Here is a 55810-nt window from a genome sequence, read left to right as displayed (position 1 = left end):
CGTGACCGGCGAGCACACGGACCTCGCTCCGCTGCGTGGCGTCCGGGCGGCCGACGTGTTGCTACTCAACGACGACGACCTCAGCTACACCAAGCTGCGCCTCGACGAGCGTTCGATGGCGACCGTGGTGCAACACATCGGCGGCTTCGACTCGTCGCTGGCCCGCGCGCTCTGCTGGACCGCCGCGTGGGACATGATCCGCGACGCCGAGCTGTCCGCCCGCGACTACGTGGCGCTGGCGCTGAGCGGGCTGCCCGCGGAGACCGACATCAACCTGGTCACCGCCACCCTGCGGCAGACGACCACCGCGCTCACCCTGTACGCCGACCCGGCCTGGGCGCCGACCGGCTGGGCCGACCTGGCCCGTACCGCCCGTGACGCACTCGCCGCCGCCGAGCCCGGCAGCGGGTTCCAGCTGGCCTGGGCCCGTGCGTTCACCTCGGCGGTCCGCGCCGAGGAAGACCTGGCGACGCTGCGCGGTTGGCTGGACGGCACCGGCGTGCCGGCCGGGCTGACCGTGGACACCGAGTTGCGCTGGTCGGTCCTCACCGCGCTGGTGGCCAACGGCGCCGCCGGCACCACCGAGATCGAGGCGGAGCTGAGCGGGGACCGCACGGCCAGCGGCGAGCGGGAGGCCGCGTACGCGCACGCGTTGATCCCGACGGCCGAGAACAAGGCCGCCGTGTGGGCCCTGCTCACCGGCTCGGACTCGCTGCCCAACTGGCGGCACCGGGCGCTGTTGCAGGGCTTCGCCCATCCGGTGCAGGTGGAGCTGGTCGCCCCGTACCGGGAGCGGTACTTCGCGGCGGTGGGGCAGGTGTGGGCCACCCGGGACAGCGAGCCGGCGCAGGAGTTCGCGCAGCTGGCGTACCCGACCTACCTGGTGGAGGACGACACGGTGGCGGCCACCGACGCGTGGCTGACCGGTGACGGGCACCCCGCCCCGCTGCGTCGGCTGGTGGCCGAGGGCCGCGACGGCGTGGTGCGGGCGCTGAAGGCCCGCGCGAAGGACGCCCAGAGCGCCTGAGCAGCGTTGTCCGGCCGGGGCCGGCGTGGGTGTGAGCCCGCGCCGGCCCCGGACGTTATCGTGACGGAAGGAGGTGGACGTGATGGCACAGCCGACCTACGAGTGGCGGCCCCCGGAGCGGGGCTGGCGCGAGCAGGACCTATCCGACCTGCCTGAGGATGGGAACCGCTACGAGATCATCGACGGGAGCCTGCACGTGACACCACCCCCGGGCTACGGACATCAGGAACTGGCGGATGAGTTACGGGCTGCCCTCCGATCGGCGGCACCGGCCGGATGGCGGGTTATCCGGGAAGCAGGGCTTCGAGCGGCCGAGGGCAACCTCATCCCTGACGTCACGGTGCTGAAGCCGACAGCCCCAAGGGACGGCACCTGGATCGAAGCCGCGGATGTGGCACTCGTCGTCGAGGTGGAGTCACCGAGCAGCCGTCGGCATGACCGGTTCACCAAACCGTCGCTTTACGCTGAGGCCGGCATTCCCGCCTACTGGCGGGTCGAGCGCGGCGATTTCGGCCCCGTCATATACCGCTACGAGCTGGTGAAGGACATTCACTACAACCTGCTCGGCACGGTCGGCCCGGACGACCCAGTGCAGATCGACGAGCCGTGGCCGATGCTCCTCGACCCCTCTGCCTGGCCCCGCTGACACGAGAGAGCCCGGCACGCCGAAGGCGGGCCGGGCTTCGTCGTACGTGGAAGGGGTCAGCCCTTGCCGGCGTGGCTGGCGAGCTGGTCGAGGCCGTTGATGATGCCACCGGCCAGGTCACCGCCGCTGAACGCACCGACCATGGAGAGCGCGGCCAGCTTGGCGTACGTGTCGGGGATGCGCTTGCGGGCGTACCGCCCGGTGATGATCTCCAGCTGACGCTGGTTGGGTGACACGGCGATCAGCACCGACTTGTCGGGCTCGGCGAGCTGACGGTGCAGCCGCTGGGCGTGCTCGCGGATCGGCTCGTCGAGACCGCCGACGAAGACCGAGAAGACCAGGCCGGTGCCCTGGTCGGCCAGGCGCAACGCCTCGTCGATGCGCAGCAGCTGACGGGTCGAGAACGGCCCGTCGAGCACCTCGGGCGGATTTTCCGACCCGGTCTGCTTCTCACCAACGGTCACTTGCGCCTCCGGTTCCACCGGCCGGCGCCTCGACGCTGGCCTGCTCAAGCTTGTGGCTGGTCAGCGCGGGCGCCTGCGCCCCCGCCGTCAGCGCGGTGCCGGCCGAGTCGGCCAGCTGCTCCGGGCGGCCCAGGAACCAGACCGGAGTGAAGTCGAAGGGCCGGCCCGGACGGTAGCGCTTGGCGCCCCCGCCACCGCCGGTGGCACCCCCACCGCTACCGGCGTACGACAGGCCGGCGATGACCAGCACCGCGGCCAACGGGATGCCGACGAAGACCAGCAACGTCTCGGTAACAGACAATCCCAACGCCCCCAGGCGGAAGAAGGACGACCTTGAACAACCGGGTCGGATGGACGATCACACTGCCGACCGCCCGACTCCGTCGCCATTCACGTTAGCGGAGTCGGTGGCCCGCCAGATTGCGGGGTGCCGATCCCATCCGTCACTGGAGTTCTCCAGTTGCGCAGCGGTAGCGATAAGCCGCGCGTCGTCGCCGTACCGGCCGGTGAGCAGCACCCCGACGGGCAGGCCGTCGGTCGTGGTGCCCAGCGGCAGGGAGACGGAGGGATCACCGGTGACGTTGAAGATGGCGCAGTAGGGCGAGAACCGGCGTTGCCGGTCGAAGTCGGCGGCCGGGTCCGCGTCGGCGGTGAACCAGCCGACGGGCGCCTGCGGGGCGGCCAGGGTGGGACAGAGGAGCAGGTCGCAGCCGGCGGTGCGGCGGGCACCGAGGCGGACCTGCGCCTGCAACTCCCCGAGGGTGGCGGCCAGGGTGCCGGCGGAGACCTCGGCGCCCCGGGCCCGGAGCAGCCGGGTCAACGGCAGCAACTCCGCCTCCCGCTGCGGCGGCACCGGGGTGAGCGCCAGCACGTACCAGAGGATCTCGAACAGCGGCCACGCCGCCGGCCCGAGCGGCGGCGGCACCTCGACCACCTCGTGGCCGGCCGCCGTGAGCAGCGCGGCGGCCCGGTCCACGGCGGCCACGCAGTCGGGGTGCACCGGTTCGTCGGCGAGCATCGGCGTGATGAACCGGCCGACCCGCAGCGGGCCCGGCTCGGCCCGACGCGCGACGGCCAGGTAGCCGCCGGGCGGCGCGGGCGGCGGCAGGTAGGGCTCGCCGGAGACCGGGACGGCCATGACGTCGAGCAGGGCGGCGACGTCGGTGACCGTCCGCCCCAGCGGGCCGCTGGTGGGCAGGCCGAACGCGCCGGAGCCGATCGGCCCGCCGGAGACGAGGCCCCGACTGGGCTTGTAGCCGACCAGGCCGCAGAGCGACGCCGGGATGCGCAGCGACCCGCCGCCGTCGGACCCCTGGGCGACCGGGACCAGCCCGGCCGCGACCGCCGCCGCCGCGCCACCGCTGGACCCGCCCGCGGTGTACGCCAGCTGCCACGGGTTGCGGGCCGGCGGCGCGACCCGGCCCTCCGAGTAGAGCGAGCAGCCCAGCTCGGAGGTGGTCGTCTTGCCCAGGCTGACCAGGCCGGCGGCCTTGATGAACCGGACCACGTCGGCGTCGACCGGCGGGACGAAGTCGATGAACGCGGCCGAACCGAAGGTGGTGCGCACCCCGGCGGTGAGGGTCAGGTCCTTGATCGCGGTCGGCACCCCGTGCAGCGGGCCGCGCTCCTCGATCGGCACCGCGTCGGCGACGCGTGCGCCCTGCCGGGCGAGATCCGGCGTGACGGTGACGAACGCGCCCACGGTGTCGCCGAGGGCGGCCACCCGGCGCAGAGCGTGCTCGACCGCCTCGACGCTGGACAGCTCGCCGCGCGCGATCGCGGCGGCCTGCTCCAACGCGGTCAGGTCGTGCGGCTCGGCCATGCCGTCATCCTGCCGGCCGTCAGTCCTTCGCGCAGCCGACACGCGCTGGCGACCGGAGACGGACCAATCGGACGCTCAACGCACGCCTGACTTGTCGAGCCGCAGATCTTGGACAGAGCCCGCCGCGGCGGACGGAAACTGTCCAAGATCTCCTCATACCGAGGACGAAGCGCTGGGCTCAGCCGTGCAGGAAACGTAGGGCGTTGGTGGACAGGAGCTTGTCGCGTTGGTCGTCGCTGAGGAAGTCGGCCGCGTGGACCACCGCGCCGGCCGGCCGTTCGCCCAGCGGGTACGGGTAGTCGCTGCCGACCAGCACCCGGTCCTCCCCCATCGTGTCGACCAGCAGCCGCAGCGCGGGCGGCGCGAAGACCACCGAGTCGACGCTGAACCGGTCGACGTAGCTGCTGGGCGGGGCGACGGACGCGCCACGGACCAGGTCGCCACGGCGGTGCCAGGCGTTGTCGGCGCGGCCGAGCCAGAACGGGAAGCTGCCACCACCGTGCGCGAAGCAGATCCGCAACGTCTCGGGCACCCGGTCGAAGACGCCGCCCAGGATCATCGCCAGCACCGACAGGTGCGTCTCGGCGGGCATCCCGGTGAGCCACCGGGCCATCCAGCGGTCCAGGCGCGGGCCGTCCGGCATGTCCCACGGGTGGACGAAGACGGGTGCACCCACCTCGGCACAGTGCTGGAGGAAGGTGACCACCCCGGCGTCGTCCAGGTCCCGGTCGCCGACGTGGTTGCCGATCTCCACACCCACGTGCCCGGCGGCCAGGCTGCGATCCAGCTCGGCGCAGGCGGCGTCCGGGTCCTGGAGGGGCACCTGGCAGAACGGCACCAGGCGATCGCCACCGGCGGCGGTGACCTCCAGGGTCAGGTCGTTGAAGATCCGGGCGACCTTCACCGCCTGATCGGCCGGACGGTCGTAGCTGAAGAAGACCGGCGTGGGCGAGACCACCTGCACGTCCACGCCGTCGGCGTCCATGTCGGCCAGCCGGCGCGACGCGTCCCAGCACTCGGCGCCGACCGGGCGGAACTCCGTCTCGCCCACCATGATCATGGCGGCGCGCTCGGAGTCGACGCGCAGCCACGGCCAGCCGGACCCACCGCACGCCGCGCCGAGGTCCGGCCATCCCTTCGGTACGACGTGCGTGTGCACGTCGACCACGCCTGGGGGCATCAGCCCTTGCCCGGGTGCAGGGTGCCGCAGTTGGCGCAGGTGCGTGCCTGCTCGTCGGCGTAGAACGCCTGGAACACCGGCGGTAGGTCGGCGGCGATGTCGCGGACCTGCAACTCCACCTCGTGCACCTTGCTGCCGCACTCCAGGCAGTACCACTGGAACGTCTCCAGCGTGCCCTCCTCACGGACCCGCTCGACGACTACACCGATCGAGCCGGCCTCCGGCCGTTGCGGCGAGTGCGGGGTGTTGCGCGGCAGCATCCACATCTGACCCTCGCGCACGTGCACCGTACGCGGCCCCTCCGGGGTGACCAGGTTGATGTGCATGTTGCCCTTGACCTGGTAGAAGAGCTCCTCGTACGGGTCCACGTGGAAGTCGGTGCGCTGGTTGGGGCCGCCCACCACCATCACGATGAAGTCGTCCCCGCCGGGGAACATCTCCTTGTTGCCCACCGGCGGCTTCAACAGGTGCTGGTTGTCCGCGATCCAGCCCGGAAAGCTGAACGGCTCGGCGATCTCACTCACGACTGACCTCCCGAGGGAAGAAGGGCCACGGCCTGGATTTCGATCAGCAGGTGCGGGTGCGGCAGCTGGTGCACCGCCACCGTCGTACGGGTCGGCCCGGAGGCGTCGAAGAACTCCGCCCACACCTCGTTGTAACCACCGAAGTCGTTCATGTTGACCAGGTACGTCGTCACCTGGACCAGGTCGGCGAGGTCCGCGCCGACCGAACGCAGCAGGTCCCGCACGTTCTCGATGACCGCCCGCGTCTGCACCCGGATGTCGAGGTTCGTGGTGCCGAACCCGTCCACCTCGACACCGGCGAAGGTGTTGTCCGCGCGCCGCGACGACGTACCCGAGACGAAGACGAACCCGCCGGCGACCTTGACGTGCGGAAAAGCCCCCCGCGGCACGGCCTTCCCGGCCACCACCCGGGCGGTCACGACGACGCCCGCAGCGAGGCCGTGCCGAGCTTCTCGACGACGGCGCGGACGTGTGCGCCGGGACGCAGCGGGACGGCGGCGGTGGCCGCGCCGGCCAGGAAGACCCAGCCGGACTCCAACCGCACCCCGTGCCGGCCGGCCAGCCGGATGCCCTCGTCGAGCGCCCGGCGCGGATCACCGAGGATCGCCGCCGTCGAGCCGACCTGCGCCACCCGCCCGTCGACCTCCAGCAGCACACCCAGGTTGTCCAGCCCGGCCGGGACCGGCGACCACGGCCCGATCACGAAGGCGGCGGCCGAGGTGTTGTCCGCGATCACATCCGGTAGCGAGAAGCGGAAGTCCGCGTACCGAGAGTCGATCAACTCGATGGCCGGGGCGACCGCGCGGACCGCCGTGGCGAAGTCGCCGACCGGCTCACCCGGCTCGGGCAGCCGGTCCAGCAGGAACGCCACCTCCGGCTCGACCCGGGGATGGATGTACGCGGCCGGGTCCACCACGCCGCCGTCGGGCACCCGCATCGCGTTGGTGAGCCGCCCCCAGATCACCTCGTCCACGCCGACCTGAGCCATCTTCGCCCTGCTGGTCAGCCCCATCTTCAACCCGACCAGCCGCTCACCGGCGTTCAGCCGGCGTTGCAGCAGCGCGGCCTGCACGGCGTACGCGGTGTCCACGTCGAGGCCGGTCTCGGCGGCGAGTTGCGGGATCGCGGTGGCCGTCTCGGCCGCCGCGCCCAGCTTGTCGGCGATCCCCGCGACGTCCGGTCCGATCATGAGTGCTGCTCCTTGTCGGCCAGGTCGAGTGCCACGTCCACGATCATGTCCTCCTGACCGCCCACCATCCGGCGGCGGCCCAGCTCGACCAGGATCGACCGGACGTCCACGCCGTACTTGCTGGAGGCCCGCTCGGCGTGCCGCAGGAAGCTGGAGTAGACCCCGGCGTACCCCAGGGAAAGCGTCTCCCGGTCCACCTGGACCGGCCGGTCCTGGAGCGGGCGGACGATGTCGTCGGCCGCGTCCATCAGCGCGAACACGTCGCAGCCGTGCTTCCAGCCGTGCAGCTCGGCGACCGCGACGAAGACCTCCAGCGGGGCGTTGCCGGCGCCCGCGCCCATGCCGGCGAGGGAGGCGTCGACGCGGACCGTCCGGCCGTGCGCCGCGTCCGGGCCGACCGGGGCGGACCCGGTGACCCGGCCGTGCTCGACGGCGAGCACGCTGTTGGCCACTCCCAGCGACAGGTTGTGGTGCGCGTGGATGCCGATCTGCGTCTCCGGGGCGAGGACCTGCCGGTACGCGTCGATCCGCTGCGCCACGTCGGACATCAGCAGCCGACCGCCGGAGTCGGTGACGTAGACGCAGTGCGCCCCGTACGACTCCATGAGCTTGGCCTGCCCGGCGAGCCCGGCCGGGTCGGACATGTGCGACATCATCAGGAACCCGGCCACGTCCATGCCGTTCTCCCGGGCCCAGGAGATGTGCTGGGCGGAGATGTCCGCCTCCGTGCAGTGGGTGGCGATCCGGACGCTGGTCACCCCGAGCGCCTTCGCGGCCTTCAGGTCGGCGATGGTGCCGATGCCCGGCAGCAGCAGGGTGGTCAGTTTCGCCGTGGTCAGCACCTCGGCAGCCGCGGAAATCCATTCGGCGTCGCTGGCGGCGCCGTGGCCGTAGTTGACGCTGGAGCCGGCGAGCCCGTCACCGTGCGCCACCTCGATGGCGGCCACCCCGGCGGCGTCCAGCGCGGCGGCGATCGTGCGTACGTGGTCGACGGTGTACTGGTGGGCGATGGCGTGCATGCCGTCGCGCAGCGTCACGTCCTGGATGTACAGCTCGGTCATGACGCGGCCACCTCCGAAGAACGCAGGGCGACCAGCCGCTCCGCGGTGCGCAGCGCGGCGGAGGTCATGATGTCCAGGTTCCCGGCATACGCGGGCAGGTAGTGCCCGGCACCGGAGACCTCCAGAAAGACCGACACCTGTAGGGCGGTGAGCTGCCGCCCGAGCGTCGGCAGATATGCCTCGACCCGGTCGAACTGCACGTCCTGCTTGAGCCGGTAGCCGGGGACGTACTCCTGCACGGCCGCCACCATCTCGGCGACCGAGGCGGCGATGGCCTCGGTGTCGGCGTCGGCGTCCGGGCAGAGGCAGTAGACGGTGTCCCGCATCAGCAGCGGCGGGTCCGCCGGGTTCAACACGATGATCGCCTTGCCCCGCTCGGCCCCGCCCACCACCTCGATGGCCCGGGCCGTGGTCTCGGTGAACTCGTCGATGTTGGCCCGGGTGCCCGGTCCGGCGGACTTCGACGCGATCGACGCGACGATCTCCCCGTACGCCACCGGGGTGACCCGGCGCACCGCGGCGACGATCGGCACGGTCGCCTGCCCGCCGCAGGTGACCATGTTGACGTTCGGCTGGTGCAGGTGCTCGTCGAGGTTGACCGGCGGCACCACGTACGGGCCGAGCGCGGCCGGGGTCAGGTCGACCACCGTGCGGCCGTGGGCGCGCAGCACCTCGTCGTGGCGTCGGTGCGCGCCGGCCGAGGTGGCGTCGAAGACCAGCTCGACGTCAGCGAACTCGGGCATCGCCACGAGCCCGTCCACGCCGTCGGCGGTGGTGGCGACGCCGAGCCGGCGAGCGCGCGCCAGGCCGTCGGAGGCCGGGTCGATACCGGCCATCGCCACCATTCGCAGGCTGTCACTGAGCCGCAACACCTTGATCATCAGGTCGGTGCCGATGTTGCCGGAACCGAGCACCGCCACACCGGTCACTGGTTACCTCCATCACTGAAACTCGTGCGCACCGAGCCGAGCCCGGAGATCCGGGCCTCGTACGCGGCGCCCGGGGTGACCGGCACCATCGGACCGAGCGCCCCGGAGAGCACCACGTCCCCGGCGCGCAGCGGGTCGCCGGCGCGGGCCAGGGTGCCGGCCAGCCAGTGCAGGGCGTGCAGCGGGTTGCCCAGGCAGGCAGCGCCCGCGCCGACCGAAACCGGCTCGCCGGCGTGCTCCAGCACCATTCCGCACAGCCGCAGGTCGACGTCGGCGAGCCGGCGTGGCGTGGTGCCGAGCACGAAGAGCCCGCTGGAAGCGTTGTCGGCGACGGTGTCCACGATGGAGATGTCCCAGCCGGCGATCCGTGAGTCGACGATCTCGATCGCCGGCAGCACGTGGTCCACCGCGCGGATCAGGTCGACCGTGGTGAGCTGCGGGTTCGGGAGATCCTTGTCGAGCACGAAGGCGATCTCCGCCTCGACGCGGGGCTGGAGCAGCCGGTCGATGGGCACCTCGACCCCGTCACCGACCGCCATGGCGTCGGTCAACATGCCGAAGTCCGGCTGGAACACCCCGAAGGTCTCCTGCACGGCCCGGGAGGTCAACCCGATCTTCGCGCCGACCCGGCGTTCGCCGCGGCCCTGCCAGGCCCGGGCCTGGAGCTGCTGCACCCGGTACGCGGACTCCACGTCGCCCTCCGGCAGCAGCCGACCCCGAAGTGGCGCGCACGGCTTGCCGGTGCTGCGGGCATCGGCCAGCTCCCGGTTGGCGGCCTCGATGTCAGCTTCCATGCCCGCTCCCTCGCTTGGGCTCACGACAGGTCCACGCAGACGTTGGTGAGTTCGGAGTAGAAGTTCAGCGAGTGCACGCCGCCCTCGCGACCGATCCCGGACGCCTTCACCCCGCCGAACGGGGTGCGCAGGTCACGCAGGAACCACGTGTTGACCCAGACGATGCCGGCGTCGAGCCGGGCCCCGGCCCGGTGGGCTACGCCCACGTCCCGGGTCCACACCGTCGCCGCCAGGCCGTAGTCGGTGCCGTTGGCGAGGGCGTACGCCTCGTCCTCGGTGTCGAACGGGGCGACGTGCACCACCGGGCCGAAGATCTCCTCCCGGTTGGTCCGGGCGTCCGGGCCGAGCCCGGTGAGCACGGTCGGCTGCACGTACGACCCGCCGTCGCGGGCGTCGCCGAAGGTGGGGGTGCCGCCGCCGGTGAGCACCTCGGCACCCTCGGCGCGGGCCAGGTCGTACGCGCCGAGCACCTTCTTCCGGTGCTGACGGGAGATCAGCGGCATGGTGGCGGTGGCCTCGTCGGTCGGCCAGCCGTACGCCAGCTCGCCGGCCCGCTTCGCCAGCCGGGCGGTGAACTCCTCGAAGACCGGGCGCTGCACGTAGATGCGCTCGGTGCAGAGGCACACCTGCCCGCCGTTGGTGAAGCTGGACCGCACCGAGCCGGCCACCGCGGCGTCCAGGTCGGCGTCGGCGAAGACCAGGCCGGCGTTCTTGCCGCCGAGTTCGAAGCTCACCGCCTTCACCCCGTCGGCGGCGGCCCGCATGATCGCGCCGCCGGTGGCCGACTCACCGGTGAAGGTGATCGCGTCGACGCCCGGGTGGCGGGTGAGGAATTCGCCCGCCGAGTCCGGCCCGAAGCCGTGCACCAGGTTGAACACCCCGGCCGGTACGCCAGCGGCGGCCATCACCTCGGCGAGCACCGTCGCCGAGGCGGGCGTCTCCTCGCTGGGTTTGACCACGACGGCGTTGCCGCAGGCCAGCGCCGGAGCCACCTTCCAGGTGAGCAGCAGCAGCGGCAGGTTCCACGGCACGATGACCGCGACCACGCCGACCGGTTTGCGCAGCGCGTAGTTGAGCGCCCGGCCACCGGTCGGGGTGACCGTCGTGAACGACTCGGTGGGCGCGGTCGCCACGATCTCCGCGAACGCCCGGAAGTTCGCCGCGCCACGCGGAATGTCCAGCGTGCGGGCCTGGGCGACGGACTTGCCGGTGTCGGCGACCTCGGCGGTGACCAGGTCGTCGAAGCGGCGTTCCAACTCGTCGGCGACGCGGCGCAGCACCTCGGCGCGCTCGCGCTCGCCCATCCGGCCCCACGGCCCGCGCAGCGCCGCCCGGGCGGCGGCCACCGCGTCGTCCACGGTGGACCGGGATGCCTCGTCCACCTCGAAGACCTGCTCCCCGGTGACCGGGCTGGCCTTGGTGAACGTCGTCCCGCCGTCGACGAACTCGCCGGCGACGAAGTTGCGCAACCGGTGCGGGCCACCCGGAGCGTGGCCGGCCATCAGCCGCGGATCCCAGTTGCCGGTCATGCGCGCCTCCCTCGGCTCAGTGCCGCGCCGATCGCGCCGACCAGCAGCAGCGCGGCCCCGCCGACGACCGCCCCGAGCACCCGGTGCTGCCGGCGCACCCGGCGGCGAACCTCCGCGTACGGGGTGGTGGAGAACGACACCAGCTCGTACTGGGAAACGTACCGGCCGGGCAGGGCCCGTTCCAGTGCGTGCTCCACCCGCCGCCGGGTCTGGAAGACCGGGGAGGCGACCTTGTCCCGCATCTCCACGAAGTTGGTCAGTGCCATCGTCGCAATGGCCTCGGCGTTCTCCTGTCGACGCCGTTGGAACAGCGGCAGCGCCGCCAACCAGTCGTCGGCGCACTCGTCCAGGCAGCGGTCCAGCTCCACCACGTCCTCGAAGGCGCAGTTGGCGCCCTGGCCATAGAACGGCACGATCGCGTGGGCCGCGTCGCCGAGCAGGCCGACCTTCCCGTTGACCTGCCAGGGCGTGCAACGCACCGTGCCGAGCACGCCCACCGGGTTGTGCTGGTAGTCGTCGACCAGGTTCGGGGCCAGCGGCACCACGTCCGGGTAGTGCTCGGTGAAGTGCCGCTCGATCTCCGCCGGGCTGGTCAGCGAGGCGAAGCTGCCGGGGCCGTCGTTGGGCCAGAACAGCGTGCAGGTGAAGGAGCGGTCCGGGTTCGGCAACGCGATCATCATCGAGGTGCCCCGGGGCCAGATGTGCAGCGCGTCCGGGTCCAGGGCGAAGTCCCCGCCCAGCGGCGGAATCGTCAGCTCCTTGTAGCCGTAGTCGAGGAAGTCGACGCTCTCGTCCAGCAGCCCGTACGCCAACAGTTGCCCGCGCACCGCGGAGCCGGCGCCGTCGGCACCCAGCACGACCGACGCCTTCGCCGCGATCGGACCCTGCGGGGTCTCGAAGCTCAGGGCGCCGTCGGTCGGATCGAGCCCGACCAACCGGTGGTCGAAGACGACCCGCACGCCGGGCAGCGCGGCGGCCTCGTCCAGCAGGGCGTTGTTCAGCGCACCCCGGCTGATCGAGTTGATCGCCCGGTCGCCGGCCGCGCTGTACGACTGGAACTGCTGCTCGCCCTCGACCGGGTGGATCATCCGGCCGCGCATCGGCAGCGCGTCGGTCATCACCTGCTCGGCCAGCCCGATCCGGCGCAACGCGTCCAGGCCGCGCTCGGAGAGCGCCAGGTTGATCGAGCGGCCTCGCTCGGCGGTGCCGGTCCGCGGGTCGGAGCGGCGCTCGTAGAGCGCCACCGGGTAGCCGCGCCGGGCCAGGAAGCAGGCGGCCAGGCAGCCGGCCAGCCCGGCACCGATGATCGCGATCTCGTCGCGTCGCGCGGTCATGCTGAGCCGCCTTTCGTTCGCGACTGCGGGGCTCGCAACCCCGGCTCACTCCTCGCGCTCACCGAGGTCGCCCCCACCGTCGCGGCGAGCGCGGCAGCGGCCCGCCAGCAGTCGAGGTACGTGGAGTACAGCGGCACCGGGGCGAACCGGACGACGTCCGGTTCGCGGGCGTCGGCGATGACCCCGTGTTCGTACCGTAGGCGTTTGGTCAGCTCGGCGGCGCTGCCGGAACCGATGCGCACGGAGAGCTGGCAGCCCCGCCGGGCCGGGTCGCGCGGGGTGACCACCCGCAACGGCCGGCCGACGGTCACCTCGTCGAACAGCGACTCCAGCCAGCCGGTGAGGCGCTGGCTGCGGGCGCGCAGCGCGGTCATTCCCACCGCGTCGAACAGCTCCAGCGAGGTACGCACCGGGCCCATCGCGAAGATCGGCGGGTTGGAGATCTGCCAGGCCTCCACCGTGGCCGGTGGCCGGGACACCGGCGTCATCTCGAACCGGGTCGCCGCCGCGGTGCTCCACCACCCCTCGAACCGGGGCAGGTTCGCGTCGCCGAGGTGCCGCTCGTGCACGAAGACGCCCGCCAGGGCACCCGGGCCGGAGTTCAGGTACTTGTAGGAGCACCACGCGGCGAAGTCGACGTCCCAGTCGTGCAGGGACAGCGGCACGTTGCCGACCGCGTGGGCCAGGTCCCACCCGACCACCGCGCCGGCGGCCCGGCCGGCGGCCGTGATCGCCGGGATGTCCATCAGCTCACCGGTGAGGTAGTTGACCCCGCCGAGCAGCAGCAGCGCCACCCGGTCGCCCTCGGCGGCCAGGTAGTCGGTCACGTCCTCGGTACGCAGGGCGTCCTCACCCGCACGCGGACGCAGCCGGACCACGGCGTCGTCCGGGTCCAGGCCGTGGAACCGGGCCTGGCTGCGCACGGCGTAGCTGTCCGAGGGGAACGCCGCGTCCTCGATGACGATGCGGGTTCGCGCGCCGGTCGGTCGGTAGAAACTCACCATCAGCAGGTGCAGGTTGACCGTGAGCGAGTTCATCACCACGGCCTCCGTGGGCCGGGCGCCGACCAGTCGCGCGGCCGGCCCGGTCAACAACTCGTGGTACGGCAGCCAGGGGCGCTCCGCCTCCAGGTGCCCCTCCACGCCGAGCCGCCCCCACGCGTCCAGGTCGGCCAGGAGTTCGTCGCGGGTGGCCCGAGGTTGCAGGCCGAGCGAGTTGCCGGCCAGGTACGCCGACTCGGGGTGGTCGCCGCCGTCGGCCGGTGGCACGTGGAACAGGTGCCGGTGGCCGGGGTCGGCCTCGTCGCGGCGATGCGCTTCCGCTTCGCCAGCGGCGAGGCCCAGTGGCACCACTTCGCCAGCGGCGAGGCCCAGTGGCACCGCCTCGCCAGCGGCGAGGCCCAGTGGCTCGGCTTCAGGGGTCGTCATTGCTTGTTCTCGCTCTCCGGTCACATCGCGGTGCGGGCCGACCACAGCTCCGGGAAGACCACCCGGGCCATGCTGCGCTGCAACCACGCCAGGCCGGCGGAGCCTCCGCTGCCGACCTTGGCACCCATCGTCCGCTGCACCGCCTTGACGTGGTTCCAGCGCCAGTCGCCGAACTCCTCGGCGACCGCGCTCAGCGCCTCGCCGAGCAGCCGCAGGTGATTGTCCGGGCTGGCGTCGTCGTAGATCCGTACCCAGGCCGCCTCGACCAACGGGTGCGGGTCGTGTTCGACGGCCACGTCCCGGTCGAGCAGGTCGGCGGGGAGGTCGAAGCCACGCCGGGCGAGCAGCGCGAGCACATCGTCCCAGAGGCTCGGGGTGGCCAGTGCGGCGCTCAGCTCGGCGTGCACCTCGGCCTGCCGGCGGAACGGGCGGATCAGCGTGGGGTCGCGCAGCCCGAGCAGGAACTCCAACTGCCGGTACATGGCCGACTGGAAGCCGGAGGCCTCGCCGAGCAGGTTGCGGAACCGGTTGAAGTCGGCCGGGCTCATCCAGCGCAGCCCCTGCCAGGCGGCGTTGAGCCCCTCCAGGTGCAGCTTGGCTCGGCCCAGCGGGGCCAGCGCCTCCCAGATCTGGTCGGCGTGGATCAGCCGCTGGGTCTCCCGCAGTTCGTGGCAGGTCAGCCCGAAGTACAGCTCCATGATCTGGCTGACCATCAGGAAGGACATCTCGCCCGGGTCGCTGCTGAGCGGGTGCTGCATCTTGTGCAGGGCGCTGGCCTGCACATACGCGTCGTACGGCACCATGTCGGCGAATTCCAACGTCGGCTCGCCACCGGTGCGCGCCGCCTGCGCGGCACGCTGCCCGGGGGTCACCGGTTGCACCGTGGCACGGCGGTTCGGCGCCCGCCGCTGCGTCTGATCCACCATCTCGTCTCCCTTGCCCGGACTAGCCGACGTCATGATCTCGCGGTCGGATCGGCCTACGGAATGCCGAATCAACGGCTCTCGCCGCCTTCACCTGGCAAACCAAAGCCAACTAGGCGAAGTCGGTTCACGAAAGTAAGGTCTGAGCGTGGACGACATGGACTGGGCGCTGCTGCGCGAGTTGCAGGCCGACGCGCGGCTCTCCTTCAGCGAGTTGTCCCGGCGGGTGCACCTGTCGCCACCGTCCGTCGCGGAGCGGGTCCGCCGACTGGAGGAGGCCGGGATCATCACCGGCTACCACGCTCATGTCGACCTGAGCCGCGCCGGCCGTACCGTGGTCGCGCTGATCCGGATGTCCTGCTACGGCGCGCGGTGCATCCTGCACGACCCGGCGGTGGCCGACTGGCCGGAGATCCTGGAGATCCACCGGATCACCGGGGACGCGTGCAGCGTGCTGAAGGTGGCGGCCGGCTCGATCGGCGCGTTCGAGGGGGTCATCGACCGTCTCGCCCCGTACGGCCAACCGTCGAGCACGATGGTCCTCTCCTCCCCCCTGAACTGGCACCCCGTCACTCCCCTGCCCGCCACCGGGCCCATCCCCCGCCCGCGCTGACCCCGTCCACCCTGCGGGTTTGCCCCCGCGCCAGCGGGAAAGCACTCGCGTGCCCAGGGGAGGGTTCCGGCGGTCGTCGCCGGTTGGGGGGAAATCATGCAGGCAATCCGCACGATCAACCGCGCGCTCTCGTCCGTACTGACACTGGTGGGGCTGGTCGGGGCGTTCGTCCTGTTGTCGGTCGCACCGGCGCGGGCCGGCGAGAACACCTTCGTCGAGGTGACACCGAACAGCGCCCAGGCCGGTAGCCGGGTCAGCATCAAGGCGAGCTGCGACAACGACAACAACAACCGGCAGTCCAGCGTGCACTCCGACGCGTTCGGGCACGTGATGCTCAGACCGGACAGGGGCTTCCTGACCGGGCAGGCCACCATTGCGAGGGACAAGCCGGCCGGTGACTACCCGGTCGACCTGCGTTGCGAGAACGGCCAGACGGCGTCGACCACGGTGACCGTGCTGAACATGGCCTCACCCAGCAAGGGGCCGGCGACCGGTGGCGGCGGAATGGCCGGCGGTCGCGGCACCGGCTCGCTGCTGGTGCTCGGTGGCGTGGCGTTGGTGGCCACCGCGATCGTGCTCGGGATGGCCGGCGGCCGACGTCGACCGGGAGCCGGCTCCTGAGCCGGATCACCCATGACCCGCAGATCCGCGCGTGCGCGGCCGGATCGCCGTGCCCGCCTCCGGGCCGGGCCGGCGCTGCGCGCGTCCGGCCGGCTGGTGGCACGCGTCTCCGGGCGGCTACGCCGAGTCGCCGGGCAGGCCGTGTCGGCCAGCGTCACCACCACCGATCCGGCGGCCCGTCCGCTGCCGCCGCGGCGTCCGGCCGGGCCGCCGTCGGCCCGACACCGCTTCGGTAGGAGCCCCGGGTTGCCGGTGCTGGCCATCGCCGCGCTGATGGCGCTGATCGTGGCGATGCTCGGCGTCGAGCAGGTGACCGGGATGAGCCTGCTGCCGGACCGGCTCAGTGCTGGCCTGCGACCACCGCCGAAGAAGTTCCCGGTGCTGCCGGCCAGCCATCCGACCAGCCTCGCCATCGAGAAGATCGACGTGCGGGCGCCCGTACACGAGGTGGGCATCGCACCGGACGGCACGATCGCCGTGCCGGACGCGGCCCGCGCCCAGGAGGCCGGCTGGTACGACCAGGGGCCCACCCCGGGCCAGTACGGCCCAGCCGTGATCGTCGGGCACGTCGACACCACCAGCGGGCCGGCGGTCTTCCACAAACTCCGCGAGCTGCGCTCCGGTGACGAGATCGAGGTCACCCGGACCGACCAGCGCGTGGCGGTCTTCGAGGTGAACTCGGTGGAGAAGTTCGACAAGGGCCGACTGCCGGTGGACGAGGTGTACGGCGACTTCAGCCGCCCGAGCCTCCGACTGATCACCTGCGGCGGCCAGTGGGTCGGCGGCGATACCGGCTACGCGGACAACGTGGTGGTCTTCGCCTCACTGGTCAAGGCGCGTACCGGCGGCTGACAAGCGTCGACGTACTCGGCGAGCCGGGCGGCCCCGGTGAGCATGGCCCGGCCTCGCTCGGTGAGCCGCTGCCGCCACTGGCGCAGCGACGCGGCGAGGGGTTCGGCACCACCAGCGTCGCGCACTCGGCGCAGCACGCCGGCGATGTGGTCGAGCCGGTACCCGCCGCGGCGCAGCAGGTGGGCGAGCTCGGCGTCCCGGACATCGTCGGGAAGGTAGAGCCGGTAGTGGGTCACCGGATCACGTACCGGCCGCAGCACCCCGGCCCGCTCCCATTTGCGCAGCGTGGCCGGCTGCACACCGAGCCGGTGAGCCAGCGCGCTCACCGGCACGGCTGTCCGGCTTCGCGGTTGCGGTCTGGTCCCGGTGAGCGTCGCCACCGCCGTCTCGACCGCGTCCAGGGTCTCCCGATCGCGCTGGAGCAGGGCGTGACCCTGGTCGATGGTGCGCAACGCCGTCTCGATCTCGCCCCGGTTGACGGCCCGCATGATCTCGCCGCTGGCCGCATAGCCGTGACCCGGGATCAACGCGAGGTAGGCACGCAGCGCCTTGACGTGCAGCTCGGTGAAGCGACGGTAGCCGTTCGGGGTGCGCTCGGCCGGAGGCAGGACGCCGTCTCGTTCGTAGTTGCGCACGGCCTGCGCGGAGAGGCCGTGGGCACGGGCGAGATCGGTCGGTCGGCGTATCCCTGGGTTTGAAGGTTTCGTGGCTGTCACCGTGCTCCGCCGCTCGTGAGTCTCAACCGCTGGTTCAACGATACGGTTCATGGAATGGCATCTTTTCTCGACCTGCTGGCGGTATCCCCGGACCTGCTCGCGCTCGGCGAGCCGACGCATGGTGAGCCCGCTTTCCTTCAGCTCCGCAACGAGGCACTCCTGTCGCTGACGGAGCACGGCTACCGCTCGATCGCCGTGGAGAGCGACCGGGCGGCCGGGCTGATCGCCGACGAGTTCGTGCAGGGCGTCACCGCCGTGACGCTCGACCGTGCGCTCGCCGAAGGGTTCAGCCACGGATTCGGCGCCGCCCCAGCCAACCGCGACCTCCTGCTGCGGATGCGGGAGTGGAATGCCGCACGGCCGGTCGCGGAGCGCCTGACGTTCCACGGCTTCGACGCCCCGGTGGAGATGGAGAGCGCCCCGAGTCCGCGCCGCCACCTCAACCAGGTCTGCCACTTCCTCGGCCTGGACCGGTCTGCCGAGATCGACGACCTGATCGGGGACGAGGCGCGGTGGAGTGACACGGCCGCGATCTGGGAGCCGGGCCGGTCGGTCGGGCGCTCGACCGACGCCCAGCGACTGCGGGTGCTCGCCGATGACCTGCTGACCGAGTTGTACCTGCGGGCGCCCTTCACGTCAGCGGGTTGGCCGGCGGCGTTCGTGCATGCCACGGCCGCGGTCGCGTTGCTGCGTTACCACGCCGCGGCCGCCGCGCCACTGGCCCAGGAGGAACGCTTCGCCCGCCTGGCCGCGGTCCGGGACGCGCTGATGGCCGAGAACCTGCTCGCGATCCGGTCGGCCGAGGCGCACCGCGGGCCCACGCTGGTCTTCGCGCACAACGCGCACCTCCAGCGCCACCTGAGCACGATGACGCTGGTCGACACGGAGGTGTCCTGGGCCGGCGCCGGAGCCATCATCGCGTCGCTGCTGGGCGACCGGTACGCGGTGATCGCCGGCAGCCTCGGCGCGAGCCCTGCGCTCGGCATCGGGCCGCCCGCCGCCTCGACCTACGAGAGCAGACTCCAGCAGCAGACCAGCCTCCCCCGGTACCTGCCGGTGTCCGACATCGCAGCGGCCGAGCAGCGGACGCACGACTACCGCTACTTCCCGCTGGACCGGGCGACCATCGAACACGCCGACGCGATCCTGCACGTCCCGACCGGTGTCGACGCGGCCGTGCTCGCCGATCGGATCGTCGCGCTACCCGGCGTCGAGCAGGTCGTGGCGAGCGAGGAGAACGGATCACCCGAGGCGGCCTGGGGCGACCGGTTCTTCTTCGTCGGCCCGGACCGCCGCCAGCCGTTCGCCACCATCGTCGAGCACGACGTGCCCGGCTTCGACGAGGCCGCACAGCTTGACCGCCCCGGTGTCTTCCGCCTCAACCTGGACCTGGGCCGGGCCGAGTTCGAGCGGCAGTTCGGCTTCCCGCCCAAGGCATTCGAGGAGCACCGGCACGAGTTCGACTTCGCCCGACTGGACACCCTCGTGCCGCACCCGGGCTACGCGCAATACGGCTTCGCCAGCATCGTCATGCCCGGCCCGCATCTGCTGCCGGAGGTGGACCGGCTGCTGACGATCGCGCACGACCGTGCGGTGCGTCGCGGCGAGCGCGCGGCGCGGCGGGCCGCCGGGCAGCGGGACTGACCGGGGTCAGGCGGCTGCCTCGGGCTCCCGCAGGTCGAGCCAGTCCGCCCAGCGGGGGTCGGGGGCGCGGTGCCCGAGCACCCGCCATGCGGTGCCCTTCGGGGCAGCCGGCAACGCGTGTAACCGCCACCCCATCTCGGCCGGGGTCTTGTCACCCTTGGTGTGGTTGCACCGGGCGCACGCGGCGACCACGTTCTCCCAGGCGTGCCGGCCGCCCCGGCTGCGCGGAAAGACGTGGTCGATGGTCTCCGCCGGGCCCCGGCAGTAGGCGCACCGCCAGCCGTCCCGGGCGAAGATCGCCCGGCGGGACAGCCCGACATGCGTTCGGTACGGCACCCGGACGAAGCGCGTCAGCCGGACCACGGATGGCACCGGAAGCGCGTCCCGGGCGCTGTGCAGGATGCCGTCACCATCGGCGACGCAGACCGCCTTGGCGGAGAGGACGAGGATCGCGGCGCGACGCACCGACACGACACACAGCGGCTCGTAGGTGGCGTTGAGGACCAACGCGCCGGAGCCCACCGTGGGTCGTATGTCAGGCATCGCGCTCACCCTCCCGGTTCAGCGGCTGCTGCGAACCGCCGCCGACCGGGACCGGGCACAACGGCCCACACGGTCGACGCCGGGCCGATCACCGACGTCCGTTGCGCCAATAGTCCCTGATCGGACCCCGGATTGCACGTACTAATCTCTCTTCTGGTAAGCGGATCACCCACGCCGGGACGGGCAGCTGCTCCGGCCTGGGCGGACGCTGACGTGGTGACAGCCCCGATGCCGGTCTCTCGGGCCCCTTGCGGTACGAAGACAGGGTGAGTGCCGCCAGCGTGACGCCCCTAGCCCTGTCCGACGCCGTCTCGGTGAGCTGCCAGGGCAGCACCTCCTGCGAGTGGATCTACCGGATCACCGGGTCCGCCTGGTTCGCCGAGGGAAGCTACTGGATCCTGCTCAAACCGCTTCGGGTGCTGCTGATCCTGGCACTGGCGATGGTGGCCCGCTGGGCGCTGCATCGGACGATCAACCGGCTGGTTCGGACGACCACCGACGGCGCAGTGCCGACGATGCTGCGGCCGCTGCGCGAACGGGTGCCCACCGCCGCGACCGACCCGGCCGAGTTCGTACCCGAGCGACGGCGGCAGCGGGCCGAGGCGATCGGGTCGGTGCTGCGCAGTCTGACCACCGCGTTCGTCTTCGGCATCGCGCTGCTGATGATCCTGCGCGAGTTCAGTTTCGACCTGGCGCCGCTGCTGGCCAGCGCGGGAATCGCCGGCGTCGCGCTGGGCTTCGGTGCGCAGAGTCTGGTGAAGGACCTGATCGCCGGCCTCTTCATGCTGATCGAGGACCAGTACGGCGTGGGCGACAACGTCGACCTGGGTGAGGCGATGGGCGTGGTCGAGTCGGTCGGCCTGCGGGTCACCACCGTGCGCGACGGCCGCGGCGTGCTCTGGTACATCCGCAACGGCGAGATCATCCGGGTGGGCAACAAGAGCCAGGGCTGGGCCCTCGTGGTGGTGGATCTGCCGATCGGGTTCAACAGCACCGAGGAGGCCACGGCGGTGCTACGGACCGCGGCCGCCTCGATCGCGATGGACCCGGAGCTGTCGCCGGAGATCGTGGAGGCGCCCGAGGTGCTGGGTGTCGAGCAGGTGACGGTGGACGGCGCGGTCATCCGCACGGTGGTGAAGACGACCGCGGACGGGCAGTTCGCGGTGGGCCGGGAACTGCGTCGGCGTCTCGCGGAGGCGCTGGAGAATTCGGGGATCACCGCGCAGATCGCGGCCGCCCGCCTGTATCCCGGCCTGTCGACCCGGCCGTTGCCCGAGGGTGAGACGGGTCAGGGCGGCGCCACCTGACCCCGACACTGTCCTGCGATTCAGGGGTCGCGAGCCGGCCGGCCCCTCGGGTATCGTCCGTTCGTTCAGTCGGGGAGGCGACGAACGACCCGTTCGACCTAGCTAGTTGTCAGACGATCGGGCAGAATCCGGAGCACGCGTTCCCACCAAAGCGTGATCACATCCTCGCTGATCCGTAGATCTGACGAGAGCTTCCGGCCGGGCTACCACGAGCGGCCGAGCCGGGGCCGATGGAGGCGACGGTGCCTGACGAGCGACCTTCCCCGGAAGGCCCCGCCACGTTTCGCGAAGTGTTCGCCCAGCGCGAGTTCCGGGCTGTGTTCGTGGCTGGCGCTCTCTCCTGGGTCGGCGACTATGTCGCGAAGGCCGCCGTCACCCTGCTCGTCTACCAGCAGACGCAGTCCGTAGCGCTCTCCGCAGCCGCCTTCGCGGTCAGCTTCCTGCCCTGGCTGCTCGGCGGTCCCGTGCTCGCCGCACTCGCGGAGCGGTACGCGTACCGACGGGTGATGGTGGCGTGCGACCTCATCCGGATGGCGCTGATGCTGCTCATCGCCATTCCGGGTCTGCCGTACCAGGCGGTGCTGGTGCTCATCTTCGCCGCCACGCTGGCCAACCCACCGAGCCAGGCGGCGAAGTCCGCGCTGATCCCGCAGTTGCTCACCGGGGACCGACTGGTGCTGGGGCTGTCGCTGAACAGCAGCGTCGGGCAGGCCGCCCAGGTCGTCGGGTACGTCTTCGGCGCCGCTGTCGCCGCGATCGACCCGGAGGTGGCGCTGCTGTTCAACGCGGTCACGTTCGGTCTCTCGGCGCTGCTGGTCCGCCTCGGGGTGCGCGACCGTCCGGCGGTGATGAACCCGGCGCACCGCAGCCACCTGTTACAGGAGACCCGCGAGGGGTTCGGCATCGTGTTCCGTACCCCGGTGCTGCGGGCCATCGCGGTGCTGGTGTTCAGCGCGATGCTCTTCTCGATCGTTCCGGAGGGTCTGGCCGCGGCCTGGGCCAACGACGAGAGCCGTGGCGCGGTGAGCGCGGGCACCGCACAAGCAGCGATCATGGTGGCGAACCCGGTCGGTTTCATCCTCGGTGGGTTGCTGGTGAGTCGCCTGTTCGGGCCGGCTCGCCGGCTGAAGCTGATGCGGCCGCTCGCGGTGCTCGCCCCGTTGATGCTCGTACCGGTGCTACTCGACCCCCCGCCGTTGGTGGTCGCGCTGCTCGCCGCGCTCTGCGGGTTCGCGGTCGCCGGCATGATGCCGATGGCCAACGGGCTGTTCGTCCAGGCGCTGCCGAACGGGTTCCGGGCCCGCGCCTTCGGGGTGATGGCCACCGGTGTGCAGGTCATCCAGGGTCTCGCGGTGCTGGTCACCGGGGTGCTCGCCGAACGGTTCCCCATTCCGGTCGTGGTCGGGGTGTGGAGCGCGGCCGGGGTGGTGCTCATGGCGGTGGCCGCGCTGCGATGGCCGGACCGGCAGACGGTGGACGACGCGATCACTGCCGCCTCGCTGGCCAACGCCGATCCGCCACCTTCCGGGCCCGACGGCCCGGCCAGCGAGGGCACCTCGGTAGGCGCGTCCGACCCGCATGCCGATGACGGCCACCGCCGGCACGCGGTCACCTGACCCGTCGAGTCGACCTCCACCCCGGGCGGGCCGGGTGCCCGACATTCGGGGTTGTCGACCTGGCGTGATCCGACGCACGCCGTGCGGGTCGGGTCGGCACCGGACGCACCTGGCAGGATGGAACGGTGACTTCCGCAGGTGAATCCGACCGTCCCGGTGCGTCGATGACCCTCTTCGAAGCGGTCGGCGGCGAACCCACCTTCCGCAAGCTGGTCGACGAGTTCTACGCCGGCGTGGCCACCGACCCCCTGCTGCGGCCCATGTACCCGGAGGAGGACCTGGGTCCGGCCGCGGACCGGATGACCCTGTTCCTGATGCAGTACTGGGGCGGGCCGAACACGTACTCCGCCCAGCGTGGGCACCCTCGGCTGCGGATGCGGCACGCGCCGTTCCGGATCGGCGCGGCCGAACGGGACGCCTGGCTGCGGAACATGCGCCGCGCCGTGGACCGGCTCGACCTTGAGCCGGAGATCGCCGGCACACTCTGGGACTACCTGGAGCGGGCCGCGTACTTCATGGTCAACGTCGAGGACGACCCGGCCAACGGCGGCTGACCCGCCCGAGCCGGAGCGGCGTCAGAGCAGCGCGCCCTCGTCGTGCAGCCAGTCCACAAAGCTGGTGGCGACGGCCGCGCCGCAGTCGAGCATCTCGACCAACAGCGCGTCGTGGGTGCCGGCACCGAGTGGCACCTGAAGCTCGGCGTAGATCGGCAGCTGACCGCGTTCGGTCGGGTCGCCGATGTACGCCTTGCAGAACCGGCGGGTGTGGTTCCACTCGTTGACCACCCGGTACGCCCGGTCGGCCCAGTCCGGCGGGACCGTGGCGTGCGGACGGGCCCGCATGACCAGGATCTCGTCCTCCGGGCCTTCCAGGGTGACCAGCACGGCGTGCCGCTCCCACATCGCCAGCAGGTTGCCGTCGCCGTCGGCCAGGTAGCGCACGTCGAGCAGATCGAGTGCGTCACAGACCCGGCGCAGACTCACCGGCTCGACGGTGGCGGGCATCTCGGTCAGCACTGGCCGCTCGTTGGACGGGCAGTCGTCCCCCGGCTGGCGAGGGCTGGGCGGCCCGATCCGGACCGCGCTGTCGACTGTGATCCCGCTTCGGGTTTCCGGATCGCCGCCGTCGGCGGGACCGGGGCGCCATGACCACCACGGCATCGCTCGCGCACCTCACTCCCCAGCGGATCCAGTCGCCTACGGTGCGTTGGATCCGAGGATGGACGGTACCCGGACAGCCGGGTTGAAGCACCCCCCCAACGACTGCCCCTGACCAGAAGAATGATCCTGGGTCATCCGTTCGGACGAGTACTCAGGGGTGTCACGGCAAGATCCGTGGCCTTCTGCAACCATGCCGCTCCGTGCGGTCCCACCAGGCCAACCCAACGACCGGCCACCCGCACCTGAACGGCGTTCGCGCCCTCTCCGTCGGCCGAGCCGTCGGCGGTGCCGAGGAAGCCCATCCGGACCACCCCCTGCACCAGCCGCTGTGACACCTCGACCGGCGCGGCGGGCGTCCCGTCCGGGGTGATCAGCACCGCCACGTGGTCGAGCAACGCGTCACGCAGGGCCCGCTGGCCGACGGCACGCCCGGCGACGCCCTGCTCGCTCGCCGTCCGCAGGGTGCCCGCCGCCGCGTCCGCGATCCGTCGCAACTCGGCAACGGGCAGCGCCTCCACCTGGCGGCTCCGCGTCGGCGGCAGCGGCCACCGCCACTGGGCGTCCCGCCGGGCCGGCAGCGCCGCGCCGCCGCGCTCCAGCTCGGCGAGCAGCTCCGCGGCTGCCACGGTGACGTCCTCGGCGGCACCGTCGGCCGGCCCACCGGCAACCGTGCGGACCACCAGAACCTGCCACGGCAGCCGGGCCCACAGGGCGACCCGGCCGGGTGCGCCGGCCGGCCGCAGCCGGACCGGCGCGACCGGATCGAACCGGACCAGCCGGGCCAGGAAGGCGCCCGCGTCGGCCACCCCGGCGACACCATGCGTGGGCGCCGACGCCGCCGCCCGGCCCGGCTCAGCAGCCCCCGGACGGGTCACGCCACACCGCCCTGCGGCGCGTACGTGAGCAGGAAGTCCCGTTCCTCGGTGGTGATCCGCCGGGGCACCTGGCGGGTCAGGTCGAACGGCACCAACACCGAACGGGCACGGCTCGCCAACACTTCGCCGTCGTACAGCTCGTAGGCGACGGTGAACCGGGAGGCCCGGATCTCCTCCACCCACAGCTCGATCCGCACGGTGGGCGCCGCCTCCGCGGTGGCCCGGCCGAGCGCGTAGTCGACCGGGCGCAGGTAGTCGACCTCGTGCCGGCGGATCACCACCCCGTCGGCGAACGAGCCGACGCCCCAGGCCCGGCCACCGGCGAACATCAACGCCACCCGCGCCTCCTCGTACAGGGTGAGGAAGCGCGAGTTGTTGACGTGGCCGTACGCGTCCAGGTCGGACCAGCGCAGGGTGCAGTGGTAGACGAAGCGGTCAGACACCGTCTCGGCCGGTCAGTCGCGGGTCAGCTTGCGGTAGGTCACCCGGTGCGGCCGGGCGGCCTCGGCGCCGAGGCGGTCGATCTTGTTCTTCTCGTACGCCTCGAAGTTGCCCTCGAACCAGAACCACTTGGACGGGTCCTGGTCGTCGCCCTCCCAGGCCAGGATGTGCGTGGCGACGCGGTCCAGGAACATCCGGTCGTGCGAGATGACCACGGCGCAGCCGGGGAACTCCAGCAGCGCGTTCTCCAGGCTGGACAGCGTCTCCACGTCCAGGTCGTTCGTCGGCTCGTCGAGCAGGATGACGTTGCCGCCGATCTTCAGGGTCAGCGCCAGGTTGAGCCGGTTGCGCTCACCGCCGGAGAGCACCTTCGTCGGCTTCTGCTGGTCCGGGCCCTTGAAGCCGAACGCGGCGATGTACGCCCGCGACGGCATCTCGACCTTGCCCACCATCAGGTAGTCCAGGCCGTCGGAGACGACCTCCCAGACGGTCTTGTCGCCGTTGAGGCCCTCCCGGTTCTGGTCGACGTACGACAGCGAGACCGTCTCGCCGACCCGGACCGACCCGCTGGTCGGCTCCTCCAGCCCGACGATGGTCTTGAACAGCGTGGTCTTGCCGACGCCGTTGGGGCCGATGATGCCGACGATGCCGTTGCGCGGCAGCGAGAACGACAGGTTGTCGATCAGCAGCCGGTCGCCGAAGCCCTTGCTGAGGTTCTGCGCCTCGATCACCGTGCTGCCCAGGCGCGGGCCCGGCGGGATCTGGATCTCCTCGAAGTCCAGTTTGCGGGTCTTCTCCGCCTCGCTGGCCATCTCGTCGTACCGGTCGAGGCGGGCCTTGGACTTGGTCTGCCGGGCCTTGGCGTTGGAGCGGACCCAGTCCAGCTCCTCGGTGAGGCGCTTCTTCATCTTGGCGTCGCGGCGGCCCTCGACGGCCAGCCGGGCGGCCTTCTTCTCCAGGTAGGTGGAGTAGTTGCCCTCGTACCCGATCGCCCGGCCGCGGTCCAGCTCCAGGATCCAGCCGGCCACGTTGTCGAGGAAGTACCGGTCGTGGGTGATCGCCATGACGGTGCCGGCGTACTTCGCCAGGTGCTGCTCCAGCCAGGAGACGCTCTCCGCGTCCAGGTGGTTGGTGGGCTCGTCGAGCAGCAGCAGGTCGGGCGCCTCCAGCAGCAGCTTGCAAAGCGCGACCCGGCGACGCTCACCACCGGAGAGCTGGGTCACGTCGGCGTCCGGCGGCGGGCAGCGCAGCGCGTCCATGGCCAGTTCGAGCTTGGAGTCGACGTCCCAGGCATCGAGGTGATCAAGCTCCTCCTGGAGCTTGCCCATCTCCTCCATCAGCTCGTCGGAGTAGTCGGTCGCCATCTGCTCGGCGATCTTGTTGAACCGCTCCAGCTTGGCCTTGGTCTCGGCGACCGCCTCCTCGACGTTGCCGAGCACGGTCTTGGCCTCGTTGAGCGGGGGCTCCTGGGCGAGCATGCCGACGGTGTAGCCGGGCATGAGTCGGGCCTCGCCGTTGCTCGGCTTGTCCAGCCCTGCCATGATCTTGAGGAGGCTGGACTTACCGGCGCCGTTCGGACCGAGCACACCGATCTTGGCCCCCGGCAGGAAGCTCAACGTGACGTTGTCGAGCACGACCTTGTCGCCGTGCGCCTTGCGCGCCTTTTCCAGGACGTAGATGTACTGGGCCACGGTGCGGGCTACCTCCGTCGGTTGCTGTCGCTGATCGGCGGCGCGGCGCGGGCTGCGAGGACCGCCCGCCGCCGCCGGCCGGGAGCCGGCCGCGCGCACGCCATCGTCAATCCTGACAGGTACGGCGCGCTTCGCCCACATCACCCCGCCCCAGGAGTACGCGGGCGCGCCGCGTTGCCGCTCGGCAGTCCGCTTTTTATCGTGATTCGATGTCTAACGAGTTCGTCATCGAGCTGCCGGACGAGCTGGCTGACCGGCTGGCCGAGGAACCGGACATCTCGACCTTTGTGCCGGAGTGCGTACGAAAGGGCATCTGATCGCCGACTGACGGTGGTCATCCCGGCTAGCTGCCTGGCCAGCGCCTATCGGCAAATTCCTCAGGAGGGGTGGTGGGGGCTCGACCTCCTTGCCGCTCTACGCCCGACGCAGGTCACGGCCCTGACTGCGGACTGCTCGGCTGCGCTGGGCCTGTGGTTGCGGAGTGTGCCGGCCGCGGATCTGGCCCAGGCCGCGATGGAGGCGGCTCGGGCGATCACACCGATCATGACCGATCGACGGGAGCTGCTCGGTGAGGTACTGCCGAAGGAATGGCCGATCATCGACCTCTGACCGGCGGGCTGTCGACAAGATCACCCTTAGGATTCGGTCGCACCGAGGCGGGTAGGAGACTCCGGCACGGGGCACAAGACGCCGCAGCTACGCTCAGTACGCTCATCGCGGTGGACCCGTCAGTACCCGGAGGTGGCCGATCGTGACCGTCCGTAGCTCCTTTGTCGTAGTGGCGAACCGTCTGCCGGTCGACGAGGTGAGCACACCCGAGGGCCGGCAGTGGCGACGCAGCCCTGGCGGGCTGGTCACCGCGCTGCATCCCGTACTCGCCGAACACAAGGGCACCTGGGTCGGCTGGGCCGGTGGCACCGGCGCGGCCCCCGAGCCGTTCGACCTCGAGGGGATCCGGCTGCACCCGGTCCCGCTCAGCGCCGAGGAACTGGAGCGCTACTACGAAGGCCAGTCCAACGCGACGATCTGGCCGCTCTACCACGACGCGGTGGAGACGCCGGCCTACAAGCGCCGATGGCGGGAGGCGTACCGCCTGGTCAACGCCCGGTTCGCGGAGGCCGCGGCCGACGTGGCGGCCGAGGGCGCGACGGTCTGGGTGCAGGACTACCAGCTCCAGTTGGTGCCGGCGATGCTCCGTGAGCTCCGCCCGGACCTGCGGATCGGGTTCTTCCTGCACATCCCGTTCCCGCCCATCGAGCTGTTCATGCAGATGCCGTTCCGCACCGAGATCCTGCGCGGTCTGCTCGGGGCCGACCTGGTCGGTTTCCAGCAGCGGCTGGCCGCGCAGAACTTCGTCCGGCTGGCCCGGCACCTGCTCGGGCTGCGCTACGAGGGGCAGATGATCCAGGTCGACGGTCGACAGGTGAAGGCGGGCGCCTTCCCCATCTCGATCGACACCCAGGAGATGGAGCGGATGGCCGCCGACCCGGCGATCCAGGCCCGCGCCAAGCAGATTCGCGCCGAGTTGGGCGACCCGAAGACGATAATCCTGGGCGTGGACCGGCTGGATTACACCAAGGGCATCGAGTTGCGGCTCAAGGCCTTCCGGGAGCTACTGGCTGACGGAAAGTTGACAGTTCCCGACGCGGTCATGGTGCAGGTCGCCACACCCAGCCGTGAGCGCGTGGAGCACTACCAGGCACTACGGGTCAAGGTGGAGCGCGAGGTCGGCCGGATCAACGGCGAGTTCGGCAGGGTCGGCGTGCCGGCGGTCCATTACCTCCATCAGTCGTACAGTCGCAGTGAGCTGGCGGCGATGTACGTTGCTGCCGACGTGATGATGGTGACCCCGCTGCGAGACGGAATGAACCTCGTGGCGAAGGAATACGTAGCATCACGTGCCGACCAGGGTGGCGCACTCGTGCTCAGTGAGTTCGCCGGTGCCGCCACCGAGCTTCGCCAGGCATTTTTGTGTAACCCGCACGACCCGGACGCGGTCAAGGACGCCCTCCTCCGGGCAGTGCACGTGGAGAAAACCGAGGCACGCCGCCGGATGCGGACAATGCAACGTCACCTGCGTACCCACGACGTGGGCCACTGGGCCAAGTCTTTCCTCTCGGAGCTCGGAGTTCCCGAGGCGGAGGCCGAGTGAACACGTCCGTCAACGATGGGGCGGCAGTCGCCACCGGGGTCATGGACCCCGAGTTGCGCTCCGCCATCGGCCGGATCGCCCGGGTCCCCCAGCTCCTGGTCGCCTGCGACTATGACGGCACGCTGGCGCCGATCGTGGAGGATCCGAGCACAGCCGTCCCGCTGCCCGAGTCGGTGGCCGCGGTTCGCGCGCTCGCCGCGCTGCCGCAGACCACCGTCGCGGTGGTGTCCGGTCGGGCGTTGCGCGACCTGGCCGCGCTCTCCCGGCTGCCCAGCGAGGTACACCTCGTCGGCAGTCACGGCTCCGAATTCGACATCGGCTTCGTCGAGCGGCTCTCCCCCGAACTGGTCGCGGTACGCACCCAGGTTCGCAACGCGCTGCGCGAGATCGCGGCCCAGCACCCGGGTATCCGGCTGGAGCGCAAACCGGCCAGCGTCGCGATGCACACCCGCGGCGTCGACCCGCAGATCGCCGCCGCCGCCATCGAGGCGGTCCGCAACGGTCCGGCCACCTTCGACGGCGTCACGGTGACCCAGGGCAAGGAGGTCATCGAGCTCTCCGTGGTGGCCACCCACAAGGGCACCGCACTCGACCAGTTGCGGACCCAGCTCGCCTCCAGCGCGGTGCTGTTCATCGGCGACGACATCACCGACGAGAACGCGTTCGGCCACCTGCACGGTCCCGACCTCGGCATCAAGATCGGCCCCGGCGACACCCAGGCCAGCTACCGGGTCGGCGACCCGCTGGAGGCCGCCCGCGCGCTGGCGCTGCTGCTGGAGACCCGGCGGCACTGGCTGTTCGGTGAGCGGGCGGTACCGATCGAACGGCACTCCATGCTGGCCAACGGTCGTACCGTCGCCCTGCTCACCCCCGAGGCCAAGGTGAGCTGGCTCTGCCACCCCAAGCCGGACTCGGCGGCGATCTTCGCCGATCTCGTCGGTGGCAGCCCGGCCGGTCACTTCAGCGTCGCCCCGGAACGCGGCGGCATCCCGCTGGGTCAGCGCTACCGTTCCGGCACGATGACCGTGGAGACCCGCTGGTCCGGGCTCACCGTCACCGACTGGCTGGACAAGCCGGCCCGGGAGACCACTCCGGACGACAGCCCGGCGGTCATCACCGGCGACTCGACCCTGGTCCGGGTGCTCACCGGCAGTGGCAAGGCCCGGGTGGAGTTCGCGCCGAGGCCGGAGTTCGGCCAGGTCGCCGTGCAGTTGCAGCCGCTCGGCGACGGCCTGCTGGTGCTCGGCTCCAACGAGCCGGTCGCGCTCTACGCCCCCGGCGTGGAGTGGGAAGTCGGCAACGACGGCGGGTACGAGACCGCCAAGGCGATCGTCGACCTCTCCGCCGCCGGCGGGCAGGTCGTGCTGGAGCTGCGCTTCGGCACGCACAGCCTGGAGCACCACCGGGTGCCGATCCACGAGCGGCAGGCCGCCGCCGAGCAGCCGTGGAAGGACTGGGTGGCCTCGCTGCGGCTGCCGTCCACCGCCCGTGATCTGGTCGCGCGCAGCGCCCTCACCCTGCGTGGGCTCTGCCACGAAGCCACCGGCTCGATCCTGGCCGCGGCGACCACCTCGCTCCCGGAGGAGCTGGGCGGCGTCCGCAACTGGGACTACCGCTACTGCTGGCTGCGCGACGCCGCGCTGACCGCCCGCGCACTTGTCGACCTGGGCTCCGTCGAGGAGGCCGAGGCGCTGCTGCGCTGGGTGGACGGCTGCATCGAGCGCACCGGCGGGCACCCGGAGCGACTGCACCCGCTCTACACCATCGACGGCTACGAGCTGGGCGCCGAGGCGGTCATCGACACCCTGCCCGGGTACGCCGGCTCCCGGCCGGTCCGGGTCGGCAACCTCGCCAACCACCAGTTGCAGCTGGACGTCTTCGGCCCGATCGCCGACCTGATCGCGGCCGTCGCCGACGCCCGCGGCTCGGTCCGCGACGACGAGTGGCGGGTCCTGGAGAACATGGTCGAGGCGGTCCGCCGCCGCTGGCACGAGCCCGACCACGGCATCTGGGAGGCCCGGCTGCCACCCCGGCACCACGTCTTCTCCAAGGTGATGTGTTGGATGACGGTCGACCGGGCGCTGCACGTGATGCGCGAGCACGGCGGCGAGGACCGGCCCGAGTGGAAGGACCTGCGGGACCGGATCGGTGCCAACGTGCTGGAGCACGGCTGGCACTCCGACGTCGAGGCGTACAGCGTCGCGTACGGGGACGAGGACATGGACGCCTCGTCACTCTGGATCGGGCTTTCCGGCCTGCTCCCGGGCGACGACCCGCGCTTCCTCTCCACCGTCCTGCGGATCGAGGCGGACCTGCGCAGCGGCCCGGTCGTCTACCGCTACCACTGGGACGACGGCCTGCCCGGCCGTGAGGGCGGCTTCCACATCTGCACGGCGTGGCTGATCGAGGCGTACCTGCGCACCGGCCGCCGCACCGACGCCGAGGAGCTGTTCGCGCAGATGGTGCTGACCGCCGGTCCGACCGGGCTGCTCCCCGAGCAGTACGACCCGCTCGCCGAGCGGGGCCTGGGCAACCACCCGCAGGCGTACAGCCACCTCGGTCTGATCCGCTGTGCCCTGCTGCTGGACAACATGCTCAAGCAGTAGTCGACCGCTCGTACGACGGGGCCGGAGCGCATGCTCTGGCCCCGTCGGTCGTCGGCACGCCGACAGACGTCGGTCAGTGCGGGTACGGCAGGCTCGGTTGCCACCCGTACAGGTGGGCGCCGAGGTCGGTGGGAACCGTCCAGTGCGCGTACGGCAGCACCGCGCTGCTGCCGGCCGTCACGCCAACCTCGGTACGCCGCGTCCAGCCGCCAGGGCGCGAGGTCGGCGAGACCGCGGTACAGGTTCGCCACCCAGGTCGGGGTGAGTTCGGCGTCGGAGGTCCTCGAAGGTGGTGGTCAGGCCGGGGCTTCCGCACCGCAGCGCGACGGGTGTGAGCAGTTCCGTTCGCCACGTCTCGTGAGGATCCTTCACGGTGAGCATGAGCGACATTGTGTCGACAGCCACCGACAGCCCCGCGTTCCCGATCCTCGTGCCGGCAGCGCCGCCCGCTCCCTCACCCGTCGAGCGCGCCCACCACGTCTCCCACCACGACGACAGCGGGCGGGCGCAGGTCGGCGGCGAGCAGGTCGGCGGCCACCTCGCCGAGTGTGGACCGCAGGACCCGCTGGGTGCCGGTCGTGGCTTCCTGGACGACGGCGGCCGGCGTCTGCGGCGACCGACCATGGGCGATCAGGGTGGCCGTGATGGCGGCGAGGTTCTTCAACCCCATCAGGATCACCAGGGTGCCGTGCAGGCCGGCGAGGGCGTCCCAGCGCACCAGCGAGGCCGGCGAGTCGGGTGCCAGGTGCCCGGAGACCACGGTGAACTCGTGCGCCACCCCCCGGTGGGTGACCGGGATGCCGGCCGCGGCCGGCGCGGCGATCGAGCTGGTCACCCCGGGGACCACGGTCACCGGCACGCCGGCCGCCGCGCAGGCCAGCAGTTCCTCGCCGCCACGGCCGAAGACGTACGGGTCGCCACCCTTGAGCCGCACCACGAAGGCACCGGCCAGGGCGCGGTCGACCAGGATCTGGTTGATCTCCTCCTGGGCCCGGGACGGGCCGTAGGGGATCTTCGAGGCGTCCACCAGTTCGACGTCCGGGCGCAACTCGTCGAGGAGCAACCCGGGCACCAACCGGTCGGCGACCACCACGTCGGCCTCGGTGAGCAGCCGCCAACCCTTCACGGTGATCAGCTCCGGGTCTCCCGGCCCCGCCCCGACCAGCGCCACCCGCCCAGCCTGCCGAGCACCGGTCGCACCGGTCGAAGCGTCGGGCCGGCCCTGCGTCGGAGCGGTGTCATCCGGCGCCAGGCGGACCGCCAGCAGGTCGCGGATCGCGTCGCGGACGGTCATCGCCCGGCGCGGGTCGCCGCCGCCGAGCACCGCCACGGTGACCGGGCCGTGCCGGGTCACCGCCGGGGTCCAGGCGGTGGCGGCCGTCCGGTCGTCGGCCCGGACGCAGAAGATCCGCCGCTCGGCGGCGACGGCGCTCACCGAGGCCGCCGCCATCGGATCGTCGATCGCGACCTGGACCAGCCACGCGCCGTCCAGGTCCTCGGGCACGAACCGGCGCGGCACCCAGTGCAGCCGACCCGCGTCGGCCCGGGCGCGCAGCGCCGGGGTCAGTTCCGGGGCCACCAGCAGGACGTCCGCGCCGGCGTCCAGCAGCGCGGGCACCCGTCGGGTGGCGACCGCGCCGCCACCCACCACGACCACCCGCCGCCCGTGCAGCCGCAAACCCAGGGGGTACGGATTGGAGGTCACGCCGCACCACCGAGGCGGTCGGCTCGTTCGCTGCGCGTGGTCACTTCTCGGCCACCCCGGCGGAGTCGAAGGTGGCCACCTCGTGCAGCACCCGGACCGCGCCGGTGACCACGGGCAACGCCAGCAGCGCGCCGGTGCCCTCGCCGAGGCGCAGCCCCAGGTCGATCAGCGGGTCGAGGCCGAGGTGGCGCAGCGCCACCGTGGCACCGGGCTCGGCCGAGCGGTGGCCGGCGACCATGGCGCTGACCGCGTCCGGGGCGAACGCGGCGGCGGCGAGCGCGGCCGAGACCGCGATCACGCCGTCCAGCAGCACCGGCGTGCGGCGGGCGGCGGCACCCAGGATCAAGCCGGCCAGGGCGGCGTGCTCCAGGCCGCCGACGGCGGCCAGCACCCCCAGCGGGTCGGCCGGGTCGGGGGTGTGCCGGGCCAGCGCGGTCCGCACCACCGCCACCTTGTGCGCGTACGTCGGGTCGTCGACCCCGGTGCCCCGGCCGGTGGCGTCGAGCGCGTCGGCGCCGGTGAACGCGGCGATCAGCGCGGCGGCCGGGGTGGTGTTGCCGATGCCCATGTCCCCGGTGAGCAGGATGCCGGCACCGGCGTCGATCAGCTCGTCGGCGATCCGGATACCGGTCTGCACCGCCGCCAGCGCCTCGTCCCGGGTGAGTGCGGCGGTCACCGTGAGGTCCCGGGTGCCCCGGCGGACGGATGCGACAACCAGTCGGGGCACGGCCGGGTCGAGCACGGCCGGGTCGAGCACGGCCGGGTCGGCTGGCAGCGGGGTGGCCACGCCGACGTCGACCACGGTGACCGAGGCGCCGGCCTGCCGGGCGAACGCGTTGACCACCGCTCCACCGGCCAGGAAATTGCCGATCATCTGCGCGGTGACCTCCTGCGGCCAGGGGCTCACCCCCTGGGCGTGCACCCCGTGGTCGCCCGCGAAGATCGCCACCGCGGCCGGCTCGGGCAGCGGTGGCGGGCAGGCACCGGCCAGGCCGGCTAGGCGTACCGAAAGCTCCTCCAGCGCGCCCAGCGAGCCCGCCGGCTTGGTCAGCCGGCCGTGTAGCTCCCGGGCGGCGGCCATGGCCGCTTCGTCCGCCGGGCGGATCGCCGCGATCGTGGTCTCTAGCATCATGCCTCCATGATCTCGCGCAGCACGTCGATGAACGCGTCGGTGGTGTTTCGGTCGCGTACCGCCACCCGCAGCCAGTCCGGGCCGAGGCCGGGGAACGTGTCGCCTCGGCGCACCGCCCAGCCGCGCTCGCGCAGGGCGGCCCGGATCGGGGTCGCGCCGGGCAGGTGCAGCAGGACGAACGCGCTGGCGGGACGGCCGACGACGCGTACACCGGGCAGGTCGGTGAGCCGCGCGACCAGGTGGTCGCGGTCGGCGGCGAGGTCAGCGGCGATCGCGCGTTCGGCCTGGACCGCGACGGCGCTGGCGCAGGCCGACGCAGCCGCCAGCGCGGGCGTGGAGACGGCCCAGAGCGGTTGGACGGCGGCCAGCCGGGACAGCAGCTCCGCAGCGCCGAGCAGGTAGCCGATGCGCAGGCCGGCCAGGCCCCACGTCTTGGTGAGGCTGCGCACCACGAGCAGCCCGGGCAGGTCGCGGCGTTGCGCCAGCGACTCCGGTTCGCCGGGGTGCCCGGGGGCGATGGTGGTGTCGGCGAACGCCTCGTCGACCACCAGCACCCGGCCGGGGCGGGCCAGCGCGGCCACCGTCTGGGCGGGGTGCAGCACCGAGGTCGGGTTCGTCGGGTTGCCGATCATCACGAGGTCGGCGTCGGCGGGCACCCGGGACGGGTCGAGCCGGAAGCCGTCGGCGGCGTCGAGCAGCACCCGCTCGACCCGGTGTCCGGCAGCCCGCAGCGCCGCCTCCGGCTCGGTGAACTGGGGGTGCACCACCACGGGACGGCGAACGCCGCGCAGCGCCTGGGCGATCAGCACGAAGCCCTCGGCGGCACCGGCGGTGAGCAGCACCTCGTTCGGGTGACGGCCGTGTCGGGCGGCCACCGCCGCCCGGGCCGGCGCCGGATCCGGATAGCGGGCCAGGTCGGTCAGGGTCGCGGCGATCGGGTCGGCCAGCCAGGCGGGAGGCCGCGCCCGACGGACGTTGACGGCGAGGTCGATCAGGCCGGCGGTGGCCTCCGCGTCGCCGTGGTGCGCGAGGTCCGGCTCGACCCCGGTGGGTGGGGCGACCGCGCTCGGCTGATCAGACATGTCCGCGATCCTGCCGGGAAGGTGGCCGGTGGGACAGTCGATCTCGGCGTAAGCCACGTCACCACTCGCCGGTTTAAGAGTTCTTCTCATGTACGAATCGGAAATGTCATAACTTGGCCAGGTGAGCAACCGACCCCTTGCTGCCGCTGGTCGTCTCGTCCCTCTCCTCCGCGCCGGGCTGATCGCCGGAATCGTGATCGCCGCCGCCGCGTACCCACTGGTCGCCCTCACCGGGCTCGGCGCGAAGGCCACCGCGCACGCCGTGGACCAGAAGACCCGGTTGCTGAAAACCGCCCTGCCCGCCGAAACCTCGTACCTCTACGCCCCCGACGGCAAGACGGTGCTGACCATGTTCTACGAGGAGTACCGGCAGTACACCAAGCTGTCGGACATGTCGCCGAACATCCAGCAGGCGATCGTGGCCGCCGAGGACTCCCGCTTCTACCAGCACCACGGCGTCGACCCGAAGGGCGTGGCCCGGGCCTTCGTCTCCAACGCCCGCTCCAGCGGGGTCTCCCAGGGCGCCTCGACGCTGACCATGCAGTACGTCCGGATGGCCCTGCGGGACAGCGCGACCACGCCCAAGGAGGTCCAGGAAGCCACCCAGCAGACCAGCCTGCGCAAGGTCAGGGAGATGCGGATGGCGCTGGACCTGGAGAAGGAGCTGAGCAAGGAACAGATCATGGAGCGCTACCTGAACTCGGCGTACTTCGGGCACCGGGCGTACGGCATCTACGCGGCCAGCGAGATCTTTTTCTCCAAGACCCCGAAGGACCTCACCCCGGTCGAGGCCGCCACCCTCGCCGGGCTGGTCAAGTCCCCGTCCGAGTACGACCCGGCCGACTCCGACCAGAAGGAGGCCACCGGGCGGCGCAACTACGTGCTGGACCGGATGAGCCAACTCGGTTACCTCTCCCCCGACTCGGCCGCCGCCGCCAAGTCCGAGCCGATCCGGCTCAAGCTGACCACCCCGCCGCACGACTGTGCCGCGGTGACGGAGAAGTACAACAGCTGGGGCTTCGCCTGCGACTACCTGAAGAACTGGTGGAGCGCACAGCCCGCGTTCGGGGCGAACCGACTGGAACGGATGGACAACCTGCGCCGGGGCGGCTACCGGATCGTGCTCAGCCTCGACCCGAAGGTCCAGGAGGCGGCGGAGAAGAGCGTCGGCGCCAAGGACGCCACCGGCAGCCCGTTCGCCAACGGCATCGTGGTCTCCGAGCCGGGCACCGGGCGGGTGAAGGCCATGGCGGTGAACCGGACGTACTCGCTGGACCTGGCCGAGAACCCGGAGAGCTCCAACCCCGAGGCCGGGCCGAAGGTGAAAGCCAACTATCCGAACACGGTGGCACCGCTGCTCGGCGGCGGTGACCTGGCCGGCTACCAGGCCGGCTCGACGTTCAAGATGTTCCCGATGCTGGCCGCGCTCGACGCGGGAATGCCCCTCTCCACCTCGTTCAACGCCCCGCACCGCTACCGCTCCGAGGTCTACGACGGTTGGGCGCCCTCCAACGCCAGCGGCGCGATGAGCGGCCAGCAGACCATGTGGTCCGGCTTCGGCAAATCGGTCAACACGTACTTCGTGTGGCTGGAGGAGAAGGTCGGCGCGGACCGGGCGGTCCGGCTCGCCGAGCAGCTCGGGCTGCGGTGGCGCACCGACGTCGACCGGGACCACGCGTCCCCGGCCAAGGCGAAGAAGTGGGGTGCGTTCACCCTGGGCGTCTCCGACGCCACCCCGCTGGAGATGGCGAACGCGTACGCCGCCATCGCGGCCGATGGCCGCTACTGCGAGGCCATCCCGGTCCAAGCGATCATGAACCGGGACGGCACGCCCGCCACGTACGCCACCCCGGGCGGTCTGCAACGCGAGGTGGCCAAGCCGCGCTGCCGGCAGGTGGTGAGTGCGGACGCCGCACGGGCGGCCACCGACGCGGCCCGCTGCCCGACCGGAGACAGCCCGGCGCGCGGCAGCTGCGGCGGCTGGTCCACCGCCGACAGCGTGCGAGGCACCGTCGGACGCCCGGTGGCCGGCAAGACCGGTACGACCGACAGCACCCGGTCCGCATGGTTCGTGGGCTACACCCCGGAGTTGGCCGCGGCGAGCTTCATCTCCGACCCGGACAACCCGTTCAACGCCGTCGGTGACGGGCAGTCCCAGATCCCGATCAAGGCGGTCTCGCAAACCCTGCGCGACGGCCTGAAGGGCAGCCCGACCCGCCAGTTCACCCCACCATCGGACGCCATCGTCGGCTGACCGGCGCGCGAGAGTCGGCGCAGCGCAGCGCGGGTCGGCGCAGCGCAAGTCGACGCAGCGCAGCGCAGGTCGGCGCAGGTCAGCGCAGGTCGGCGGCGACGAACGACCAGAGTTCCAGATCCACCCGGCCGCCACTGACGAACCCGGCGTTGCGCAGCAGACCCTCGTAGCTGAAACCGGCCTTCTCGGCGACCCGGCGCGAGGCCAGGTTGCCGGGTGCCACCCGCAGCTCGACCCGCTGGAAGCCGTGCTCCAGGATCAGCGCGATGGCCACCGCGTCGACCGCCTCGGCGGCGAGACCGAAGCCCCGCGCGTGTGCCGCCATCGCGTAGGAGATCTCGGTGAGGCGGGCGCCCCAGTCGGTGCGCCGGGTCCAGAGCGAGCCCACCACCTGGTCGTCCTCCCGCCGGAGCACCGCGTAGTGGTCGCCCTCCCCGCTGTCGCGCCGCTGCCGGGCCAGGTCGGTGCACCAGGCCAGCCCGTCGATCGGGCCGGAGTCGTCGGGCAGCGGCAGCCAACGCCGGGTCAGCTTGTCGGCGAAGATCTCCCCGGCCGCCGCCGCGTCGGCCGCCGTGAGCTGACGGACCTCGGTACGCGGGGTGGAGACGGTCAACGCCGGGAACCGGCGCACCGCCACCTGACCGATCACACCGACACCCCGCCGGGCTCTGCGGGCACCACCTCGCTCGTCGGGTCGGCCGCCGCCGCGGCGACCAACCGCGCGGCCGTCGCCGGATGGCTGGCCCAGTGCAGGGTGAGCTGCGAGGCGTGCACGTTGCGCCAGACGAAGCCCTCCGGCGCGCCGCCGTCCCAGCTCCAGGCCGGGCGCTGACCGGCGCGGGGGGTGAGCACCGCACGGTGCGCCTTGTGCCCGACCAGCACCGTGCCGGTGGCGGCGACCACGCTGTCGGTCTGGGCGGTCGCCTCCCGGTAGCCGGCCACCACCCCGTCCCGGCTGACGCCCACCGCGTCCAGGACACCGCACATCGGCAGCCCGTCCAGCTCCCGGGCCAGCCAGAGCAGCCCGGCGCCCTCGGCGATCACCGGACGCCCGGTCCGCGCCAACTCGGCCACCGCGATGCAGAGCCGCCGGTTGGCCGACAACTGCTCGGCGTACGCCTCGGGGAGCGCGCCGCCGACGACCAGCGCGCGGGTGCCGACCGGCAGCGCCTCGTCGCGCAGCGGATCGACGACGACGACCTCGGCCCCGGCGGCCCGGAGCAGCTCGGTGGTCTCCGGGTGGCTGAAGCTGCCGCCCGGACCACCGGCCACCGCCACCAGCGGGCGGTTCGCCGGAGGTGTGAACGTGCCCAGGGCCTCCTCGGGAGACCAGGCCGGCGCCGGCAGCGGCGGGGCGGAGCGGGCCAGCCCGAGCAGGTGTTCCAGGTCGACCGTGGCGGCGACGGCCTCGCCCAGCCGGCGGACCGCACGGACGGCGTCGGCCGAGTCGTCGACCACCGGCGCCACCCCGTGCCGCCGCGACGGCAGCACGGCTGGCAGGTCCTGGCGACGCAGCGCGCCGTAGACCGGCACCCCCACGTCCTCCAACGCCTCGCGCAGCATCGCCTCGTGCCGCGACGACGCCACCCGGTTGAGGATCACCCCGCCGAGCCACAACTGCTCGTCGTACGAGCGGAAACCGTGCACCAGGGCGGCCACCGACTGACCCATCGCGGCCACGTCGACAACGAGCACCACCGGGCTGCGCAGTGCGGCCGCAGCGGCGGCCGTGGACTCCTGCTCGGGTCGGCCACCGACCGAGTCGTACAGGCCCATGCTGCCCTGCACCACGGCCAGCCCGGCACCGGCGGCACCGTGCGCCACCAGCGGGGCGAGCCGGTCGACGCCGACCAGCCGGGGGTCGATCACCCGACCCGGCCGACCGGAGGCGAGACCGAGGTAGGCGGCGTCGACGTGGTCCGGCCCGAGCTTGAACCCGGCGACGTCGACCCCTCGCTCGGCCAGGGCGGCGAGCAGCCCGATCGCCAGCGCGTTCTTACCGTGCCCGGAGGACGGCGCGCTGAGCACCAGGCGCGGCACGACGGTCATCATCGACTCCTCGCGAGCGGCGGCGGGTACGCGACGGGACGACCGAGGCCGATCCGTCGGCGTGACGATACCCGCCCGGCTGGAGGCGCGAGCACCGCCAACCGGGGCAGGCGGCCCGGCCCTGGCAGGGCCCCTGGCGTCGGTCCCCGCCCGGTCCGGCCCGGTCCAGGTCAGTGGCGCCGGTCATACGAGTAGCCTCGGTGCCGTGTACCGGTTCCTGCTGAGCCCACGCTGGCTGGGCGCCCTCGCGCTGACCCTGGTCGCCGCCGCCGTCATGGTGTTCCTCGGCAACTGGCAGCTGGACCGCTACCGGGGGCGCACCGAGGTCAACGAGCGGATCGACGCGGGCCAGCGAATGGCGCCCGCGCCGCTCGCCGACGCGTTGCGCGCCCCCACCGGCGGCGCCGGGACGGCAGGTCCGGCCCCCGCCGAGGACAAGGTCTGGACCCGGGTCACCGTCACCGGCCGGTACGACCCCACGAACACCGTGCTGGTCCGTGGCCGGACGGTGGACAGCCGGGTCGGCTTCGAGGTGCTCACCCCGCTGGTGCTCGCCGACGGCACGGCGCTGCTGGTGGACCGGGGCTGGATCCCGCCGGCCCCCGGTGGGGCGACCGCCCAGCCGTCGGTGCCGGCCGCGCCGACCGGGGACGTGACGGTGGTCGGTCGGGTGCACGAGACCGAGAGCGGCGCCGGCGCGGTGGCCCGACGCGACGGGCTGCTGGAGATCCGGCGGATCGGGGTGTCGCGGCTGGCCGGCGAGCTTCCCTACCCGGTCTACGGCGCGTACCTGCTGCTCGACGAGCAGACCCCGGCCGCCGATCCGGTGTTCAAGGCGGTGCCGGTCGGGCACACCAACAACTGGCAGAACTTCGGCTACGTCGTGCAGTGGTGGCTCTTCGCGGTGATGGCTCTCTTCGGCTACGGCTGGGTGGCCCGTAAAGAGGCCCGCCGGGCCGCCGGCATCGGCACCACCCCGGCTCCGTTGGACCGGGCCGCCGAACCGACGCCGACCGCGTCCGCCTGACCGAGCCGTCTGCGGCCCGTCAGCCGGTACGGCCGGCGTGGATGGCGCGGACCGCGTCGATGGTGTCCGCCTCGGCGGCGGACTTGTCGTCGCGATAGCGCACCACCCGGGCGAACCGCAGCGCCATCCCACCGGGGTAGCGCGAACTCGTCTGCACCCCGTCGAAGGCGATCTCCACCACCTGCTCGGGCCGGACCCGGACCACCCAGTCGCCGCGTTCCACAGCGAGGTCGAGGAACCGCTCGGTCTGCCACCGCAGCAGCTCGTCGGTGAGCCCCTTGAAGGTCTTGCCGAGCATCACGAAGTCGCCGGTGCGCGCGTCACGGGCGCCCAGATGCAGGTTGGACAGCCAGCCCTTGCGTCGGCCACTGCCCCACTCGACGGCGAGCACCACCAGGTCGAGGGTGTGCCGCGGTTTCACCTTGACCCAGGCGGCGCCGCGCCGGCCGGCGTCGTAGGGAGCGTCCGGCGCCTTGACCACCACGCCCTCCTGCCCGGCGTCGAGGGCGGCGGCGAACGCGGCGGCGGCCTGTTCCGGGTCGTCGACCTCCATCCTCCCGACCAGCAGCGACGAATCCACCGAACCGGCGAGGGCGGCCCACCGCTCCCGGCCGGGAAGGTCGATCAGATCCTGGCCGTCGAGGTGCAGCAGGTCGAAGAAGTACGGGGTGAGCACCGTCGCGCCCGTGCTGGCGGCCGCCGCGAGCACCGCCGGGGCTACCGGTGTGCGCCCGGTGGTGCTGGGGGTGGTGCGGCGGGCGGCCCGGCTCGACGTCTGCTGGAACGGCAGTGGGCGGCCGGTCTCGTCCAGCCCGATCGCCTCGCCGTCGAGGACCAACTCCCGGCCGGGCAGGGCACGAACCGCTGCGACTACCTCGGGCACCCGGGTGGTGATCTCGTCGAGGCTGCGGGTGAAGACGGCGATGTCGGCGCCGGAGCGGTGCACCTGGATGCGGATGCCGTCGAGCTTCACGTCGACCACCGCCGGCGTGCCGGTCGCGGCGAGCGCCTCGTCGACCGAGGGGGCGCTCTGCGCGAGCATCGGTGCCAACGGCCTGCCGACCTGTAGACCGAACCCGGCCAACTCGGCGGCCCCGCCGGACAGCGCGGCCACCGCCACCGCCCGGAGATCACCGGCGAGCAGCAACGCCCGGCGGACCGCCGCCACCGGCACCTCGGCGGCCCGGGCCACCGCGTCCGCGAGGAGCCCGGCCTGGGCGCCCTGGCGTAGCTCGCCACTGAACAGGCCGGTGAGCAGGCGCTGCTCGTCGGCCGTCGCCGCCGCGTAGAGGGCACCGAGCAGCGCCCGACGCCGCGCCTGCGAGCCCGAGCCGTGCACTGCGGCGATCTGCGCGATGGCCGCGTCCACGGCGGCCACCGTCAACGTCGGCTCGGCGGCCGGTGGCGGCAGGTCACGCAGGCTCGCGTAGCCCACCCCGGTCTGCCGTTGGCGCAGCTCACCGGCGAGATAGCCGGCGCCGGGCTCGACCTCGTCGGGATCGAGGTGGCGCAGCGCGTCAGCGAGCAGCTCCACCTTGGCCCGGCGGCCGCTGGTGGCGCCGACGGCGGCGGAGGTGGCTGCCAGATCGAGGAACCGCACGCAGCTCATCCTGCCAGTCACCTCCGACACCGCCCGGGCATTGCCGGGCCCGGGCGGTGTCGGCAGGGTGCCGCCCGCTGACGCGGACGACAGGCCCTAGGCGGAGACGGGCTCCTCGATGCGCAACCCTCGGGCGCGGACCTCGCCGGCAACCCGGGAGAGCACCGAGTCGAGGGCGACCAGTGCGGCGGAGAGCTCACCGAGCTGTTCGTTGAGCGTGTCCTCGGACCACGCGGAGACATCGACATCTCCCAGCGCGCTGACAGCGGCCCCCAACCGGGCCATCACCTCGTTCGTACTCATGTACGAAAGGCTATAACACCTGACCATCCGACACGCCGTAAACTCCCAGATCAGGCCCAAAGTTGCCGTTCTGACACCTAAGCGCCCGCCGCCGCCACGTTGCGCAGGAGCAGCGCCTCGGCGAGGCAGACCCGGGCGAACTCCCCGAGGTGCAGACTCTCGTTCGGGCCGTGCGCGCGGGCGTGCGGGTCCTCCACACCGGTCACCAGGATCGCCGCCTTCGGGAACATCTCCTGGAAGGTGGCGATGAACGGAATCGAGCCGCCGACGCCGATGTCCACCGGGTCGGTGCCGTCCCAGGCGGTCCGGAAGGCCGAACGGGCGGCGTCGAACATCGGCCCGGACGCGTCGATCACGCACGGGTCGCCGTCGTGTTCGAAGGTGACCGTCACCTGCGCACCCCACGGCGCGTGCTGCTCCAGGTGCGCGCGCACCGCCGCGTACGCCCGCTTGGGGTCGTCGCCCGGGGCGAGGCGGATGCTGAGCTTCGCCTTCGCGGCCGGGACCAGGGCGTTCGGCGCCTCGCCGGTGGACGGGGCGTCGACACCGAGGATGGCCAGCGCCGGCTTGGTCCAGAGTCGGTCGGTGATCCGGCCGGTGCCGATGAACTGCACGCCCTCGGCGAGCCCAGCCTCGGCCCGGACCCGGTCCTCCGGGTAGTCGACGGTGGCGCCCTCCCGGCCCACCAGCCCGTCCACGGCCACGTCACCGGCGTCGTCGTGCAGCGTCGCCAACAGCCGGACCAGCGCGGTGAGCGCGTCCGGCACGGCACCGCCGAACATGCCGCTGTGCACCGCGTGGTCCAGCGTGCGCACCTCGACGAAGCAGTTGACGATGCCCCGCAGCGAGGTGGTCAACGCCGGTACGCCGATGTCCCAGTTGCCGGAGTCGGCGATCACGATGACGTCGGAGGCGATCTCGTCGCGGTGCTCGGCCAGCAGTTGCTCCAGCGAGTCGGAGCCGTACTCCTCCTCGCCCTCGATGAAGAGGACCACGCCGACCGGCAACGCGTCACCGTACGCGCGCAGCGCCGCGACGTGCGCCATGATGCCGGCCTTGTCGTCGGCCGCGCCCCGGGCGTAGAGCCGGCCGTCCCGTTCCACCGGCTCGAACGGGTCGGACTCCCACAGCGACCGGTCGCCGACCGGCTGGACGTCGTGGTGGGCGTAGAGCAGCACGGTGGGAGCGCCGGGCGGGGCGGCCCGACGGCCGATCACCGCCGGCTGGCCACCGGATCGCACGATGTCGACGTCCAGGCCGCAACCGCGCAGCAGCTCGGCGACCGCCTCGGCGGAGCGTTCCACGTGCGAGTGGTCGAAGCCCTCGAAGGCGATGCCGGGGATGCGGACGAGGCGCTCCAGGTCGGCCCGGACGCCGGGCATCTCCCGCTCGACGGCGGCCCGCACCTCGGACTCGGACATGATCGGTGAGGTCATGACCGGCATCGTATGCCGGCCTTACCGGGGCGTGCCGGCGGAGCCCGTACCGTCACCGCCGTCCGCGGGGCCGGCGCCGGCCCGCGCGCCGGGGGCGGCCCGGCCGGCGCGGTGTGCGCGGCCCGCCGCCTCGGTGGCCGCGTCCATCCAGGAACGGGCCCGGCCGGCGGTGCCGCCCACCCACTCGCCGACGTCGCTCGCGCCGTCGCCGAGCCGGCGCAACAACCCGACCAGCGGGTCGGTGGACCGGCTGAACTCCTCCCGGTACGACTCGGCAGCCGCCTTGATCTCCTCCGAGACGCTGGTCGAGCCGTCGTCCTCGCGGCGCGGGTAGTCCCCGGCCAGCACCCGCCCGTACGCCCCGGAGTCGATCCACTGGCGCAGCTGCGCCGCCCGCGCCACCGGCGCCGGGTGGGTGCTCCACGCGGTCATCCGGATCTTGTGCAGGCTGTCGCGCAGGTCCCCGCCGCCGGCGTACTCGGCGGCCTGCTCCAGGAAGGCGGTGGTGTCGACCTGGGAGAGGTCACCGCCGCCGGCCAGCTTCATCAGCAGCCGCAGCGCGGCCGCCGGGTCCTGCCCGGCGAGCAGCCCGGCCCGGTCGGCGGAGAGCTCCGCCTTACGCCACCACTCCAGCATCGCCGCGATGATGGCCCGCAGCGCGATCGCGCCGACCGGCAACCAGCTCAGGTTGGCCGCCCACCGAGTAAGAATCATCAGCATGGTCTTGTAGACCGCGTGCCCGCTGCCCACGTGCCCCAACTCGTGGCCGAGCAGGCAACGCAGCTCGTCCTCGTCGAGTTGCTGTACGCACGCGGAGTTCAGCACGATGAACGGCCGCTCCAGCCCGACCGCCTCGGCGCCCAACCAGGGCGACTGGGTCACGTACAGCTCGGGCAGCGCGGTCACGTCGAGCGCCGCCGCGGCCTCGGTGTAGCGCTGCCACACCGCCGGGTACTGCCGGTGGTCGACCCGGATGCCGGAGGCCAGCACGGACAGCCGGAAACCCCGCTCGTTCCACATCCCGAAGAACGCCCGCACCACGTCGTCGAAACCGCGCAGCTCCCGCAGTGCGACCAGGGCACCCCGGTCGGCCGGATGTTCCCAGGCCCGTGAGCTGATGCCGGTGAGGGTGATCCGACGCCGCGCTGGCGCGTCCGCTGCCGTCATGGTGGCTCCCCGTTCGCCGTAGCTCCCCGCATCGTGCCGCAGTCGGTGGCCGACGTCCATGCCCCGCTCAGCGGATCCGCACGTAGTACCGGGTCGCGTCGTGCGGCAGTGTCGGCGCGCCATCCACCACCAGGTCGGCGTGGGTCGCGGTCTCGTCGCCGGCGAAGTGCGCCCGCTCCCCGTCGTGCCAGCGGCGCAGCTCGGGCAGGATCTCCGGCCCGTCCCGGGCGACCGCCCGAGTCAGCCGCAGCGACGCGGGCGCGGTGACGAACACGGCCAGCGTCAGCTCCGGCCGGACCACCGCACGGGCGGCGCTGACCCCCTCGACCACCAGCACCGGAGCCACCGGCACCGAGACCGGCCGGGGCAGAAAGCACTGCCGGACCCAGCTGTACCGCCGGTAGGCGCCCGGCTCCCCGTCGCGCAGCGGGGCGAGCACCCCCTCGTCGAGCCGGGGCCAGAAGGTGACCTGGTCGGCCCACCCGTCGAGCAGGTCGTCGGTGTGTACCACCGGAGGTCGGCCGCCGAGCGGCCCCGCCAGCGCATCCGCGAGCCGCGCGGCGAACCGGCTCTTACCCGCGCCGCTCGGCCCGTCGACCGCGACCAGCCGGGTCCGCCCCAACCGCGGCGGGCCCGCGAGCACCCGACGAGCCAATTCGGCGTACGCCTCGACAACCGCCACGGTCGGCCCGCCGGTCTCCGGGTTCAGCACAGCCTCCCGTGGTGCATGCCCGAAGTATGCCGCCACCCCTGGTGGGTGGGTGATCGACTCCGGTTCATTGACGTCGCGGTATCCCTGTCGGCCCGTGTCGATAATGCTGCTTGCGGGGTCGGCGTGGGCAACGTTTGACACGTCCGGCTGACCGCCCTGGCCGGCCACCGTCACGTCCGGGGGAATTGGGGCGGCGACGGGTGACGGGCGGCCCGTTCGCCGCCCGGGGTGGCACCGAATCGGCATGATCGGGTGGTGCTCCGAGACGTAATGAGCCCCGGTATAGACGCCCTACTCGAACAGGCCCGCGCCGGGCTGCACCGACTGACTCCGCAGCAGACCGTCGAGGCGGTCCGCGGCGGCGCGTTGCTGGTCGACACCCGCACCGAACTACAGCGCCGCGAACAGGGCGACCTGCCCGGCGCGGTCGTCATCGACCGGACCGTACTGGAGTGGCGCCTCGATCCGGCCAGCGCCTGGCGGATCCCGGAAGCCACCGGGTACGACCGGGAGATCGTGCTGGTGTGCCGGCAGGGATACAGCTCCAGCCTGGCCGCCGCCAGCCTGCAAACCCTCGGGCTGCGGCGGGCCACCGACATGATCGGCGGGGTGGACGCCTGGCTCGCCGCCGGCCTGCCCATCACCGACCGTCCCGCCGACATCCGCCCCTGATTCCCGACATCGTCGCCTCACGTCCATCCCGGGCGGGCGGTCGGCTCAAGATCGCGCCCCGCTGCTCGGGGCGCGGCCCCGCCCCCACGCTCCGCATGGGACGGTGGGCCGGCGAAGACGCCGGGCCGGCCAAGAGACTCAGGAGGGTGGCGGGCCGGGTGGGATGAAGGGAAGGTTCGCGGGTGGGCCGGCTTCGATGAGCCGCCAGAGGGCGTCGGTGTCCAGGTGTTCCTCGACCAGGTCGCCGAGCAGGTCGAGTGAGCGTTCCCGGGCGGCGGCGAAGCTGGTGGCCGGTGCGACCCGGAACCCGCTGCGGCCGGCCAGACGCGCCGCCTCGGTGAGGAACCACCGGCGAAACCCGTCGGACTCGAACGCCCCGTGCCAGTGCGTGCCGTGCACCGCGCCGAGCACGGCCCCCTCTCCGACACCGTCGTCGCCGGTCAGCAGCGGAGTCAAGCCGGGGTCGGCCTGTGACACGTACCCATGGTGGATCTCGTAGCCACGCACCGGGAGGCCGCCGTGGCCGGTGCCCACCGACTGCCGGACGGTTTTGCGCGGATCGAAGGTGATGTCGATGGGCAGCAGACCGAGCCCCGGCATGCTGCCCTGCCGGCTCTCCACCGGGTCGTGGATGGCGCGGCCGAGCATCTGGAAACCGCCGCAGAGGCCGAGCAGGGGTTTGCCGGCCGCCACATGGGTGGCCACCGCGTCAGCGAGGCCGGTTTCGCGCAGCCACGCGAGGTCGGCGACGGTGGACTTGGAGCCGGGTAGGACGACCAGGTCGGCCGCGGCCAGTTCGGCCGGTTCGATGGTGAGGCGTACCCGGACGCCCGGTTCGGTGGCGAGCGCCTCCACGTCGGTGGCGTTGCTGATCCGGGGTAGGCGAACGACGGCCACGTCCAGCCATTCGGTGCCGTGCGGGGCGGCGGGTCGGCCGAGCACCCGACCGTAGGCGAGTGAGTCCTCCGCGTCGAGCCACAGATCCAGTGCCCAGGGCAGCACCCCGTACGTGGGGCGGCCGGTGACCTGACGCAGCATGTCCAGACCAGGCTGGAGCAGCCCAAGGTCACCCCGGAACTTGTTGATCACGAAGCCGGCGATGAGCGCCTGGTCGGCCGGGTCGAGCAGGGCCACGGTGCCGAACATCGAGGCGAAGACACCACCCCGGTCAATGTCGCCGACGACGATGGTGGGCAGGTTGGCGTGCCGGGCCAGCCCCATGTTGACGTAGTCGCCGGCCCGCAGGTTGATCTCCGCGGGGCTGCCGGCGCCCTCGCAGATCACCACGTCGTACGTCTCGCGCAGCTCGGCCAGCGCGGCGTACGCGGTCTCGGCGAGCCGGGGACGTAGCTGCCGGAAGGTACCGGCGGTGATCGTGTCGACCGCCTCACCCAGCAACACCACCTGACTGGCCAGGTCGCTGCCCGGCTTGAGCAGCACCGGGTTGAACCGCAGGTCGGGTGCGAGCCCACACGCCGCGGCCTGCATGGCCTGGGCGCGCCCGATCTCACCGCCGCGCCCGTCCGGCCCGACGACCACCGCCGAGTTGTTCGACATGTTCTGCGCCTTGTACGGCGCCACCTTCACGCCCTGCCGGTGCAGCCAGCGGCAGATGCCGGCGGTGAGCACGCTCTTGCCGGCGTCGGACGTCGTGCCGGCCACCAGCAGCCCGCCGCTCACCGCCTGCTCCCCCGCCGGCCCCCGGCGCCGATCAGCGCCCGTCTGCTCACGGCACCTACCAGCCGGCCGAGGGTCACCGGGTACGCGGCGGCCAGCCCGACGGCGGCCAGCCCCACCGCGCCGGAGATCCGGGCGGCCCGCTTCAGGTGCCGCGCCTCCGGGCGGGGACCGTCGCCGAGGAACGGCCGCACCTCGGAGCGCCCGAAGTAGACGTTGCGGCCGCCGAGGCGGACCCCGAGCGCACCGGCCATCGCCGCCTCGCACTGACCGGCGTTGGGGCTCGGGTGGTCGTTGCGGTCCCGCCGCCACACCTGCCAGGCGCGCTGCCGGTCCCCGTGCGCGACCGGCGCGACGGCGATGGTGAGCAGCCCGGTCAGCCGGGACGGCACGAGGTTGAGTGCGTCGTCCAGCCGAGCGGCCGGGGTGCCGAACCGCGCGTAGCGCGCCGACCGGTGCCCGACCATCGCATCGAGGGTGTTCGCCGCGCGGTAGCCCAGCAGGCCGGGCAGGCCGGCGACCGCACCCCAGAACAGCGGAGCGACGACCGCGTCGGAGGTGTTCTCCGCGACCGACTCGACGGTGGCCCGGGCCAGCTCCGACTCCCCCAGCGTCGACGGGTCCCGCCCGCAGAGATGGCCGAGGCGTCTCCGGGCAGCGGGCAGATCACCGTCGCGCAGCGTCCGACCCATGACGGTCGCCTCGTGCCGTAGCGTGCGACCGCCCAGCACGGCCCAGGTGCCGGCCGCCACGAGCACCGCCCGGGTCACCGGCCGGCGCCGGGTAGCCGCCGCGGCGACCGCCCCGAGCAACACCGGCCCACCGACAGCCAGCGCGGTGAACGCCGTGCCCGCCGTTTGGTCCGGACGGTAGAGGCGGCGCTCCAGCGCGCCCGCGGCCTGCCCGAAGCCGGCCACCGGGTGCCACCGGCGGGGGTCGCCGAGCACCCTGTCCAGCGCGTACCCGGCCAGCAGCCCCACCGCGTTCGCCATCGGCGCTGTCCGTCGCACCCGCACCACCTCCGGCCGGCCAGCCTAGACGAGCAGCCCGTGCACCAACCCAACCCACGGTGCCGCACCGACGACGAGAACCTGTGAAGCGCACAGCCAGGCCCGGCCCGCCGACGCCCGTCACGCGGGGTGACGACGCTGGTCACGCCGCCACCCCGCCCCCGTCGTGCCGCGCCGCACGGAACCTCAGCCAGCTCGACCGGTCAGGCTGGCTGCGGGACCCGGCCCCGACCGCGCCGCCCTCGACCGGGCTGCACCGGCTCCGGCTGCCCCTCGTCGGGCACCGGCCCCAACTCGATGTCCAGGTCACCGTCGGTGTTGTCGTCGTCCGCCTCGGGCGGAGGAGCCAACTCGTCGTCGTGGCCCGGCGGTACGTTGGCCTGCCCGACCTGACCGCTGCTCGGGGAGCTGTCATCGTCCTCGGGGACGTCGCCGAACGGGCTGGCTCGCAGCTCGGCGTAGTCGGGCAGCTCGAAGTCGTCGTCCAGCGGACGGTCGTCGGGCAGCGCGGGTGCCTGCCCGGCGGGCACCGGCTCGGTGGGCTCGCCGTGCACCCGGCTCTCGGCCTCCGCGTCCTCCACGGTGCTGGTGGTCATGCTCGGCCGGTTGCGCAGGAACCGGGCCCGACCCCGGGACAGGTCATGACCGACGGCGACCGCCTCCAACTCGTAGAGGGTGCGGTGGTTACCGGCGTCGTCGGTCCAGTCCCGGGTGTAGAGCCGCCCGCAGACCACCACCGGGTCGCCGACCATGACGGAGGCCGCCACCCCCTCGGCGAGCTTGCGCCAGCAGTTGACGCGGACGCGAAGCGAATTGCCGTCCACCCACCGGCCGCTGTCCCGATCGAGTCGGCGGGCGGTGGAGGCGACCTTGAAGTTGGCCACCAGAGTGTTGCTCTGGGTCGTACGCCGCCACTCGGGCGTAGTCAGCACATTGCCGACGATTGTCACGTAAGTGTCGAACATCGTCCCTCCAGGGGGATCGGGGCCTGCCAGCGCGAGTCGACTCGACACCGAGCCTCGGCACTGAGCGCGCCCATCGCCAGCGCCCATCTCCGACCTGTGGATGACGAACCCACCTGTGGACAACGCCCTGATCACGCCCGGATGTGGTACGCCCGACCCGGCCGACCCGCCGTCGACGGTTTCCCGGGCTGCCCGAACTGGGTAAGGACTTGATCAAGCACCACCGACAGCTCCACGTCGACGAGAGGTCAACGCCATGACGATCACTACCATCGGCTTCGCGAACGCTTCCGAGGCGCGGCGATGAGCGCCGTGGCGAACCCGGCCACCGTGGCTGAGTGCCTGCGGGTGGGCGCCGGGTTCTCGCAGGGCGACCGCAACTGGATCGCCGAGCAGTTCGCCACCCTCGACGCCCGGCTCGCCAGCTTCCACGCCGACGCCACCGAGCTGGAGGTGTCGGTGAAGGACCGGGAGGCGCGCGGGCAGAAGGTCACCCTGGAGTGCTGGATCGCCGGTCGGCAGAAGATCGTCACCACCTCCGCGGAGGAGGACCTGCACGCCGCCCTCAACGACGTCCGTGACGACCTGCGCCGCCGGCTCAACGACGCCAAGACCCGCCAGGAACCCCGGCACAACAAGCACCTGCGCGACCTCCCCCAGCCGCAGCTGGAGGCCGACGAGTCCGAGGACCCGGCCCCCCGCGCCGACGCGGAAACGGTCTGACCCACGCCCCAGCCCCGCGATCTTGCACTGTCGGAACCCGAATCGTGGCTATCGCCCCTTATGCCGGGACAGCAAGTGCAAGATCGCGGGCGGGCGGGGCGAGGGGCGGGCGAGGGGACAGGCGTTGCCGCGGCGCGGGCTACCGCTGGGTAGGTCGGCGGCGTAGCGTCGCGTTCGTGGAACCGGACGTGTTGGGGCCGCCGTACGAGCGGCAGACGATCGACCTGGGCACCGACGACGAAGGCCGCGTTGTCGCGACCCTGGTCCGGCGGCGGGCCGAGCGCCCCACCGGGCGGGCCGTGCTCTACGTACATGGTTTCGTCGACTACTTCTTCCAGACCCATCTGGCCGACTTCTTCGCCGAGCGAGGTTGGGATTTCTACGCGCTCGACCTGCGCAAGTACGGTCGCAGTCTGCTCCCGGGCCAGACCCCGAACTTCTGCCGCGACATCAGTGACTACTTCCCCGAGCTGGACGCCGCCGCCGAGATCATCCGCAAGGACGACGGGCACGAAACCCTGCTGGCGATGGGCCACTCCACCGGCGGCCTGATCATCTCGCTCTGGGCGGACGCCCGCCGCGACACCGGCACCATCGACGGCCTGGTGCTCAACAGCCCCTTCTTCGACCTGAACGCCCCCTGGGCGGTGCGCCGACCCCTCGCGGCCGCCGCGTCCCGGCTGGGCCGCAGGGCGCCGCACCGCATCCTGCCGTTCGGGCTGGGCACGGTGTACGGCGAGAGCATCCACTCCGACCACCGCGGCGAGTGGACCTACGACCTGGCGTGGAAGCCGCTGGCCGGGTTCCCGGTCCGGGCCGGCTGGCTGAACGCGATCCGCACCGGGCAACGCCGGCTCCGCGCCGGGCTGGACATCCAGGTGCCGGTGCTGCTGGCCTGCTCGACCCGGTCCTTCCGGGGCACCAGGTGGCACGACAACGCGACCCTGGCCGACGCCGTACTGGACGTCGAGCACATGGTCCGCTACGCGCCCCGCCTCGGCCGCCACGTCACCCTGGCCCGCTTCGACGGCGGGCTGCACGACCTCACACTCTCCGGCCCGACCGTACGGAAGAAGGTCTTCGACGAGGTGGGCCGCTGGGCCGAGGCGTTCCTCGCCGCCGGCCCCACCGCCCCGGCCGACGTCACACCGACCGACGCGGGCCGAGCCGACGCCGCTGGGGCGACGACGCCAGGCCGCTGACCAGGCCGGACGGCGCGGCTCAGACGTCGCCGGGCGTCGCCGGCAGGACGGCACGGATCCGGTCGAAGGTCGCCACCGGATGTGCGCCGACGCCGGGCAGGACCAGGCCCAGGCAGTACGGGGAAACCTCACCGGCGGCCCCAGCCTGAACGATGAAGACCGGCGCGCCGACGTACCCCGGCGGCAGCTCCGTGGTGATCAGCACGGCGTCCCCGTCGCGGACCACCCGCTCGATCGCGACCTCCAACGGCCGCGACCCGTCCTCGCGTACCCCATGGGCCAGCACGAAAGCGGAACTGGCGTCGGCGCCGAGGCGGGCGACCACCTCGGGCCCGGCGGCGATCCCCGCCGGCACCGGCTGGACGCGCCAGCGCCAGCCGCCGTCACCGGCGTACCGGTGCAGGCCAGCGGTCGACAACACGGCGACCCCGTCGCCCGGGAAGCGGGCCCAACCGGGCACGATCTCGGCCTCCGAAATGACGGCCGGGGCCACCCCCGCCGGCTCGGTGACGCTGGACCGCAGGCCCAACTCACCCCCCGAACCACCCACCAGGTCAGCCGCCGTCAACAGCGACTCCCCCACCGGGTCGTCGCCGCCCCGAAAGAAGAACGCGGTACCGAAGTCGCCCGGGGACCGGTACGGCAGGATGGCGCGACCGACGACCTGGCACAGCTCGTAGGCGACGTCGCTCTCGGCGTCGGAATCCAGCAACACCAGCCAAAGGTACGGTCCACCGCCAGGCCGGTCCGCGGTAACCCGGATGCCCGCTACGAGGCGGACGTGAGACTCTGCTCGGCAACGTGGACGCGGGCACCCTTTTCGCCGTCGGGCAGTGGGACGGCGGTACCCTCTGGGCGCGACATCCACGCCACACGCGCCCGTAGCTCAGCGGATAGAGCAGGGGACTTCTAATCCCAAGGCCGCAGGTTCGAATCCTGCCGGGCGCACCTTCACCACCGCAGGTCAGCGGCTTTCCGCTCCCGGTCCGAGCGATCACCACGCCCCGTACAGCCATTCGTACAGCCAGGTCAGCCGTAGAGGTGCTTCGCGGCCTCGTCCACGGCGGCCCGCTCGATCTCTGGCAGGACGTGGGCACAGGTGTTCATGGTCAGCCCGATCTGGTTGTGCCCGAGCACCTTCATCACGGTCCGGGGCGGGGCACCGGAGACGAGCAGGAATGTGGCGCAGGCGTGCCGCAGGTCGTGCAGACGCAACCGATCGAGGCCGGCTGACGCTCGGATCTTGTGCCACGTCCGATCGATGTGGTCCGGGTCCATCGGCGTACCGACCTTGGACGGGAAGACCAGGCCGTGATCCTGCCACGGCTCCCCCACCGCCAACCTGTCGGCGGCTTGCTGCCGACGGTGCGCGCGAAGCAGGGCGAGAGTCTGCGCCGGCACCGGAACTGTCCTCCGAGACCGCTCCGTCTTGGGTGCCACGAGCTGGAGGCGGCCCTCGGCCCGCTGGACGGTTTGCCGAACGGTCAGGGCGCCGGCGTCAAAGTCGATGTCCGACCAGGCGAGGCCGAGTAGTTCCCCGCGACGGAGCCCGACCGTCAAGGCGCAGACGTACAAGCTTCCAGGCGGTGCCCCCGCAGCACGTCGAGCAGCCGCTTGGCCTCATCCACGCCCAGGGCGCGACGCTCGATCTGCCTCATGGCCGGCGGACGGACCGACTTGGCGGCGTTGCGGTGCACCAACTCCTCCCGCTCCGCGTCACCGAGTGAGTTCCGGATCAGCCCGTGGATGTGCCGAACCGTCGTTGCCGACAAACCCGCGTCTGTCTTCTCGGCCAGCAGCCGGCGGATGACGGCCGGCGTCAGCTTGTCGAGTGCCAGCCGGCCAAGCGCCGGGCGGACGTGGTTCTCAATGAGCTTCCGGTAGCCCTGCAACGTCGACGGCCGTGTCCCGTCACGCTCCTTCATCCGCAACCACTCGTCCAGCCACTCTCCGACCGTCCGAGGAGTGGCGGCGAGGTTCTGCCCCTGCTCCTGGCGGCGGCGAAGGTCGGCCAGCTTTCCGAGCACTTCCCGTTCCGTCTTGCCGTAGACCCACTTCCGCGACCGCCTGCCCTCACCCCAGCCCACATCGAGCACCGCCGCGAAGCCATCCCGGTACTTGAAGACCGATCCCTCACCGTGAGACCGACGCCGCTTGCCGCTCATGCCGCGTCGGCTGCCGAAAGAAGTTCCTCGATCGCGGCGACCGGAATCAGGCGAGCCCTGTTGAGCTTCACCGACCGCAGGCGGCCCGATCGCATCAGGACGTAGACGGTGTTACGACAGATGCCGAGCAGGGCCGCAGCCTCAGCCGGGCGGACGCTCTTCTTCTCGCTCATGCTCCGGTCCCTTCCTGCTCTGCCGACTCACGCGCGATGGCTGCCGAAACATCGGGCGGGTCGGCGGCGGCCCGCCTGGCGGCATCAAGGCGGCCCGCAAGCGGGCCGCGCCGGCCCGGCCCCGGCCTGCTGGCGACCTCCGGCCGGCATCGGCCGGGCCGACCGGCCACACTGGCGGACTGCAAGAGCTTGAAGACCTCGGGGCGCTGCCCCGAACCCCGACCCTCCTCAGAGATCCGCCAAGGAACGCCGACAATCCTGCTGCCCGCGTAGGTCACACCATTGCATGACGAGGAATGAACTGCGGCGGCCTCGCCATGAGCGCCGGGCACGCAGGAACATGCGGCTTGGCATAGCCTTCCGGAAGCGTCATACGGGGAGGCGTCATGTTGCCAACGGTCGCCCGGCACCTTGCCGGTGCAGCTGCCGCCTGGTTGGTTTTCGTCGTGCAGGTGGCCGTCATCTACGTCGGCCTGCTCGTGTACGCGTTGGCGGCCGATGCGGATGCGGGCGGTCCGCTGGCGGGGCCGCTGCTGGTGCTGCTTGCCAGCGGGCTTGGCGTCGCCCTGGTGCCGGTGTTGTTCATTCCAGCCGGCATTGCCGGGGAAGTGATCGCCAAAAACGGACGTTTGTTCGTAAAGTTGCTGGTCGCCTCTGCCGTTGCCGCAGTGCTGGCCGCGATCTACGTGGCTGTCGTCGCAGTAGCAACCGATGTACCGATCGTCGGCACATTGTTGTCGTGCCTGGGCGGCGTGGTCGCCGTGCTTGGCCCTACTGCGGTCTACGTCGGCGTTGCTCACGGCGTGCCGAAAGCCAGTTCGATCTGGCGGCGTTTCCGGCCGTCGGCACCTGCGGTCCGCATTTAGTCCGTAAGAGGTCGGCGGATGGCGGGGAGCACGTGCAGGTTTGGACGATGGCCCAACGCTCGTATGCATGCCGGCACCGTCGGCGGGGGCCGCTACGGGAGCGTAAGAGGTACCGAACTTTAGGGTGATCTGCAGGAGTGGAGGCACGGGCGGATGAGGTCGAGGCTACGGAAGCTGCATATTGACGGCCGGGAGTTCACCTGG

Annotated in this window: 54 protein-coding genes, 1 tRNA gene and 1 pseudogene (1 of these 56 only partly in view); 19 read left to right on the top strand and 37 right to left on the bottom strand. The window is 72.2% G+C overall.

All coding sequences use genetic code 11. From position 1 onward, the window contains the following. Positions 1–1027: the end of an aminopeptidase N gene (pepN, locus tag AC5L30_RS25625; RefSeq protein ID WP_494870155.1), read on the top strand. The gene continues 1523 nt to the left of window position 1, outside the view; only the last 1027 of its 2550 coding nucleotides appear in the window; its start codon lies off the left edge, out of view; its stop codon occupies positions 1025–1027. Positions 1028–1109: 82 nt separating this feature from the next. Then, positions 1110–1673: a Uma2 family endonuclease gene (locus AC5L30_RS25620; protein WP_494870154.1), complete on the top strand. Its 564-nt coding sequence runs from the start codon at positions 1110–1112 to the stop codon at positions 1671–1673. A 56-nt stretch (positions 1674–1729) separates the two neighbouring features. Here the strand turns inward: AC5L30_RS25620 and AC5L30_RS25615 are convergent, their stop codons facing one another. From AC5L30_RS25615 to AC5L30_RS25550, 14 genes and pseudogenes are all read right to left on the bottom strand, one after another. Then, positions 1730–2137: a DUF5130 family protein gene (locus AC5L30_RS25615; RefSeq protein WP_354945602.1), complete on the bottom strand. Its 408-nt coding sequence runs from the start codon at positions 2135–2137 to the stop codon at positions 1730–1732. Beyond that, a complete protein-coding gene (gene ctaJ, locus AC5L30_RS25610) occupies positions 2124–2444 on the bottom strand; it encodes an aa3-type cytochrome oxidase subunit CtaJ (RefSeq protein ID WP_494870153.1) in 321 nt (106 codons plus the stop codon). Before ctaJ ends, AC5L30_RS25615 begins: the two co-directional genes overlap by 14 nt. Before the next feature lie 51 nt (positions 2445–2495). Continuing rightward, positions 2496–3959: an amidase gene (locus tag AC5L30_RS25605; RefSeq protein WP_494870152.1), complete on the bottom strand. Its 1464-nt coding sequence runs from the start codon at positions 3957–3959 to the stop codon at positions 2496–2498. Between the two features lie 178 nt (positions 3960–4137). After that, a complete protein-coding gene (locus tag AC5L30_RS25600; protein ID WP_494870151.1) occupies positions 4138–5139 on the bottom strand; it encodes an amidohydrolase family protein in 1002 nt (333 codons plus the stop codon). Continuing rightward, positions 5139–5663 carry a 3-hydroxyanthranilate 3,4-dioxygenase gene (locus tag AC5L30_RS25595; RefSeq protein WP_494870150.1) on the bottom strand — a complete coding sequence of 175 codons (525 nt, stop codon included), beginning with the start codon at positions 5661–5663 and terminating at the stop codon, positions 5139–5141. Before AC5L30_RS25595 ends, AC5L30_RS25600 begins: the two co-directional genes overlap by 1 nt. Then, positions 5660–6082: a RidA family protein gene (locus AC5L30_RS25590; protein ID WP_494870149.1), complete on the bottom strand. Its 423-nt coding sequence runs from the start codon at positions 6080–6082 to the stop codon at positions 5660–5662. Before AC5L30_RS25590 ends, AC5L30_RS25595 begins: the two co-directional genes overlap by 4 nt. Then, positions 6079–6852, bottom strand: coding sequence for a 2-keto-4-pentenoate hydratase (locus AC5L30_RS25585; protein ID WP_494870148.1), 774 nt, complete (start codon positions 6850–6852; stop codon positions 6079–6081). The genes AC5L30_RS25590 and AC5L30_RS25585 overlap by 4 nt, the downstream gene beginning before the upstream one ends. Beyond that, positions 6849–7913, bottom strand: coding sequence for a 4-hydroxy-2-oxovalerate aldolase (gene dmpG / locus AC5L30_RS25580; protein ID WP_494870147.1), 1065 nt, complete (start codon positions 7911–7913; stop codon positions 6849–6851). The genes AC5L30_RS25585 and dmpG overlap by 4 nt, the downstream gene beginning before the upstream one ends. Further along, positions 7910–8842 carry an acetaldehyde dehydrogenase (acetylating) gene (locus tag AC5L30_RS25575; RefSeq protein WP_494870146.1) on the bottom strand — a complete coding sequence of 311 codons (933 nt, stop codon included), beginning with the start codon at positions 8840–8842 and terminating at the stop codon, positions 7910–7912. Before AC5L30_RS25575 ends, dmpG begins: the two co-directional genes overlap by 4 nt. Beyond that, complete coding sequence (locus AC5L30_RS25570; protein ID WP_494870145.1) at positions 8839–9636, bottom strand: 2-keto-4-pentenoate hydratase; 798 nt, start codon at positions 9634–9636, stop codon at positions 8839–8841. The genes AC5L30_RS25575 and AC5L30_RS25570 overlap by 4 nt, the downstream gene beginning before the upstream one ends. Positions 9637–9656: 20 nt before the next feature. Further along, a complete protein-coding gene (locus tag AC5L30_RS25565) occupies positions 9657–11138 on the bottom strand; it encodes a 2-hydroxymuconic semialdehyde dehydrogenase (protein ID WP_494870185.1) in 1482 nt (493 codons plus the stop codon). 23 nt (positions 11139–11161) lie between these two features. Beyond that, positions 11162–12499 carry an FAD-dependent oxidoreductase gene (locus AC5L30_RS25560; protein WP_494870144.1) on the bottom strand — a complete coding sequence of 446 codons (1338 nt, stop codon included), beginning with the start codon at positions 12497–12499 and terminating at the stop codon, positions 11162–11164. A gap of 74 nt (positions 12500–12573) precedes the next feature. Further along, positions 12574–13971: pseudogene (gene kynU / locus AC5L30_RS25555) on the bottom strand (kynureninase); the annotation flags it as partial. Then, complete coding sequence (locus AC5L30_RS25550; RefSeq protein WP_494870143.1) at positions 13947–14852, bottom strand: tryptophan 2,3-dioxygenase; 906 nt, start codon at positions 14850–14852, stop codon at positions 13947–13949. The pseudogene kynU and the gene AC5L30_RS25550, both read right to left, overlap by 25 nt. 145 nt (positions 14853–14997) lie before the next feature. Between AC5L30_RS25550 and AC5L30_RS25545 the strand changes: the two genes are divergently transcribed. The 3 genes from AC5L30_RS25545 to AC5L30_RS25535 all read left to right on the top strand — a co-directional run bounded on the left by AC5L30_RS25545 (position 14998) and on the right by AC5L30_RS25535 (position 16935). Further along, positions 14998–15462 carry an Lrp/AsnC family transcriptional regulator gene (locus AC5L30_RS25545; RefSeq protein ID WP_091405454.1) on the top strand — a complete coding sequence of 155 codons (465 nt, stop codon included), beginning with the start codon at positions 14998–15000 and terminating at the stop codon, positions 15460–15462. 96 nt (positions 15463–15558) lie between these two features. Continuing rightward, positions 15559–16083 carry a hypothetical protein gene (locus AC5L30_RS25540; protein ID WP_494870142.1) on the top strand — a complete coding sequence of 175 codons (525 nt, stop codon included), beginning with the start codon at positions 15559–15561 and terminating at the stop codon, positions 16081–16083. Positions 16084–16095: 12 nt separating this feature from the next. Then, positions 16096–16935, top strand: a complete 840-nt coding sequence (locus AC5L30_RS25535) for a class F sortase (protein WP_494870141.1) — start codon at positions 16096–16098, stop codon at positions 16933–16935. Here the strand turns inward: AC5L30_RS25535 and AC5L30_RS25530 are convergent. Next, entirely contained in the window at positions 16878–17621 is a 744-nt protein-coding gene (locus tag AC5L30_RS25530; protein ID WP_494870184.1) for a MerR family transcriptional regulator, read from the bottom strand. The two genes, AC5L30_RS25535 and AC5L30_RS25530, sit on opposite strands and share 58 nt — an antisense overlap. An 84-nt stretch (positions 17622–17705) precedes the next feature. Here AC5L30_RS25530 and AC5L30_RS25525 point away from each other — a divergent pair, with 84 nt between their 5' ends. Further along, a complete protein-coding gene (locus tag AC5L30_RS25525; RefSeq protein WP_494870140.1) occupies positions 17706–19295 on the top strand; it encodes a DUF6194 family protein in 1590 nt (529 codons plus the stop codon). 6 nt (positions 19296–19301) lie between these two features. Here the strand turns inward: AC5L30_RS25525 and AC5L30_RS25520 are convergent, their stop codons facing one another. Continuing rightward, entirely contained in the window at positions 19302–19838 is a 537-nt protein-coding gene (locus AC5L30_RS25520) for an HNH endonuclease (RefSeq protein WP_030333470.1), read from the bottom strand. Between the two features lie 314 nt (positions 19839–20152). Here AC5L30_RS25520 and AC5L30_RS25515 point away from each other — a divergent pair, with 314 nt between their 5' ends. The 3 genes from AC5L30_RS25515 to AC5L30_RS25505 all read left to right on the top strand — a co-directional run bounded on the left by AC5L30_RS25515 (position 20153) and on the right by AC5L30_RS25505 (position 23315). After that, entirely contained in the window at positions 20153–21145 is a 993-nt protein-coding gene (locus tag AC5L30_RS25515) for a mechanosensitive ion channel family protein (RefSeq protein WP_494870183.1), read from the top strand. 230 nt (positions 21146–21375) lie between these two features. Continuing rightward, positions 21376–22761, top strand: a complete 1386-nt coding sequence (locus AC5L30_RS25510; protein ID WP_494870139.1) for an MFS transporter — start codon at positions 21376–21378, stop codon at positions 22759–22761. Positions 22762–22886: 125 nt separating this feature from the next. Beyond that, positions 22887–23315 carry a globin gene (locus tag AC5L30_RS25505; RefSeq protein WP_124859707.1) on the top strand — a complete coding sequence of 143 codons (429 nt, stop codon included), beginning with the start codon at positions 22887–22889 and terminating at the stop codon, positions 23313–23315. Between the two features lie 21 nt (positions 23316–23336). Here the strand turns inward: AC5L30_RS25505 and AC5L30_RS25500 are convergent, their stop codons facing one another. The 4 genes from AC5L30_RS25500 to ettA form a co-directional block, all read right to left on the bottom strand. Continuing rightward, positions 23337–23921, bottom strand: coding sequence for a type III secretion system chaperone family protein (locus AC5L30_RS25500; protein WP_030333460.1), 585 nt, complete (start codon positions 23919–23921; stop codon positions 23337–23339). Between the two features lie 131 nt (positions 23922–24052). Beyond that, positions 24053–24796, bottom strand: a complete 744-nt coding sequence (locus tag AC5L30_RS25495; RefSeq protein ID WP_494870138.1) for a DUF8185 domain-containing protein — start codon at positions 24794–24796, stop codon at positions 24053–24055. Beyond that, a complete protein-coding gene (locus AC5L30_RS25490) occupies positions 24793–25239 on the bottom strand; it encodes an acyl-CoA thioesterase (RefSeq protein WP_112584127.1) in 447 nt (148 codons plus the stop codon). The genes AC5L30_RS25495 and AC5L30_RS25490 overlap by 4 nt, the downstream gene beginning before the upstream one ends. A 12-nt stretch (positions 25240–25251) precedes the next feature. Next, positions 25252–26928: an energy-dependent translational throttle protein EttA gene (ettA, locus tag AC5L30_RS25485; RefSeq protein WP_203123467.1), complete on the bottom strand. Its 1677-nt coding sequence runs from the start codon at positions 26926–26928 to the stop codon at positions 25252–25254. Between the two features lie 483 nt (positions 26929–27411). Here ettA and AC5L30_RS25480 point away from each other — a divergent pair, with 483 nt between their 5' ends. The 3 genes from AC5L30_RS25480 (at position 27412) to otsB (ending at position 31686) form a co-directional block, all read left to right on the top strand. Further along, the gene (locus AC5L30_RS25480; protein WP_494870137.1) at positions 27412–27537 is read left to right on the top strand and encodes a hypothetical protein; all 126 of its coding nucleotides are present in this window, start codon (positions 27412–27414) and stop codon (positions 27535–27537) included. A gap of 142 nt (positions 27538–27679) precedes the next feature. Continuing rightward, positions 27680–29080, top strand: coding sequence for an alpha,alpha-trehalose-phosphate synthase (UDP-forming) (locus AC5L30_RS25475; RefSeq protein WP_030333449.1), 1401 nt, complete (start codon positions 27680–27682; stop codon positions 29078–29080). A gap of 41 nt (positions 29081–29121) precedes the next feature. Further along, positions 29122–31686 (top strand): trehalose-phosphatase, encoded by a 2565-nt coding sequence (otsB, locus tag AC5L30_RS25470; RefSeq protein WP_494870182.1) that lies wholly within the window; start codon positions 29122–29124, stop codon positions 31684–31686. Positions 31687–32140: 454 nt separating this feature from the next. Here otsB and cobA read toward each other — a convergent pair whose 3' ends face one another. Genes cobA through cobC form a run of 3 tightly spaced genes read right to left on the bottom strand, consistent with a single transcriptional unit; the run spans position 32141 to position 35605 of the window. Continuing rightward, positions 32141–33391 (bottom strand): uroporphyrinogen-III C-methyltransferase, encoded by a 1251-nt coding sequence (gene cobA, locus AC5L30_RS25465; RefSeq protein WP_494870136.1) that lies wholly within the window; start codon positions 33389–33391, stop codon positions 32141–32143. A 40-nt stretch (positions 33392–33431) separates the two neighbouring features. Beyond that, positions 33432–34520 (bottom strand): nicotinate-nucleotide--dimethylbenzimidazole phosphoribosyltransferase, encoded by a 1089-nt coding sequence (gene cobT, locus AC5L30_RS25460; RefSeq protein ID WP_494870181.1) that lies wholly within the window; start codon positions 34518–34520, stop codon positions 33432–33434. Continuing rightward, positions 34520–35605 (bottom strand): Rv2231c family histidinol phosphate aminotransferase CobC, encoded by a 1086-nt coding sequence (gene cobC, locus AC5L30_RS25455; protein WP_494870135.1) that lies wholly within the window; start codon positions 35603–35605, stop codon positions 34520–34522. The genes cobT and cobC overlap by 1 nt, the downstream gene beginning before the upstream one ends. Positions 35606–35726: 121 nt before the next feature. Here cobC and AC5L30_RS25450 point away from each other — a divergent pair, with 121 nt between their 5' ends. Continuing rightward, a complete protein-coding gene (locus AC5L30_RS25450) occupies positions 35727–37859 on the top strand; it encodes a transglycosylase domain-containing protein (RefSeq protein ID WP_494870134.1) in 2133 nt (710 codons plus the stop codon). Positions 37860–37938: 79 nt separating this feature from the next. On the opposite strand, the gene AC5L30_RS25445 is transcribed toward AC5L30_RS25450, so the two are convergent. Together AC5L30_RS25445 and AC5L30_RS25440 are read right to left on the bottom strand one after the other, a co-directional pair. Further along, positions 37939–38508, bottom strand: a complete 570-nt coding sequence (locus AC5L30_RS25445) for a GNAT family N-acetyltransferase (protein ID WP_494870133.1) — start codon at positions 38506–38508, stop codon at positions 37939–37941. Continuing rightward, positions 38505–39908, bottom strand: a complete 1404-nt coding sequence (locus AC5L30_RS25440; protein WP_494870132.1) for a cobyrinic acid a,c-diamide synthase CobB — start codon at positions 39906–39908, stop codon at positions 38505–38507. The genes AC5L30_RS25445 and AC5L30_RS25440 overlap by 4 nt, the downstream gene beginning before the upstream one ends. Positions 39909–40113: 205 nt before the next feature. Between AC5L30_RS25440 and AC5L30_RS25435 the strand changes: the two genes are divergently transcribed. After that, positions 40114–40935, top strand: a complete 822-nt coding sequence (locus AC5L30_RS25435) for an SURF1 family cytochrome oxidase biogenesis protein (protein WP_494870131.1) — start codon at positions 40114–40116, stop codon at positions 40933–40935. 19 nt (positions 40936–40954) lie between these two features. Here AC5L30_RS25435 and AC5L30_RS25430 read toward each other — a convergent pair whose 3' ends face one another. From AC5L30_RS25430 to AC5L30_RS25410, 5 genes are all read right to left on the bottom strand, one after another. Further along, positions 40955–42544 carry an ATP-dependent DNA ligase gene (locus AC5L30_RS25430; RefSeq protein WP_494870130.1) on the bottom strand — a complete coding sequence of 530 codons (1590 nt, stop codon included), beginning with the start codon at positions 42542–42544 and terminating at the stop codon, positions 40955–40957. A gap of 87 nt (positions 42545–42631) precedes the next feature. Next, on the bottom strand, positions 42632–42838 hold the full coding sequence (locus AC5L30_RS25425) for a hypothetical protein (protein ID WP_030333429.1): 207 nt from the start codon (positions 42836–42838) through the stop codon (positions 42632–42634). Between the two features lie 77 nt (positions 42839–42915). Further along, positions 42916–44259: a dipeptidase gene (locus AC5L30_RS25420; protein WP_494870180.1), complete on the bottom strand. Its 1344-nt coding sequence runs from the start codon at positions 44257–44259 to the stop codon at positions 42916–42918. Positions 44260–44295: 36 nt separating this feature from the next. Then, complete coding sequence (locus AC5L30_RS25415; protein ID WP_494870129.1) at positions 44296–45441, bottom strand: M48 family metallopeptidase; 1146 nt, start codon at positions 45439–45441, stop codon at positions 44296–44298. A gap of 67 nt (positions 45442–45508) precedes the next feature. Further along, positions 45509–46189, bottom strand: a complete 681-nt coding sequence (locus tag AC5L30_RS25410; RefSeq protein ID WP_494870128.1) for a uridine kinase family protein — start codon at positions 46187–46189, stop codon at positions 45509–45511. Positions 46190–46423: 234 nt separating this feature from the next. Between AC5L30_RS25410 and AC5L30_RS25405 the strand changes: the two genes are divergently transcribed. Then, positions 46424–46825: a rhodanese-like domain-containing protein gene (locus AC5L30_RS25405; protein ID WP_494870179.1), complete on the top strand. Its 402-nt coding sequence runs from the start codon at positions 46424–46426 to the stop codon at positions 46823–46825. A gap of 138 nt (positions 46826–46963) precedes the next feature. On the opposite strand, the gene AC5L30_RS25400 is transcribed toward AC5L30_RS25405, so the two are convergent. The 3 genes from AC5L30_RS25400 to AC5L30_RS25390 form a co-directional block, all read right to left on the bottom strand. After that, positions 46964–48505: a cobyric acid synthase gene (locus tag AC5L30_RS25400; RefSeq protein WP_494870127.1), complete on the bottom strand. Its 1542-nt coding sequence runs from the start codon at positions 48503–48505 to the stop codon at positions 46964–46966. After that, a complete protein-coding gene (locus AC5L30_RS25395) occupies positions 48502–49494 on the bottom strand; it encodes a cobalamin biosynthesis protein (RefSeq protein ID WP_494870178.1) in 993 nt (330 codons plus the stop codon). Before AC5L30_RS25395 ends, AC5L30_RS25400 begins: the two co-directional genes overlap by 4 nt. A gap of 221 nt (positions 49495–49715) precedes the next feature. Continuing rightward, a complete protein-coding gene (locus tag AC5L30_RS25390; protein WP_494870126.1) occupies positions 49716–50477 on the bottom strand; it encodes a single-stranded DNA-binding protein in 762 nt (253 codons plus the stop codon). 303 nt (positions 50478–50780) lie between these two features. Here AC5L30_RS25390 and AC5L30_RS25385 point away from each other — a divergent pair, with 303 nt between their 5' ends. Continuing rightward, positions 50781–51200: an HPF/RaiA family ribosome-associated protein gene (locus AC5L30_RS25385; RefSeq protein ID WP_494870125.1), complete on the top strand. Its 420-nt coding sequence runs from the start codon at positions 50781–50783 to the stop codon at positions 51198–51200. Between the two features lie 176 nt (positions 51201–51376). Then, positions 51377–52402, top strand: a complete 1026-nt coding sequence (locus tag AC5L30_RS25380) for an alpha/beta hydrolase (RefSeq protein WP_494870124.1) — start codon at positions 51377–51379, stop codon at positions 52400–52402. Positions 52403–52421: 19 nt separating this feature from the next. Here AC5L30_RS25380 and AC5L30_RS25375 read toward each other — a convergent pair whose 3' ends face one another. Next, the gene (locus AC5L30_RS25375; protein ID WP_494870123.1) at positions 52422–53117 is read right to left on the bottom strand and encodes a hypothetical protein; all 696 of its coding nucleotides are present in this window, start codon (positions 53115–53117) and stop codon (positions 52422–52424) included. A gap of 160 nt (positions 53118–53277) precedes the next feature. Between AC5L30_RS25375 and AC5L30_RS25370 the strand changes: the two genes are divergently transcribed. Next, a tRNA-Arg gene (locus AC5L30_RS25370) sits at positions 53278–53350 on the top strand. An 81-nt stretch (positions 53351–53431) separates the two neighbouring features. Here the strand turns inward: AC5L30_RS25370 and AC5L30_RS25365 are convergent. The 3 genes from AC5L30_RS25365 to AC5L30_RS25355 are packed head-to-tail and all read right to left on the bottom strand — an operon-like array spanning position 53432 to position 54740. Further along, positions 53432–53962: a site-specific integrase gene (locus tag AC5L30_RS25365; RefSeq protein ID WP_494870122.1), complete on the bottom strand. Its 531-nt coding sequence runs from the start codon at positions 53960–53962 to the stop codon at positions 53432–53434. Then, positions 53959–54567: a site-specific integrase gene (locus tag AC5L30_RS25360; protein WP_494870121.1), complete on the bottom strand. Its 609-nt coding sequence runs from the start codon at positions 54565–54567 to the stop codon at positions 53959–53961. The genes AC5L30_RS25365 and AC5L30_RS25360 overlap by 4 nt, the downstream gene beginning before the upstream one ends. Continuing rightward, positions 54564–54740, bottom strand: a complete 177-nt coding sequence (locus tag AC5L30_RS25355) for a helix-turn-helix domain-containing protein (RefSeq protein ID WP_494870120.1) — start codon at positions 54738–54740, stop codon at positions 54564–54566. The genes AC5L30_RS25360 and AC5L30_RS25355 overlap by 4 nt, the downstream gene beginning before the upstream one ends. A 386-nt stretch (positions 54741–55126) precedes the next feature. On the opposite strand from AC5L30_RS25355, the gene AC5L30_RS25350 reads away from it, so the two are divergent. Beyond that, the gene (locus tag AC5L30_RS25350) at positions 55127–55606 is read left to right on the top strand and encodes a hypothetical protein (protein ID WP_494870119.1); all 480 of its coding nucleotides are present in this window, start codon (positions 55127–55129) and stop codon (positions 55604–55606) included. Positions 55607–55810 lie beyond the last annotated feature (204 nt).

The sequence above is a fragment of the Micromonospora sp. BQ32 genome (assembly GCF_059358895.1).
The sequence above is the reverse complement of the archived record's forward strand: the minus strand, read 5'-3'. Positions and strand labels throughout refer to the sequence as shown.

What these genes read in the sequence shown, in the direction of transcription:
- AC5L30_RS25620 (WP_494870154.1), top strand. Translation starts at nt 1,110, where the DNA reads ATGGCACAGCCGACCTACGAGTGGCGGCCCCCGGAGCGGGGCTGGCGC.
- AC5L30_RS25605 (WP_494870152.1), bottom strand. Translation starts at nt 3,959, where the DNA reads ATGGCCGAGCCGCACGACCTGACCGCGTTGGAGCAGGCCGCCGCGATC.
- AC5L30_RS25600 (WP_494870151.1), bottom strand. Translation starts at nt 5,139, where the DNA reads ATGCCCCCAGGCGTGGTCGACGTGCACACGCACGTCGTACCGAAGGGA.
- AC5L30_RS25585 (WP_494870148.1), bottom strand. Translation starts at nt 6,852, where the DNA reads ATGATCGGACCGGACGTCGCGGGGATCGCCGACAAGCTGGGCGCGGCG.
- dmpG (WP_494870147.1), bottom strand. Translation starts at nt 7,913, where the DNA reads ATGACCGAGCTGTACATCCAGGACGTGACGCTGCGCGACGGCATGCAC.
- AC5L30_RS25570 (WP_494870145.1), bottom strand. Translation starts at nt 9,636, where the DNA reads ATGGAAGCTGACATCGAGGCCGCCAACCGGGAGCTGGCCGATGCCCGC.
- AC5L30_RS25565 (WP_494870185.1), bottom strand. Translation starts at nt 11,138, where the DNA reads ATGGCCGGCCACGCTCCGGGTGGCCCGCACCGGTTGCGCAACTTCGTC.
- AC5L30_RS25560 (WP_494870144.1), bottom strand. Translation starts at nt 12,499, where the DNA reads ATGACCGCGCGACGCGACGAGATCGCGATCATCGGTGCCGGGCTGGCC.
- AC5L30_RS25550 (WP_494870143.1), bottom strand. Translation starts at nt 14,852, where the DNA reads ATGGTGGATCAGACGCAGCGGCGGGCGCCGAACCGCCGTGCCACGGTG.
- AC5L30_RS25540 (WP_494870142.1), top strand. Translation starts at nt 15,559, where the DNA reads ATGCAGGCAATCCGCACGATCAACCGCGCGCTCTCGTCCGTACTGACA.
- AC5L30_RS25535 (WP_494870141.1), top strand. Translation starts at nt 16,096, where the DNA reads ATGACCCGCAGATCCGCGCGTGCGCGGCCGGATCGCCGTGCCCGCCTC.
- AC5L30_RS25525 (WP_494870140.1), top strand. Translation starts at nt 17,706, where the DNA reads ATGGCATCTTTTCTCGACCTGCTGGCGGTATCCCCGGACCTGCTCGCG.
- AC5L30_RS25520 (WP_030333470.1), bottom strand. Translation starts at nt 19,838, where the DNA reads ATGCCTGACATACGACCCACGGTGGGCTCCGGCGCGTTGGTCCTCAAC.
- AC5L30_RS25510 (WP_494870139.1), top strand. Translation starts at nt 21,376, where the DNA reads ATGGAGGCGACGGTGCCTGACGAGCGACCTTCCCCGGAAGGCCCCGCC.
- AC5L30_RS25500 (WP_030333460.1), bottom strand. Translation starts at nt 23,921, where the DNA reads ATGCCGTGGTGGTCATGGCGCCCCGGTCCCGCCGACGGCGGCGATCCG.
- otsB (WP_494870182.1), top strand. Translation starts at nt 29,122, where the DNA reads ATGGACCCCGAGTTGCGCTCCGCCATCGGCCGGATCGCCCGGGTCCCC.
- cobT (WP_494870181.1), bottom strand. Translation starts at nt 34,520, where the DNA reads ATGCTAGAGACCACGATCGCGGCGATCCGCCCGGCGGACGAAGCGGCC.
- cobC (WP_494870135.1), bottom strand. Translation starts at nt 35,605, where the DNA reads ATGTCTGATCAGCCGAGCGCGGTCGCCCCACCCACCGGGGTCGAGCCG.
- AC5L30_RS25440 (WP_494870132.1), bottom strand. Translation starts at nt 39,908, where the DNA reads ATGACCGTCGTGCCGCGCCTGGTGCTCAGCGCGCCGTCCTCCGGGCAC.
- AC5L30_RS25430 (WP_494870130.1), bottom strand. Translation starts at nt 42,544, where the DNA reads ATGAGCTGCGTGCGGTTCCTCGATCTGGCAGCCACCTCCGCCGCCGTC.
- AC5L30_RS25425 (WP_030333429.1), bottom strand. Translation starts at nt 42,838, where the DNA reads ATGAGTACGAACGAGGTGATGGCCCGGTTGGGGGCCGCTGTCAGCGCG.
- AC5L30_RS25420 (WP_494870180.1), bottom strand. Translation starts at nt 44,259, where the DNA reads ATGTCCGAGTCCGAGGTGCGGGCCGCCGTCGAGCGGGAGATGCCCGGC.
- AC5L30_RS25415 (WP_494870129.1), bottom strand. Translation starts at nt 45,441, where the DNA reads ATGACGGCAGCGGACGCGCCAGCGCGGCGTCGGATCACCCTCACCGGC.
- AC5L30_RS25405 (WP_494870179.1), top strand. Translation starts at nt 46,424, where the DNA reads ATGAGCCCCGGTATAGACGCCCTACTCGAACAGGCCCGCGCCGGGCTG.
- AC5L30_RS25395 (WP_494870178.1), bottom strand. Translation starts at nt 49,494, where the DNA reads ATGGCGAACGCGGTGGGGCTGCTGGCCGGGTACGCGCTGGACAGGGTG.
- AC5L30_RS25390 (WP_494870126.1), bottom strand. Translation starts at nt 50,477, where the DNA reads ATGTTCGACACTTACGTGACAATCGTCGGCAATGTGCTGACTACGCCC.
- AC5L30_RS25385 (WP_494870125.1), top strand. Translation starts at nt 50,781, where the DNA reads ATGAGCGCCGTGGCGAACCCGGCCACCGTGGCTGAGTGCCTGCGGGTG.
- AC5L30_RS25360 (WP_494870121.1), bottom strand. Translation starts at nt 54,567, where the DNA reads ATGAGCGGCAAGCGGCGTCGGTCTCACGGTGAGGGATCGGTCTTCAAG.
- AC5L30_RS25355 (WP_494870120.1), bottom strand. Translation starts at nt 54,740, where the DNA reads ATGAGCGAGAAGAAGAGCGTCCGCCCGGCTGAGGCTGCGGCCCTGCTC.
- AC5L30_RS25350 (WP_494870119.1), top strand. Translation starts at nt 55,127, where the DNA reads ATGTTGCCAACGGTCGCCCGGCACCTTGCCGGTGCAGCTGCCGCCTGG.